The following is a 56,585-nucleotide window of genomic DNA, read 5'->3' as shown; positions in this document are numbered from 1 at the left end:
ATGAGGTCGAGCAGATCCTCGGGGTCGAGGTCCGGATCGGCGTACGTCGGCAGTGGGGTGTCGCCGGCCTTGCGCCAGTTGAGGCGCGCCACCACTCGGCGCGCAAGCCGGATCGCGTCGTACTCGTCCGCGGCCAGGAAGTCTGAGGACCCGGAGACCCGCGAGTGCATCTCGGCGCCGCCCAGGGATTCGTCGTCGGTCTCTTCGCCGGTGGCCATCTTCACCAGCGGCGGGCCGGCCAGGAAGACCTTCGCCTGTTCCTTGACCATGATCACGTAGTCGCTCATGCCGGGCACGTAGGCGCCGCCAGCCGTCGAGTTGCCGAAGACGACGGAGACCGTGGGCACCTTGCGCGCCGACGAGCGGGTGAGGTCGCGGAAACCACGACCACCGGGGATGAAGATCTCCTTCTGCGTCGGCAGGTCGGCGCCGCCCGATTCGGTGAGGTTGACCGTCGGCAGGCCGTTGCGCTCGGCGATCTCGGCGGCGCGGAAGGACTTCTTCACCGACCAGGGGTTGAGGGCTCCGCCCTTCACCGTCGGGTCATTGGCGACGATCATGCACTCGACGCCCTCGACGACACCGATGCCCGTGACGATGCTGGCACCCACCGCGAAGTCGCTCCCCCAGCCGGCCAGCGGCATGAGCTCCAGGAAGGCGGATCCCTCGTCGACCAGCAACTCGATCCGTTCACGCGCGGTCAGCTTGCCGCGCTCCTTGTGCCGGGCGATGTACTTGCCTCCGGCATCGACCGCCTTGGCCTGCTCCGCCGCGAGGTCGGCGATCTTGTCGAGCATCGCCGTACGGTTGTCGCTCACTGCTGCTCCTTGCCTGCCTCGAGGACCTGCTTCATTCGTTCCAAGGTGGTGCGCATGCCACGCTCGTTGGTCCGGCCACGCAGCCGGCCCAACGCCAGCCAGTAGAGACGAACGGGCAGCGACGGTTCGAGGCGGAAGTACTCCGTCACCTCCGTGCCACCCTCGCTCTCGCGCAACTCGTAACCCCAGTTGTTGATCGCGACCTTGTCGGTGCCGACGCTGAACTCGAAGACCTCGCCCGGCTCGCAACGGGTCACTCGACACGGCGACCAGTACGTCGGCCCCACACCGTTGCGCTTCACGTGCCCGGCGAAGTGCGCCCCCACCTCGGGGCCGGTTGCTCCGCGCGTCCACTTGGCCTCGAAGGTCTCCGGCGAGAACTCCCCGATCCGGGTGACGTCGCTGACCAGGTCCCACACCTCGGCGACCGGGGCGTGGATCCAGACGGTGACGCTGTCGCTGAGCGGCTTCATGCGTTGCCTTCCTTCATGCGGAGTAACCGAAGAGTCGAGCGGCGAGGTCGGTGAGCACCTCGGTGGCGCCACCGCCGATCGGCAGCAGCCGGGCGTCGCGGTAGTGACGCTCCACCTCGGTGCCGTGCATGTAGCCGGTGCCGCCGAAGAGCTGCACGGCCATGTCGGTGACGGCGACCGCGGTGTCGACCGCGGTCTGCTTGGCCAGGCACGCCTCGGCGATGACCGACTCGCCGGCGACATGACGACGCGCCACGTCGAGCGTGTAGGTGCGTGCGACGTCGACCTGACGGCGCATCTCCACGAGCTTGGCGCGGACCACCTGGTTGTCGACGAGTGGCTTGCCGAAGGTCCGCCGCTCCTTGGAGTACGCCGCCGCGAGGTCGAGTGAGCGCGACGCGTGGCCGTAGCCCATCAGCGCCAAGAAGATGCGCTCGACCACGAACTGCTCCGCGATGTAGTAGAACCCGTGGTTCTCCTCGCCGACGAGGTTGTCGACCGGGACCCGCACGTCGACGTACGAAAGTTCGGCTGTGTCGGAGGCGTGCCACCCCATCTTGCGCAGGGCCCGGGTGACCGTGAAGCCGGGGCTGTCGGCCTCGACGACCAGCAGCGAGATGCCGCCGTGGCCGGGACCGCCGGTGCGCACGGCGGTGGTGACGAAGTCGGCGCGGGTGCCGGAGGTGATGAAGGTCTTCGAGCCGTTGACGACGTAGTGGTCGCCATCGCGCACCGCCCGGGTGGTGATGCCGGCGACGTCGGATCCCCCGCCGGGCTCGGTGATCGCGAGCGATCCGATCTGCTCACCGGCCAGGGTGGGGCGCACGAAGCGGTCGACGAGATCGGTCGAACCGTTGGCGATCATGTGCGGCAGTGCGATGCCGTGGGTGAAGAGCGAGGCCATCAACCCACCGGAGGCGCCCGCTGCCATGAAGCCCTCCTGCAGGGCGCAGCCGTCGAGGAGGGTGCCACCCTCGCCGCCCATCTCCTCCGGGTGGCCGACACCGAGCATGCCGGCAGCGGCCGCGGTCCTGTGCAGCTCCCGTGGAAGCAGGCCGGCCTCCTCCCACTCGTCGAGGTACGGCATGACCTCGCGCCGGGTGAACTCCGCCGCGCTCTCGCGCAGGGTGAGCTGGTCATCGGTGAACATCCGTGCCCCCTTTCCTGCAACCGTTGGTCGAGCTTGCGAGACCGGTGGTCGAGCTGGGGACCACGGACGCCGCGCTCACAGCAGCCCCTCGTCGACGGTGACCATGCGCGAACGCACCCATTCGCCCAAGCCCTTGGCCTGCGGGTCGAACCGGGTGGATGACGCGACGCCCTGACCGAGCAGACCCCGGATGAGCACGTTGACGCCGCCGAGGTTGGACAGCCGGTGCACCTCGATGTCGAGGTCGGCCGCCTCCGGTACCAGTTCGCGCACCTTGGCAGGCGTGATCAACGCAGTCAGCCAGGCGACGCGCGCCTGCCAGACCTCGGCGCCGTCGACATCATCACGAGCGACCCACAGCCCGAGGTTGGCGTCGCCGCCCTTGTCGCCGGACCTGGCGTGCACAAAGGTCCCCAGCGGGACCCGACGCACCTGGTGGCCCACCTGCTCCATCGCCGGCGGCACAGCTGGTGTGTCGACACTCGCCGATGACAGCTGTCGCGGGTCGGGCACCACCTCGGTGCTGCCATCGGCATGGTGCACCGTGTGCGTGACCGCTGAGCGCGGCACCTGGTGGGGCAGGTAGACACCGTAGGGAGTCGGCGCCGGTGGTGGTCCGGTCATCGTGAAGCCCGGGTAGGACGCCAGCGCGAGCTCGACGGCGGCAGCGGTGAAGGGCTTGCCGACCGGGCCGGCATCGGGGTCGAGCACCGAACAACGCAGCAGCACGCTGGCGCCCTCCTCCGTGTCGGCATCCGTGTGTGGGTGGGAGGTACGCGACCAGTGCACGGTCTGCGGCGGGTGGGCGGCCATCGTGGCGGTCATCTGTTCGCGCACCCAGTCGGCCTTGGCCTCGGTCTCCAGCCCGGTGAGCACGAACTCGACGCTGTTGCGCCAGCCGCCGAGCTCGTTGACGCAGACCTTGAGCGTCTCCGGCGGGGCCTCGCCACGGACGCCGGTGATGGCGACCCGGTCGGGAGCCTCCTGCTCGAGACGGATCGAGGTGAGGTCTGCGGTGACGTCGGGGCCGAGATAGCGGGTCGACTGGATCTCGTAGACCAGCTGTGCGGTGACGGTGTCGATCGTGACCGCACCTCCGGTGCCTTCGTGCTTGGTGATCACCGTGCTGCCGTCGGCCGCGATCTCGGCGAGCGGGAAGCCGATCGGGGTGTTGAACAGCCCCTGTCGCGCCAGTGCCCGGAAACCGGAGAAGTTGCCGCCCGTGGCCTGGCACCCGCACTCGATGACGTGGCCGGCGATCATCGCTCCGGCCAATGCGTCGTGGTCGTCGGGGCTCCATCCGTGGGCGTGAGCCGCCGGGCCCACCACCACGGAGGCGTCGGTGACCCGTCCGGTCACCACGATCCGGGCACCAGCGTCGAGCGCCTTGGCGATGCCGAAGGCACCGAGATAGGCGTTGGCGGTGAGCGCATCACCGAACCCCAGCTCAGCCGCCCTGGGGCGCAGGTCGTCACCCGCGACGTACGCGATGGGCACGTCGAGCCCCAGCCCGGAGGCGACCTCGCGAACCTTGTCGGCGAGTCCAGCAGGATTGAGGCCGCCCGCGTTGCTGACGATCCGAACCCCTTCTCGACGGCGAGGCCGAGGCAGTCCTCGAGCTGCCGCACGAAGGTGCGCGCATAACCCAGGCTGGGGTCCTTCATCGTGTCCTTGCCGAGGATGAGCATCGTCAGCTCGGCCAGGTAGTCGCCGGTCAGGTAGTCGAGATGGCCACCCTCGAGCATCTCCCGCATCGCCGACAGCCGGTCGCCGTAGAAGCCGGAGCAGTTGCCGATCCGCACGCTCATGACCGGACCGCCCTTCCCGCACCGGGAGGCCCTGCGAAGCACTGCGCGATCGTGAGCCACTGCTCCGCGTCGGCGCCGACAGCCACCAGCGCGGTGTCGTCGCGGTGGACGCGTTGGGTGGCCAGCCGACACAGGTCGTACGCCGGTCCGCTCACCTTCTGGGCAGCGCCCGGTGGGCCCCACGTCCACAACTCGCCGCTGGGGGCGACGAGCTCGACACGGAACTCTTCGTCGGGAGCCGGGAGCTGGTTGACCGAGTAGGAGTAGTTGCGGGTGCGCACGGCGATGTGGGCGACATGCTTGATGCGGTCGGTCGGCTCCGGCATCTCGGTGATCGAGCCTGTCGAGATCAGCGCCTCGTGCACGTCGAGCGAGTGCGCCCAGGTCTCCATGAAACGAGCGGTGGCCATGGAGGTCGCCGACATCGGCGGGCCGAACCACGGCAACTTGGTGCCGTCGGGGAGATCACGCAAGGTCTGCTGGAGGGCACTGCGCGAGGCCTGCCACCGGGCGAGCAGGTCGGCCGCGGATGCCTTGGCGCCCTCCAGTGCCTCCTGGTCGACGTAGCCGGCGGGGTCCTCGATCGCCTTCATGACCAATGCGTCCCACTGTTCCTTGGGGCCGGCTGCCGCCACGGCTGTCTCGTCGGTCCAGGCCAGGTGGGAGACCTGGGCGGCGACATCCCAGCCGTCGGCGGGAGTGGCGACGCGCCACTGCGCGTCGGAGAGCGGGGTGACGAGCTGCTCGAGCCGGTCGCCCTCGGCCGAGAGATCACCGAGGATCTGCTCGAGGATGGGGTTGCTCACGCGCCCTCCAAGGTCGTCGTGGTGAGGAACAGGTCGAGTTGGTCGGCCCAGCGGTTGAGGATCTGCCGGCGGCGTCGGGTGTCGTCGGAGATGGTGTTGGCCAACCCGAGTCCGCGGACCAGGTCGAGCGTGGCCTGGATGAGTTCCCGGGCACCGGGGACGGTCTCGTCGACTCCCAGCAACTCCACGGCGGTGCGGTGGGTCTCACGTCCGAGCCGTTGCTCCAGCGGGCCGACGACGGCCAGCAGGTCAGGATCGGTGCGAGCGGCCACCCACAGCTCGAGCGCGGCGGTGAAGACCTCGCCGGCGAAGTGGTCGCCGAGGGCCTGGACGACCGCACGGGTGCGGCCCTTGCCCCGCGGGAGCCCCTCGGCCAGGGCAGCCAGTTCCTCCGCACGGCGCTCGGCCAACCACTCGACCGCTGCCACCACGAGGGCGCCCTTGCTCGGGAAGTGGTGCAACTGTGCCCTGCGGCTGACGCCGGCTCGCTGCGAGACGAGTGTGGTCGACGTGCCGCTCCAGCCTCGCTCGATCAGCAACTCGACGGACGCGATGAGCAGACGCTCCCGCATGGCGCGGGTGCGCTCCTCCTGCGGCACGCGGGTGGTGGTCGTCACGAGGCACAGCGTGACAGCCCCTCCAACAAACAGTCAACCCTGTCTTTTATTGCGCCGATGAACGGCGTAGAGGCATGAGGCACCATCGGCTGCCATTTGTGCCTACTCGGCGGTAGCGTCAGGTGGTGTGACCACGATTCTGATCACCGGGGCGAGTGCTGGCCTCGGCGCCGAGATGGCCCGCCAGTTCGCCGCCCGGGGCAACGACCTCGCGCTATGCGCGCGTCGCCTCGAGAAGCTCGAGGTGCTGAAGGCCGAGATCCTGGCCGCGCATCCCGACCGCCGGGTGGAGGTCCGCGCGCTCGACGTGACCGACGAGGATGCCGTCTTCGAGGTGTTCCACGCCTTCGCCGACGACTTCGCCACCATCGACCGGATCGTCATCAACGCCGGTCTCGGCAAGGGCGCACCACTCGGCACCGGGCGCTACGAGGCGAACCGGGAGACCGCGATGACCAACTTCGTCGCCGCCCTCGCCCAGTCCGAGGCTGCGATGGAGATCTTCCGCGACCAGGGCCGCGGGCACTTCGTGATGGTCTCGTCGATGTCCGCGATGCGGGGCATGCCGAAGACGATGACGACGTACGCCGCCACGAAGGCCGGGGTGGCCCACCTCGCCGAAGGCCTGCGCACCGAGCTCCACGGCAAGCCGATCAAGGTCACCGTGCTCTATCCCGGCTACATCGAGTCGGAGATGAACGACCGCTCGGAGAACAGGAATCCTCTGCTGGTCTCCACCGAGAAGGGCGTGCGCGCCATGGTCGGCGCCATCGAGCGGGAGAAGGCAACGGCCTGCGTGCCTTCATGGCCCTGGGCACCGATGAAGCCGGTGATGCGGCACGCTCCGCTGTCGATCTTCAAGAAGTTGATCTGAACAGGCGAGCTGCGAGGTCGAGCAGCCGGTCGTTGGCCTCCGGCTCACCGATGCTGACCCGCACGCCCTCTCCCGGGAAGGGACGTACGACGATCCCGGCCTTCTCGGCGGCCGCTGCGAAGACAGTGGTGCGGTCGCCGCCCGCATCGGGCAGGTCGAACCAGACGAAGTTGCCCTGGGCGTCGGGGATCTCCCAGCCGCTGTCGCGCAGTCCGTCGAGCACCCGACCGCGCTCGAGCACCAGGGCCTCGACCCGCTCCAACAGGGCGTCCTCGGCCTCCAGCGAGGCGATCGCCGCGGCCTGGGCGATCCCCGAGACCCCGAACGGCAGCGAGACCGCGCGCAGGGCACCGGCGATCTCGACCGTCGAGGCGGCGTACCCGACCCGGAGGTTCGCCAGCCCGTAGGCCTTGGAGAAGGTGCGCAGCAGCACCACGTTGGCGAAGTCGCGCAGCAGCGCGAATCCGTCCACCGGGTCCGCCATCCGCACGAACTCCACATAGGCCTCGTCGACCACCACGAGCACGTGGCTCGGCACGCCGGCGAGCACTCGGCGGACCTGCGTGTCGGTGAGCGCCGGCCCCGTGGGGTTGTTGGGGGTGCACAGCAGCAGCACCTTGGTGCGGTCGCCGACCGCGGCGACCATCGCGTCGAGGTCGTGCTCCCCGGCCGGGGTCACCGGCACCGGCACCCCGGTCGCGGCGGCAGCGGTGAGCGCGATCGGGTAGGCCTCGAAGGAGCGCCAGGCGTGCACCACCTCGTCGCCCGGGTCGCAGAACGCCTGCAGGAGCTGATAGATCAGCGCGACCGATCCCGTCGCTGCAGCGAACCGCTCGACCGGAAGTCCGAAGCGGCGCGACAACTCCTCGTAGAGGGCCGTGCACCCCATGTCGGGGTAGCGGTTGAGCTGCTCGGCCGCTGTCCTGGCCGCCTCGAGCACGCCGGGCAGTGGCGGATACGGGTTCTCGTTGGAGCTCAACTTGTAGGTCGTGAGACCGGGCCGGGGTGCCGGCGTACGACCGGGGACGTAGGGCGGGATCGCCGCCACACATGCGCGAGGGGTGGGGAGCGCTGCCATGGCCCCAGACTATTCCCGAGCCGGACTTCCCCGCCTCCACTAGGCTTGCCGCATGAGGTTCCTGAGCTGGTTCGTGGCCGACGTCGCCGGGCTGGCGGTTGCCGCCTGGTTCTTCGACGGTATCTGGTTCGAAGGCTCCGACTGGCAGGAGAAGCTCGTGCCGCTGCTGATCGGCGCGGCGATCCTGAGCGTGATCCACATGTACGTCGCCCCTGTGGTGAAGCTGCTGTCGATCCCGTTCATAGTGCTCACGTTGGGGCTCTTCCTGCTGGTGGTCAATGCCTGCATGCTCCTGCTGGCCGGTTGGATCGCCGACGGGTTCGACGTGGGCTTCGGCGTCGACGGCTTCTGGACCGCCGTCGGTGGCGCGATCGTGCTGAGCATCGTCGGCGCCTTCACCTCGGCCTTCGTGCTGGAGCGTGACTGACCGTGCTCCCTTCCCCGGCGCGGCCGGCCACTACCGCATCGCCGTGGTGTGCCTGGGCAACATCTGCCGCTCTCCGATGGCTGACGTGGTGCTCAACGCCCGGGTCGCCGCTGCGGGTCTGGACGACGTCGTCGAGGTGGAGAGTTTCGGCACCGCGGGCTGGCACGTCGGCAAGACGATGGACGCGCGAGCTGCAGCCACCCTGACCGGAGCCGGGTACGACGCCACGCGCCACCGGGCGCGCCAGTTCACCCGGCAGACCAACGGCTTCGACCTGGTCCTCGCAATGGACGCCGACAACCGTGCCGATCTCGCCGAGCTGGGAGTCGCAGGCGACCGGCTGCTGCTCTTCCGCAGCTTCGACCCGGCGCCGGACGACGAATCGGTCCCCGACCCCTACTACGGCGCCGACGAGGGCTTCACCCAGGTGCTCGACATCGTGTCGCGGTGCAGCAACGCTCTCATCGCTCAGCTGAGCGACGTGCTCGACAGCCGGGAGGGGGCAACCAGGTGACCCGCAACCCCACTGTCGCCCGCCGCGCCGAGGAACTGCTCGGCTCGGCAGTGGCGGCGACCTCCCCGTCGCGGGTGGCGACATCTGCACCGCCACCCGGGTGAAGGTGGCAGACGGCCGCACCGTGCTGATGAAGACCCACGTGCACCCGCCCGCCGGCTTCTTCGATGCCGAGGCACGTTCTCTGCGCTGGCTCCACGAGGCCGCGCCGCGCCTGGTCCCGGCGGTGCTGGCCGTCGACGTCGACTGCCTGCTGCTGCCCTTCGTCGAGACGGGCAAGCCGACCGTCGACGCTGCCGCCCTCCTCGGGCGGGAGCTGGCAACGCTGCACGCAGCCGGTGCCGCGACGTACGGCTGGGACAAGGACGGGTTCATCGGGCGCCTGCCCCTGCCCAACTCCCCCGCACCGTCGTGGGCGGAGTTCTACGCGACCCGGCGGGTGCTGCCCTACCTGAAGCTGGCCCGCGACCGCGGTCATGCGACACCTGACGATGCCCAGGTGATCGAGTCGGTGCTCGGGCGGCTGGCCCAGCTCGTCCCCGACGAGCCCCCGGCCCGGCTGCACGGCGACCTGTGGAGCGGCAACGTGCTGTGGGCGACCGACGGGCGGGTGTGGCTCGTCGACCCCGCCGCCCACGGCGGCCACCGCGAGACCGACCTGGCGATGCTGGCGCTCTTCGGGCTGCCCCACCTGCAACAGGTCGTCGACGCCTACGAGGCGGTGACCCCGCTTGCCGAGGGATGGGCCGACCGACAGTCCCTGCACCAGCTCTTCCCGCTGCTCACCCACGCCGCCATGTTCGGCGGCGGCTACGCATCTCGCGCCGCTGCGCTCGCGGCGCGCTTCTGAAGTCTCAGCGAGGACTCAGGTAGGGGTGGCAGAGTAGGGGCGTGGCCCTCTCGTCCTCCGTCTCCTCCGCCAACGCCGGTCAGTCGACCGCCGCGCATGTCCTGGTCGTCGACGACGACAAGGCGGTGCGTGAGTCGCTGCGCCGTTCGTTGGAGTTCAACGGGTTCAAGGTCTCGTTGGCCAATGACGGCGCGGAGGCACTGGCCGGCATCGCCACGGTGCGTCCCGATGTCGTCGTGATGGACGTGATGATGCCGCGCCTCGACGGTATCGAGACCACCCGCGCCCTGCGGACGGCCGGCAACGACGTGCCCATCCTCGTGCTCACCGCCCGCGACGCCGTCGGCGACCGCGTGGCGGGTCTCGACGCCGGCGCCGACGACTACCTGACCAAGCCCTTCGCCCTGGAGGAGCTCCTCGCTCGACTGCGTGCGCTGCTGCGCCGCGTGGTGCCCGAGGAAGACGGCGGCGAGGTGCTCTCGTTCGCCGACCTCTCGCTCGACGTGGCGACCCGCGAGGTACGCCGCGGCGATCGCCCGATCGAGCTGACCCGCACCGAGTTCACCCTGCTCGACATGTTCCTGCGGAGGCCGCGGCGGGTGCTCGAGCGTGCCTTCATCCTCGAGGAGGTGTGGGGCTACGACTTCCCCACCACCGCCAACTCACTCGAGGTCTATGTCGGCTACCTCCGTCGCAAGACCGAGGCCGAGGGTGAGCCGCGGCTGATCCACACCGTCCGGGGCGTCGGCTACGTCCTCAAGGAGACCTCCTGATGGAGGCGCCTGCGGCTGATCGCGACTCCGACGGCCGCTGGCACTACAAGCGCAGCCTCGCCAGCCGGGTCACGCTGCTGACCACCTTCGCGGTGGGCCTGACCGTGGCGTTCGTGGCGCTCGGCGCCTACGTCACCGTGCGGGTGCAGATGCAGAGCACCTTGGACGCGTCGCTGCTCGACCGGGCCGAACGCGCCGCCCAGAGCTCGACACTGGGTGACCTCAACGACATGGAGATGCCCTCGTGGGCATTCGGCGCCGCCGACGTCCGCATCGCCTTCCTGTGGTCCGACGGCACCGGCCGGTCGATCGACGGAGCCGGCGACCTTCCCCTGGGCAAGCCCGAGCTCCGGGTGGCCCAGGGAAAGCGTGATCATGCGATCCGCACGGTGGAGGCCGACGGCGAGCGCTATCGGGTCGTCACGGTGCCCAGCGCCGTCGAGCCCGGCCGGGCACTGATCATCGCGCAGAGTCTCGACTCCCAGGAGCAGGTGCTCGACCGGCTCGGGCTGGTGATGCTCTGCTTCGGGCTTGCCGGCGTCATCGTCGCTGGACTCGCCGGTTGGGGGTGGCCCGCAACGGCCTGCGTCCGGTCCGCCGGCTCACCGCCAAGGCGGAGGAGATCGCTCGCACCGACCGGCTCACGCCGATCACGGTCGAGGGCACCGACGAGGTCGCTCGGCTCTCCAGCGCCTTCAACACGATGCTGCAGTCACTGGACGCCTCACGCTCGCGCCAGCGACAGCTCATCGCAGACGCCAGCCACGAGCTCCGCACCCTCTCACCTCCCTCCGCACCAACCTCGACCTGCTCATCCAGGCCGATGCCACCGGCGGCCTCCCCGACGAGGCGAGGAGCGAGCTGCTCGAGGACGTGCGCGCGCAGATCGACGAGATGACCACGCTGATCGGTGACCTGGTGGAGCTCGCGCGTGACGAGCACGGCTCCCACGTGGTCGCGCCGGTCGACCTCGCCGACCTGCTCGACCGGGCGATCACCCGGGTCCGCCGCCGGGCGCCGGGGGTGCGTTTCGACGTACGCGCGCGGGACTGGTGGGTCATCGGCGAGGAGGCCTCGCTCGAGCGTGCGGTGACCAACCTGCTCGACAACGCCGCCAAGTGGAGCCCGCCCGAAGGCCGGGTCACCATCACTCTCGAGGAGGGCGTGCTCACCGTCGCCGACGAGGGTCCGGGCATCGCCGAGGCAGACCGGCCCAAGGTCTTCGAGCGCTTCTACCGCTCGGACGAGTCACGCTCGATGCCCGGTTCCGGACTCGGCCTGTCGATCGTGCGACAGACGGCACTGCGTCACTCGGGTTGGGTCGACGCCACGGAAGCCCCGGGAGGGGCGCTTGCCTCACGCTGACGTTGCCCGGATCGCCGACGCCGCCCGAGGACGCCGACCCCCGCTCGAGTGATCAGATCCGCCAGAAGCCGCGGATGCGTCGGACGAGCAGACGCAACCGACTCGGCGGCGGTGGGATCTGCGCCTCCCGGATCGCGGCCTCCAGCCGGTGACGCTCGCGGTTGTGGGCGCGCGCAGTGGTGAGGATCGCGGCGATCATCTGGTTGGCGACCTGCAGGAGCTCGGCATCGTCGACCTCGTCGGGGTGCCGACCGGACGGCAACGAACGTTGCGGAACGAGCCGGTCGAGATCTCCCCGTACGTCGAAGCCACCGTCACGCACCAGGGCCGCGGCACGATCGCCGCGCTCGACCCAGCCGGCCCAGGTTTCCTCCGAACAACGGTAGGGCTCCGCCTCCCCGCAGGCATCACCTCGGAGGAGGCCAGGTAACCCCGGATCCACCGGCCCCGGTCGTAGCCCTCACTGAAACCCCGTAGCTGCTCGTTGACCCGCCGAAGCGCCTCGACTTGCACCAGCCCGAGGCGCTCGTTGACCTTGCGGTCCGGTGGCAGCAGCCGTGCACCCGGCACTCCGATGACGTCGGTGAAGCGCCCCCAGATCTCGTCGGGCGGCGCCCCGGCGCCCGAGGTCGGCAGGACGTGGATCCGTTCGGGCGGCACCACCTGCGACCAGCGGTCGAGCACGTCGGCCAGGTCGAACGACCCCCAACCCCACGCATCGTGCGGGTCGTAGTCGGCACGTGGCGGATAGTCGTCGATCCCCTTGCGGCCGCCGTTCTTGACCCACTCCTGCCAGCGGCTCGGGGCGAGTTCCGTCATCGGCCGGGCGGTGAGCACGACATGCACCTCCGCGGGCGCGAGCTGCTCGACGCCGCGGCGGATCTGTTCGACCGTGGCAGGAGCGAAGAACTCGTGGCTGACCACGGCGGCCTCGCCCGTCCAGGAGGCGATCTCGTCGACGAGGTCGCGCCAGGGCTGACTCACGTCACCGGGACGGGAGGCCAACTTGGGGTCGTCGCGGAAGTCCAGCGAGGCAAGCAGGTGACGGCGTTGGTGGCGGCCCGGGAGGAGCACTCCACGATGCGCCAGCTCCTCCTGGTGCTGCCACAGGCCGAGCTGGAGGTAGGTCGTCCCGGTCTTCGGCAGACCGATGTGCAGGTGGACCCGGCGGACCAACGCTCTCCCCTTCGAGTTGTCGACCGTGGGCCTCACCCTAGCGCCGTGTGCAGCCACGCTGTCTCCCGGCAGGTCTCCGACGACGGTTCTGGCAACCCGGAGACCGACCGGATTCCACCCCAGTGTCAGGCGAGACTGCTCGGTCCGTGCGCGTCATGAAGTTGTTACGCAGGTGACAAGTTCTCGCCTGGTTTCAGCGCAACTCCCTGGACCTCAACGAGAAGTGGCACTCTCAGACCGCCCCTCGAGCGAGGATCTATTCTCCCCGATTCAAGCAACCTCGAAGCCACTCGGAGGCTCTCATGCTACGAACCACATCCCTTAGCTTGGTCGCCGTCGCCTGCACAATGCTCGTGGCCTGGGTTGCCGTCCCCCTGCAACTGCGGACTCCGCATTCATCGACGGGCACCCAGACAAGGGCCACCACTCCTGGTGCTACCTGCCCAGCTTCGATCATAAGAATCTGGCCGACAAAACAATGACTCGGCTGCGCGCTCAGACGGTCGTCGACACCGCTTTCCATTCTCCGTGCGGCAAGTTCACCGATGTGCGTTGGGCCGAAACTCGAGTGGTTGGCTACTTCGGATACACGGAATGCAAGCTCCGCAACACCGCCGGCAACTGTGATCGATTTCGGATCGACATTGACGAGGTCGAGATGGCGACGTCTGACCATGTCGCCTCCCAGCGTCGCCAAACCTTCTGCCACGAACTCGGTCACACACTGGGCGTCAACCATGACAGCGGCACCAACTACCCCAGCGGAGGAGGAGTCGCCGACACGGCGCACAGCTGCCTGCGCAACGGGCGTGTGCCGTCTGCCGGCAAGCCATGGCACACCCGCTATGGGCCGCACCACATCCAGAAGCACATCAACCCGTGGTTCAGTTGAGAGGGAAACAGATGGAACGCGGATCCAACTCTCGATGGTTGGCGAGCACGGCGGCAGTTGCCTGCATCCTGTCCGTGGGGGCGGGCTGCTCAGCGAATGACCCGGACTCGTCACCGCCCTCCGCCGGCCAGACCCATCAGCAGTCGTCGTCCGATTCCAGCCAGACCAAGGTCGACGGCGCGGTCCTCAGAGGGAGCGGACAATACAACTATGACATCGCCCTTTCCGTGACCGAAGTGGCCGCGAAGGCAGAGGTCGTGGCTGTCGGCCGCGTGGTCGGCTGGTCGGACGGCCGTCTCATCCACGACGGAGACGAGTCCCTCAAGCGCGCCGTAGTGGAGATCGAGGTGGAGCAGGCCTTCGCCGGCGCGCAGGAGGGCGACACCCTCTATGTGGAGATCTCGCGTGGTGGCACCCTGATCAACCCCGACGGCTCCGACCAAGAACTGCGTGAAGGCGAGCGCTACGTGCAGCGCTCTGTCGACGAGTTGTCCCAGGCCGCTCCTGCCGGGGGCGCGTGCTGATCCTCGGCGTCGCGGCGCCCAGCGATGATGAGATCGATGCAGTCGGGGGCAACGTCGTGGTTCGGTCCTGGTCGTCCCCACGGCCCGGCACGACGCTGCTCAGCGGAGTTCCGCAAGGGCTCTTCTTCGAGGACTCCGACGGCTCCTACGTCAGTGGCGTCGTCGACCAGCGCGACGTCGAGATGGGTGACTGGCCCGCCGCGGAGGGCAAGAAGGGTGACTCCTTCCAGCGGCTGGTCGACGAGCTGGCGAAGGGTGTCAGGGAGTAGGCACCACCAGTTCAGCTTTGAGCGGGGCGAGCACAGTCCCTCTCAGCAACGCGCTTGGCGCAGCAGCGCGGCCTTCCACTGGGTCTCCGCGAACTCCTCGACGGCGTCCGAGGCCACTGTGATGCCGCCACCAGTCCCCAACTGCCAACGGCGGCGACCGTCAGGATCAGTGCCGCCACTGAGGCTGCGGATGATCACCCCGAGGTCGGCACGGCCGTCTGGAGCGATCCAGCCGAAGGCCCCCGAATAGGCACCACGCGCACTGCTCTCCACCTCAGCGATGATCTCCATCGTGCGCAGCTTCGGGGCACCGGTCATCGAGCCCGCGGGGAAGAGTGCACGCAGGGCCTCGATGGTGCTCAGCTCCGGCCGCAGTCGGCCACGCACCGTCGAGACCAACTGGTGCACCGAGCGATAACTCTCCACCTCCATCAGCACCGGCACCTGCACCGTCCCGGGCTCGCAGACCATCGCCAGGTCATTGCGCAGCAGGTCGACGATCATCAGGTTCTCGGCACGAAACTTGGGGTCCTGCGCCAGACGACGCCGGTGCGCGTCGTCCTCCTCCGTGGTGGCTCCCCGGGGCGTGGTCCCCTTGATCGGCTTGGTCTCCACCCAGCGCTCGGCGTCGATGGTGGCGAACCGCTCGGGTGAGGAGCTGAGCAGCCAGCTGCCGTCATGTTGCAGGAAGCCCGCGTACGGCGCCGGGTTGAGTCGCCGGAGCCGCAGGTAGGTGGCGATCGGGTCGAGTTCACCGGTCAACTGCTCCCGGTGGGTCAAATTGACCTCGTAGGAGTTGCCCGCGCGCAGGTGCTCCTGGACGCGGTCGAAGGCGGTCAGGTAGTCGGACGGCACCGCACCTCCGGCTGACGGCCCGGCAACCTCCGCCTCGACGCCGACCTCCGAGTCGTGGCGGTAGAACTCCACGTGCCGGGCCCGCATCCAGACCGCGGTCGGGGCCGGGTCGTCCGGATCGATCGATGCCGGCAGGTCGGACCGCGACGGATAGCCGAAGTAGCCCACCCAGTGCACCGGATCGGCCCGGTCGCGGTCACGTGCCACGAGCTCGCCGAGCACCTCGAAGATGTCGCTGCCGACCACCTCCGCGCCCGACGAGCGATGAGCCACCACTTCCTGCCGGACGGCGTCATGGGTGAGCGAGAGGTCGTCGTCGTCGAGCCATCCGATCAAGGAACGCCGCCCCGACCAACTGCGAGCACCTCCGCCGTCGAGCCAGAAGCAGCGCGCCTGCTTCGATGCCACCTCGGCGAAGCGCTCGCTCGGGGAGATGCCGCTCGCCGTGGCCCCGATCATGGTCGCTCCACGAACGTGCGGACCATCGCGGCCCCGTGCTCGGAGAGGATCGACTCGGGATGGAACTGCACCCCGTGCAGCGGTCGGGTGCGGTGCCGCACGCCCATCACCACGTCGGGCTGGCCGGCCCCGCCGTCGCACACGGCGGTGACCTCGAGCTCGTCGGGCACCACGGTTGCGGCCAGTGAGTGGTAGCGCACCGCCTCGAACGGCGACGGCAGGCCCGCGAAGACCGAGGAGCCTTCGTGGCGCACCCGGGCCACCTCGCCGTGCGCAGGCTCGATGCGCTCCACCGTGCCGTCGTACGCCATCACGAGGCCCTGCATGCCCAGGCAGACACCGAGCACCGGGACCTCACCCTGCGCGAGCACGAGGCGTCCCACCGCGAAGTCCGCCGGGTCGCCGGGATGGCCGGGTCCCGGGGAGAGCACGATGCGATCGAAGCCGAGCAGATGGGCAGCCTCCGTCGCGTCATGCTGCACCACGTCCGGCAGCCGCCCGGTCACCTCGGCCACGAGGTGCACGAGGTTCCAGGTGTAGGAGTCGTGGTGGTCGACCACGACGACCGACGGCCCGGCCATGGGAACCGGTTCAGCCGCCGACGAGCAGGTCGCGGACGAGATCGTGGATCAGGTCGAAACCGTGCTCGGTGAGCACCGACTCGGCGTGGAACTGGATGCCGCGGTAGTGCGGGCCCTCGATCTGGTGCACGTCACCGGTCTCTTCGTCCTTCCAGACCACCACGTCCTCGGGAAGCGGCGTGGAGTCGTCCACCCGTGCCACGAAGGTGTTGTAGAAGCCGACTCGCTCGGTGCCGCGCGGGAGCTCGACGGGCGACTGGGTGCCCTGGAAGACGATGTCCTTGAAGGCCAGCGGGAGCCCGAGGCGCTCGCAGAGGGTCTGGTGGCCCAGGCACACGGCCAGCGTCGGGCGCCCAGCAGCGAGCAGCTCGTCGACAGCGGCGCGGATCCGTTGGATCTTCGGGTCGGCGCCGTCACGCGGGTCGCCTGGGCCGGGGCCGACGATCACGAGATCGGCGCCGTCGAGCGCGCCCGGCCTCCAATCCTCGTGACGCACCGTGCGCGACGTCATGCCGAGCACGCTGAGCACGTGGCGCAGCATGTTGACGAAGTCGTCCTCGCCGTCGAGGATCACCGCGCTCTTGCCACGCAGCGCGCCGTCGGGCGTGGTCTCGGCCTGGTTCGTCAGCCAGAAGGTGCTCAGCCGCTGGTTGCGCTGGTTGAGCGCGATCAGCACGTCCTCGTCACGAGCCAGTTCGCCCAGGCTGCCGGCGGGCGCGGCGGCAGGGGGCACGAGGCCGAAGGCGGAAAGGATGCCGCCGGCCTTGGCGTGGGTCTCGCGGACCTCGGTCGCAGGGTCGGAATCGCGCACCAGCGTGGCCCCGGCGACGACGCGGAGCTCGCCGTCGAGGGAGACGTCGGCCGAGCGGATGACGATGGGGCTGTCGAGCATCGGCGAGCCGTCTGCTCCGCGGCCGATCAGGGCCAGCGCAGCGCCGTAGTAGGCCCGGCCCTCCGGCTCGTACTCGGCGATCAGCTTGCAGGCGTTCTCGACCGGCGAGCCGGTGAGGGTGGCGGCATACATGGTGTCGCGCAGCACCTCGCGGATGTCGCGCTTGGTGCGGCCCGCGAGGAGGTACTCGGTATGCACGAGGTGCGTCATCGGCTTGAGGAACGGGCCGAGCACCTGGCCGCCCTCGTTGCAGATCTCGCACATCATCTTGAGCTCTTCGTCGACGACCATGAAGAGCTCATAGATCTCCTTCTCGTCCGAGAGGAACTCGAGGAGCTCTGCCTTGGTCCGTTCGGCGGGCTGTGCCTGCTTGGGCAGGTGGTAGGTGCCCGAGATCGGGTTCATCCGCACGTCGCCGCCGATCACGCTGACGTGGCGCTCGGGACTGGCACCGACGAGGATCCGGTCTCCGGTGTGGAAGACATAGGTCCAGTAGGCGCCGCGCTCGCGCTCCAGCAGGCGTCGCAGCACGGTCAGCGCCTGGTCGGCACCCCAGTCGGCGAGCTTGGCCCGGTAGTTGCGGGCCACGACCAGGTTGGCACCCTCACCGCGCCCGATCTCCTCGGCGATCACCTGCTCGACGAGTTTGATGTAGCTGGCGTCATCGACCTCGAAACCACCCGGGTCGGTGAAGTCGAGGGGTACGTCGGGCAGCACCGCGAGCAGGTCGTCCACCGACAGGTGGTGCTCCTCCGAGAGGGTCACCACCACGAGCGGGGTCTCGTCGTCGATCGCGTCGAAGCCACGCTCGCGCACCTGGCGGAACGGCACCGCCAGCAATCGGTCGAGCTTGGCGCCACCCGCTGGCGTGCCGGTCTCGAGCGGTACGTCGAGGAGGCTCTCCACGACAGTGCGCTCGCCCCCGACCAGCACCGCCTCCGCGGCATCGCCGCGACGGATCACCGACCACGCCTCGCACCCCAGGATCGCGTCGAGCGCGGCACGGGCAGAGGCGTGATCAGTCATGGCAGCACTCTATGAGGCGCGGCCCGTGTCGCGGCGTACGTCCTAGGGTTTGGGCTGGCCGGGGCCGGAGCACGCCTACCGGTTGAGGTTGCCGAAGTCGACGGGGACCTGCGTGCCGGTGATGTATTTCGCCTCGTCGGAGGAGACCCACGCGACGACGTCGGCGATGTCCTCCGGCTGGGTGATCTCGTAGGGCAGCGTGTTCATGAAGATCGGGCCGAGCGTGTGGGCATGGGCTTCGATCAGGGAAGCATGTCCGCGCGCAGGTCCATGCCGGTCGCCACGCCGGCCGGGTGCACGGTGTTGACCCTGATCTTGTGCGCACCGAGCTCGTTCGCCATCGTCTTGGCCAAGCCGGTGACGCCGTGCTTCGACGCCACGTAGTGCGCGTTGAAGGGCGTGCCCTTGAGGCCGGAGACCGAGCTCGTGAACACCAGTGAGCCACCCTCGCCCTGCTCGATCAGGAACGGGATCGCGGCCTTGGCGGTGTTGAACACCCCACCCAGGTTGATGTCGACGGTCTCCTGCCACTCCTCGGCGGTGATCTCCCAGGACAGCTTCCCGGAGCAGACACCGGCGTTGGCCACGACGACGTCGAGGCGGCCGAACCTCTCGATGCCCGCGTTGAGCGCGGCGGCGAGCCCGTCGAAGTCACGCACGTCGACCTTGGCGGAGTGGATCTGCCGACCGGTTGCCTCGACCAGTCGGACGGTCTCGGCGAGGTCGGCCTCCGTGGCGCCGGCGTACGACGTGGAAGCGAACTGCGTGCAGGCGTCGACGGCGATGATGTTCGCCCCTCCTGCGCGAACTTCAGGGCCTCGGCCCGACCCTGACCGCGAGCGGCCCCGGTGATGAAGACGACCTTGCCGGTGAAGCGCTGCGTTGCGGTCACGTGTGTGCCTTTCGTGTTTCGTGATTCGACACAGCGAAACTACTCAGCGCGGAGATCCGACGCCGTCCAGGTCCCGCGCAGCGGTAGAGGCTTCCTCTCGGAAGCCGTGCCGCTCCCACCAGCGGGCGAGTGGCCCCGGTGCCCACCAGTTCCACCGCCCGAGCAGCTTCATGGTGGCCGGCACCAGCAGCGCACGGACGACGGTGGCGTCGATCAACAGGGCGACGAGCATGCCGATCCCGATCATCTTCATGAAGACGATGTCGCTCGTGCCGAAGGCGCCGATCACGATCGCCAACAACAACGCAGCCGACGTGATGATCCGGCCCGTGCGCTGCAGACCCGTGGCGACGGCGAGGTCGTTGCGACGTCCGGGATCCGGCACCGTGTCCTCGGTCGCGTCCCACTGCTCCCGCACCCGGGAGAGCAGGAAGACCTCGTAGTCCATGGAGAGCCCGAAGAGGATCGCCAGCATGAGGATCGGTTGGGTGGCATCGAGGAATCCGGAACTGGTGTAGCCCAGCAGCCCTTCGAGGTGTCCCTCGGAGAAGATCCAGGTCACCACACCGAAGGACGCCGTGATCGACAGGGCATTCATGAGCACCGCCTTGATCGGCAGCACCACCGAGCCGAAGGCGAGGAAGAGCAGCACCAGCATCACCAGAACCACGACCAGCGCCATCCACGGCAGGTGGTCACCGATCGAGCCGAGCAGGTCGACGGTGTCGGCCGACAGGCCACCCACCAGCGCCTGGGTCCCGCCAGGAGGCTCGACGGCACGCAGGTCGTGCACCACCTGTTGGGAGGTCTCGGCCTGGGAGTTGCCCTCCCACGCGACCCGCAGCAGCGTGACGTCGTCACGGTCGGCCACCGGCTGGACGTCGATGACCCGGTCCACGGCAAGCAGGTCGTCGGTGTAGGCCGCCACCTGCGTCCGGTCGGCACCGCTCAGGGTGATGTTTGCGGTGGAACGCTCCGGACCGAAGTCGGTGTTGAGGCGCTCGGCCGCCTGGTGGGAGACCGCGTCGTCGGGCAGCACCCGGTAGTCGACGCTCCCCACTTGACCCCGAGGAACGGTGAGCCGATCGCCAGCAGCACGACCACGATCCCGGCCGCCACCACGACGGGACGCCGCATCACTCCGTGCGCCAACCGTGACCAGGCGCCGGTCTCGGCACGGGGATCCGCCGGGCGGCGTCGGTTGAGGAAGGGCACCCGGCCGGCGTCGATGCGTCGTCCCAGCAAGCCCAGGACGGCCGGCAGCACCGTGAGGGAGGCCAGCATCGCCACGAGCACTGCCGCCATGCCGCCGTACCCGATGGAGCGCAGGAAGTTCTGCGGGAAGACCAGCAGTGAGCTCATCGCGACCGCCACCGTGAGGCCGGAGAAGAGCACCGTGCGTCCGGCGGTGGCCATCGTGCGGCGCAGCGCGGCCGACACGGCGTCCGGGTCATCGTCGTCGCGGCCGGCCAACTCCTCACGGAAGCGGGAGACCACGAAGAGCGCGTAGTCGATCGCCAGGCCCATGCCGAGCAAGGTGATGATGTTGACCGAGAAGATCGACACCTCGGTCACCTCCGCGATCAGGCGCAGCACCCCGAGCGCGCCGACCACGGCCACACCTCCGACCAGCACCGGCATGCTTGCCGCCACCAGGCTGCCGAAGATGACCAGTGAGAGCAGCAGCACCAGCGGCAGCGCGATCAGCTCGGCGCGGGCGAGGTCGGCGCTGGTGATGTCGTTGACATCGGCGTAGACGGCCCACGGCCCGGCGAGCTGGGTGGTCAGTCCCGCAGCCTCGAGGTCATCCTTGATCGCGTCGAAGCTCTCGGAGTTCTCGGCCTGGGTCTCGCCCGCAAGCGAGATCAGTGCGGTGACGGCGTTGCCGTCATGACTCAGCATCGAGGGGTCGCCGGTTTCGTACCAGCTCGTCGCGGTCACTCCTGACGGCAGCGCAGCCAGGGTCTGCTCGACGGCGTCTCGGAAGGCCGGGTCCTCCGCGGTCATCTCGTCGCTGGAGTAGATCGCGACGACATCGACGGCCTGGTTGCCGAAGACCTCCCGCTCGAGGGCGAGCTCTCGAGCCGTCTCGCTGTCCGGGTCGTCGAACCCGCCGTCGGAGAGGCTGCCGAAGACACCCGCTCCGAGCACCACGGCAAGAGCGGCGACGAGCAACGTGACGAGCAGGACGGGCAGGGAGCGACGGGCGACGTACCCGCCCCAACGATCGATCATGACGTGTCTCCGTGAATACCGTTCAGGTTAGTTAACGCCGTTAACTGTAAACAGTGTAAACTTCCGGCGTCAATGGCTCGGGGAGGGTTTTTCGATGACGGGGCGCCGGGAGAAGCAACGCGAGGCGACGTACGCCGAGATCGTCGGCACCGCACGCAACCTGCTGGCCGAGGGCGGGGAGTTGTCGCTGCGGGCGATCGCCAAGCGGATGGGGATGACGGCTCCGGCGCTCTACCGCTACGTGGCCAGCTACCAGGAGCTCGTCGACCTGGTCGCCTTCGAGATCGACCGGGCCGCGACCGATTCACTCATCCTCGCCGCCGAGCGTCACCCCGAGGACGACCCGGCCGCGCGGTTGGTTGCGGCAGCGGTGGCCTTCAGGCGATGGGCGCTGAGCAGTCCCCGCGAGTTCGGGCTGGTCTTCGCCAACCCGATCGCCGACACCGCGTGCGTCCGGCGTGAGCTCCTCACCACGGCAACCTCGGGACACTTCATGAACGGGCTGCTCGTGCAGGTCTGGCGGCGCACCGACTTCGCCCATCCCACACTGGACGAGCTGCCCGTGGCCGTGCGGGAGGCGGTCGAGGAACCGCTCATCCCGATGGATGCCTCGGTCATCGACGCTGCCGACCGCGGCGTGCTGTGGATCTTCATGCAGGCCTGGCAGGCGCTCTACGGCGTGGTCACGCTCGAGGTCTTCGGACACATGGATCCGCGAGTCATCGAGAGCGGCGCCATGCTCGTGCAGATGGTGCACACCTGGATCCCCCGCTTGGGGTTGGAGCCGGACGCGGAGCGCTTGCACGCCCTCGTGGACGTGGAGCTGGCTCGCGGATCCTGAGGGTCAGAAACCCAGCGGGTGGAGCACCTCGTCGACCCACGCGGGCACGAGCTCACTGGCCCGTCCGTGGCGGGCCTCGGCGAAGAAGTCGGTGCCCTCACTGGGTTCGAGGTTGAGCTCGAGGGTGCGGGCTCCGCATGCTGCCGCCATCTGCACGAAGCCAGCCGCTGGGTAGACCGCGCCCGAGGTGCCGATCGAGACGAAGAGGTCGGCGCGCATGAGCCTGCCCTGGATCACGTCCATGCCGTAGGGCACCTCCCCGAACCAGACCACATCGGGCCGCAGCTCGGGCATGCCGCAGCGCGGGCAGGGCGGGAAGTCGTAGAGGTCGTCGGTCCAGTGGCTCCGGCCACCGCAGCTGCGACAGAGCGCGGAGAGCAGTTCACCGTGCATGTGCGCCACCTGCTGGGACCCACCCCGCTCATGCAGGTCGTCGATGTTCTGCGTGACCAGGAAGAGACCCTCGCCGAGCACCTCTTCGAGCCTGCCCAGCGCGACGTGTGCCGGGTTCGGCGTCACGTCGGCAAGCGCCCGGCGGCGCTCGTCGTAGAAGTGCTGCACCGCGGTGGGGGTTGCCTCGTAGGCCTCGGGCGTGGCCACGTCCTCGATCCGGTGGCCAGCCCAGAGACCGTCGGCGTCACGGAAGGTCGGCACCCCACTCTCGGCAGAGATCCCGGCACCGGTCAGCACGACGATGTTCACGCGGGCCAGAGTAATCGCCGTCACGCAACCAGGATGCGGCACCCGTCCGGACTCGATCGGACGGTTCGAGCCCGGTCCGCACCTTCGATGGAGTGGAACTGCTGTGATTCGCTGGATTCACCGCATTTTCACTCCACCGAAGGCAGCGCTGAGGGGGTTCCGATGGAGCCAGGTCTCAGAGCAGCGCGTACGGCGACTCGGTGGCCCGCCGCTGGAAGTCCAGGATCGCGGGGTTGACGACGCGACCCTCCCGGATCTCGATCGCCCGGCTGAGTGTCTCGTTGCCGTCCCAGCCGGTGGGGCCCTCGAGCACTGGGCGCAGGAAGGGGATCAACGCGTTGCTGTTCTCCCATGTCGCCGAGTTCCACAGGTAGGAGGGGCTGTGGTCGACGGCGTAGTAGAGGACGTTGTCACCCACCACGAACGTCGGCTCGTCGAACGTCGTCGGCCGTGCCCAGCTGAAGCCCATGTCCCGGTCGCACGAGACGTCGACGATCACGCTTCCCGGATGGAAGGCGTCGAGGTCGCTCTCGTCGAGGTAGACGAGGGGGTGGGCGGTGTCCTGCAGGGTGCAGTTGACGACGATGTCGTTCTCGGCCAGGTAGGCCGGCAACGGCTCGCGGCCCCGCTCGGTGATGACGTGGCTGACGCCCTCGTCCGGGTCGTGGTCGAACTGGCGGATCAGCACCGAGTGGATCGGCGACCCCACGGCGGTGACGCCGCGATTGGTCAAGACCGCGACCTGGTGGACGCCGTGGGCATTGAGGGCCGTCACGGCTCCGCGGGCGGTGGCACCGAACCCGATGACCACGGCCGACAGGCGCCGTCCGTAGTCGCCGGTGAGGCCAGCCAGCTCGAGCGCGTGGAGCACCGAGCTGTAGCCGGCGAGCTCGTTGTTCTTGTGGAACACGTGCAGGCCGACACCGCCGTCGCGGCTCCAGTGGTTCATCACCTCGAAGGCGATCAGCGTCAGCTGCCGGTCGATCGCGAGCTGGGTGAGCTCCGGGTCCTGCACGCAGTGCGGCCACCCCCACAGCACTTGGCCCGACCCCAGCGCGGCGACGTCCGAGTGCTGGGGCTTGGGCAGCAGCACGACGTCGGAGTCCGCCAGGATCTGCTCGCGCGAGGCGAACCCGGCGACGTGCTCGCCCAGCGCGGCGTCGGAGACACCGAAGCGCGCGCCGTACCCGTGCTCGAGGGTGATGCTGGCCCTGATGTCGGCGTCGAGGTGTGGGATGTGATCCGGGTGGAGCGGCAGCCGACGTTCGTTCTCCATCACCGACGAACCCACGACGCCAAGCCCCAGGAGCGTCACTTCTTCCGGGCCGGGGTCTTGTCGGGGAGGATCGCCTCCGAGACCTTGCCGCGCTTCTCGGCGCGTTTCTCCTTGATGGACTTGCCGGACTTCTTGCTCATGCCCTGCCGCGGTGACTTGTCACTCATGGGCGCAACTCTCTGAGAGGAAGCCTGGACGGCTCCGTCTCACGAGCCTACGCCCTGCATCCCAGCTTCCGCGGGGCCGCCCCAGCCGGGCGACGCAGGCGGGCCCACCATGACGAAGAACGGTCCGGTGGCCCCTTTTCACCAGGCAAGATCCGACCCGGTGGCGGGCAGTACGCCGTCGCCCCGGTCGGACTCACGGCCTCGGAGCGCGACTTCTTCTCCACTTCCCTGAGTGGTGAGTGATGTCGCAGGTACGCACGAGTCGACCAGGACGCGGAAGATCGATCGTCGAGACGCCCGGTCGGGCAGGCCGTAGCCCTGTTCACGTCGGATGAGCGGCCCTGCGTGAATCGCATGGTTGGCCGGCAGCAACGCGAGTCGACAGGGCCGAGTAAGAATTCGCGCACCCAACACTGCTCACCTGCGCAAAGCATCCCCCGAACCAGCACGCAGTGCCCCGGGTCAGCGGACCGGGTATGCCCAGGAGGGACGGAAGAGGGGAAGACGTCGACGCAACCGCGGCTTCGGCATCTTGTTTGGGCTGACATAGAACGTCACGCCCAAACGATGCGCGTCCTTCCAACCGTCGACTGAGTCCCACTTCTTCGGGCGCGCCCACCGAGCATGCCGGAACTCGTAGGCAAGGAGCCAATCGCTTGAGCTCAACGCATCATCGGCCTCCGCCCGCTTCACGGCCTGGTTGAAATCGACCGACTGCATCAGCCGACTCGATCCCTCGCACAAGTCCCTGAGCAGAATCAGGCTGCACGCATCGCTCATGCCGGCCACTGCTCGCCCGCTGGCGGCGTCGAGGGGTAGACCCAGCTCGCGGAGTATGAACAAGATCCACGCGGTCTCGAACCCGTGCTCCAATGCCGCGTGTCGGGCCAGGAGGTCGTTGAGAACCTCCGACACCCTGTCCTGGTCAACAGGAAGGCCGTGATCCTTGGCGAACCGAAGCACGCGGTACGCGTGTCGCAGCGTGCTCGGCTCAAGGCCGACCGAGGCCAGGACAAGGTCGCGGTACAACGGCCAACTCGACGCACCGGCGGGGAACGGGTTGCAACGCATGATCGCGTAGCTCATGACACCTTGCGTAGCGAACCGCTGCCGCTCATCGAACGCGAGGTCAAACAGGTCAACGATGTCTGCCGCCAAATTGCTATCAGAGCGGTCCCTGTAGCGGTGCGTGCGAAGTTTTCGAACCCAACGTGCCTCAACGGGCTCAAGCCCATCGATGACCGCGACCTTGTTCGGGTTTACCGCGAGTTCGAAGTCCAACAGCAGGTGCTGGTAGGTCGCCAGCACGCTGTGCGCTTCATCGTGACTGGTCGCATAGAACGTCATGTCGTCACCGAACCGCGCGCAGCGCTTCGACAGCGAGGGATGACGCTTGGCAAGCTCAGCATCGATCTTCGCGAGCACCACTTCGGCAATCAGCCAGGAGGTGTCGGGACCTACGGAGAGACCGATCGTCTGCCCACCACGTCCGTTGCGGAGGAGCTTGTCCAAGGTCGGCCCAAGCCCCGTGCCGTGGATGTTCAGCTTCGCCTTCTTCTTCCCCCGGATCGCCCAGTCGACCGCGTGGGTGTAGATGGAGGGGTAGAACTGACTGATGTCGGTCCTAAGCGTGAGGCGGCCGCCTGGCATGCGGGCCACAAGTTCCCGGCCCCACTCAGCGATGGGCTTCTTGTACGCAAGCGACCGCCCGGCTGAGTAGTAGCCGCGCACGGGTCGGCTGAGCGAGATCGGGCTCTGCGCCGAGAGGCGCTGGAGTCGCGTCCAGTTTGCCGAACACGCCTCCGCCAAGAAGTACTGGCTGAATGGGTTCGGAATTTCGGCCGACCGCCGCAGGCCCCCAGCACGCGTCAGGCTGAACTTGGCCGGATACCTCCACTTCCCATCCGAGGGAGGGTGAGCGAGCTGGCCTTGCTGGCGAAGTCGGCGGAGGTGAAGCACGGCGGCAGCTCCTGGGGCAGATACCCGCGCGCCAACGCGTCCGACAACCGCACTTGGCCAGCCTAGCTGGTCTTCCCACTTCACCAGCGCGAAATCGGTCCATCGCGGCCACCGGCAGCTGTGCGTCCGATCAAGCCTCGTCGCCGACCTCGAAGACGTTGATGAAGTCGACCAACTGCGCGGGGTCGCGGGTCAAGTCGTACTCACCAAGCAGCCGGATGTACGTCTTCCGATCGATCGCCCAGTCGTATGCCATGACAGGGCCGTCGTCGTCCTGAGCGGCGAGGAACACGAGGTCGGCGATCAGCCGTGTCACGCGACCATTGCCGTCGACAAACGGGTGGATATGGACCAGCGCCGCGTGGGCGGCGATGCCCAGCCATGTCGGCGTTACGCCCGCGCCGTGTTCCCACTGCCAGCGCAGGTTGTCGAGAGAGTTCCGCATCTCGACGGCGATGTGTTCCGGGGCGATGCCAATGTTCGTCTCTCGCGATCGCTGGCGCCCTCCCCATTCCCAGACCGCCGCGTACAGGCGCCGGTGCAGCTCGCGGACGAGGTGGTCGGTCAGCAGGTCGGACGCCGTCAGATCGCGTCGCACCACGCGAGCGACGTATTCGTCGGCGACCTCGTTCTGGATCAGTTGCTCGAGGTCGTAGAGGTCTGCCTTGCGGATCGGATCACCGAGAAGTTCTCGAGCAGCGTCAGTAAGGGCCTCGCGCTCTTCCTCGGTGAGAAGGGTTTCGCCGTAGTCCGGCCGGAAGGCCATCAGGCCTTGGCGCGGAGGGCAGCGACGAAGTTCTCGACCTTCTCGGAGCGGACGTGGTCTGCAGGGACCTCACGTCGTTCCAGCCGGGCGGACGCCTTGGTCGAGCGCGCAACCAACCGACGACGGGCCTCAGCCGACATCGTGTGCTTGGTCATCGCTGCTCCTTAGGCGGCGGGGGTATCCCCGCCTAGAGGGTGGACCGTGGCCTCACGGCCAGCCCAGTTCCACAAGGATACCTCTAGGGCACAGGGCCGAGCCCCTTCCAAGTCCCCCGGAGGCCGCGCCACGCCGGACTGTTGTTGCCGATGGCCGGAACAGACGCTCGCAGGCGGCTGCCCAAATCCGTGTGGAACTCTGCGCGCGGCGTCATCCTAGCGGTGACACCTCACGGGACTCGTCCGTCGGCGCTCCCTGCTACAAACGGCATGTGACGAGTGCGCCCGCAGCTTCGAGGTACCAGACCATCAGCGCCGCGGCGCGCCAAATGCTGGCGCTCGGCGAATCGGACCGATACGAGTTTAAGCGCGACGTTGACGCCGTCACGGTGGGACTGCTGGCCGCGCTGGCCAACTGGGTCGCTGCTGATCCTGCGCGCGACGTTGCCCATCTGCTCGTCGGCGTGGATGAGGTCGAAGACGCGACGACGGGTCTCGTCGCAGGCGTCCCCTTCGGCCTCCCGAAGGGGCTCGACAAAGCGGTCGCCCGGATCCAGGACGTTGCGAGCAAAACACGTCCAGTCCCTGTCGACGTATTTATTGTGGAAGAGGGCGTCGCCGAGAAGACTCCGTTCGTCCGTGTCGAGGTACGCCCGACCATGCCGCCGCACTTCGATGATCAGGGGCGGCGTCAGACTCGCCAAGGTCGATCAACTCGTGCCCTGGCAGACGAAGAGTTGTTGCGTATCTACCTCGACCGCGAGGCAGGCAGCTTCGCCACACGCTTCCGCCAGACTAGTGCGGAACTGCAGTTGGCAGTTGGTGCCGTCGGGAGTCAGGTCGACCAGATCGCTGAGGGCATCCAACGCCACATCGCGGACCCGATTCGACAGTTGATCGGAACCACAGCGGAAGCGGCTGACGCGGCAGCGTCCGCGTCATCATCCGCGGACTCGGCCTCTGCCTCCGCCGACTCCGTTCAGTACGAGGTCGAACACGTTCAGCGTCTGATGCGGGACCTGCGAGACGTCGTCAAGGAATTGCAGGACGACTCGTTGCAGAACCTGGCCTATCGAGTCCTCAATCTCCGTCGGCAGGTGTGGTGGAACTTCACCGTGGATACCTGGGAGCACAACTCGAAGCGGGCGGGGCTGATCGAACGCCGGCTACGCGAACTGCTCGGCGGGGACGTGTCGCTGGACGCCGCTCGCAACAGTTGGGAACTCCGGGTCTGGCAGGACTTGCTCGAGGACCGAAAGTCACAGCGCGGCGAGCGCGGCACGCAGAAGTGGTGGGACGCAGCAATCCGCGAGGTTGTCAGCTTTATGGAGCAGCCGGCATACCCCGGACCCGACTTGCCGGACCTTCGCACCGCGCTCCGGGCCGACCTAGATCACGAGATCCATCATCCGGAGAGCGAGACGAACCGGTTCTCCCGACTGGTGAGCGAGCCATAGTCGCCCGTCTCGCGATGACGTGGGATCCGGCCAGGCTGTCGGCAGCTGTGCCACGCGTACCCCGGCAACGACCACGCGTCGACGTCTGCCATCTGGCTGGCCGATGTTGGAGCCTGTCGATGATCGTCGGAATCTTGCGGACTTTTTTGCGAACCAGACGCGGACTTTCGGCCTCGTGCCCCGTCTGACCTGCGGAAACGCAAAGACTCAGTAGTACCAGGGGTAGTCGGCACGGGCGTGTTGGCAGGGGCTGGCCGTTGCTGGTGGTTGGCTGAAAAGCCCGTGTGAACAGCGGAAACGTCGCCTCAGTCGCGCCGGGCGTTGTTGGTCACTTCGTGGCGCTGCTGAACTTCTTGCGGACTTTTTGCGGACCGACCTCGCGGACCTTGGCTACGTGATGATCACCGGATGGTGGTCCTTCGCGACTACCACGCCGCCCTTGACGACGTACACCTCGACGTAGTGGTTCCCCCGGAACGACGTGGGTTCCGTCCGCGAACGGGATCCCCCGTCCCTCACGATCTGGCCGCGGATCGAGTTGCGTGCGATCGCCTCGGGCCCAGTGTTGCGTACCTTCCACCAGACCTCGTAGGGCTCCGGCACGTTCGAGGAAGCGATTGAGAAGGTGAGGTTTCGGCCTCGGTCGACACGGTTGCCGCGCTTCGAGAGCGTGTAGGTCCGCCAGCCATCGCGTCGGACGGTCCGCGCTTGCAGCCTGACGCGATACGCGGGGTTGAGCGCGACCACGAACTTCGATTCGGCGAACTCCTCCGTGTCGTGGACGCTGGACGCGGCGCGGTGAGCCTCGGACGTCTTGACCGCGGTCGTCGAGTAGGTGCCGAACTTGTCCCCAAAGAGCTTGCGCCACTTCCGGTAGCTCTCGGCGGGATCCGGCTCGTCGTAGGCATCCTGCGCCCAGCCGGCGTAGACATTGATCCATGTCCGGAAGTTGGCGTACTGGGCCTGGTCCCATCGGTGGTTGAAGTTCTCCGTCGGGCAGCTCGGGTCGTCGATGCTGGGCATCGTCGGGTTGGCCTGAAGGTAGTCGTCGAGATCGACCAGCAGGCTGAGGAACGCTGTCGGCAGATCCTTGTAGCGGTCGGGGTTCGCGAGGAGAGCAGCACCAGTGACCCGCTCGCCGACGAGGATGGTCAGAATGACGGACTTGACCGAGTAGTTGTTCTTGAAGTCGCGGACGTATTTCAGGAGCCGGATCGCCTTGACGAGGCGCCCGCTCGTCAGGCGGTTCTGGTCATCGAGCCACTGATTGAAGCCCTCGGGGTTGGTGCGCTCGTAGGCGTTCTGGTTGCGGTTCGTGATGTACCGCTGGTCGTGCCTGGTCAGGAACGGGACGACGTCCATGTGGAACTCGCCCGCGTAGTTGACGACGACACACCGCGACCGGCGGCTCACCTTTTCTCGATAGGTGCCACTCGACCGGAAGACCTTGTACAGCTCTTCGACGTAGTCCTTGGCGTCCCAGCCGTCGACCTCGTTCATGTCGAACAAGACGTCAGCGTCGAACTCGTCGCTAAGCCCGACGGGGTTAATGATCGTCCGTTGCGCGTACGAACCCTGAGGTATGAGTTCGATGAAGTTGCTCGAGATGACGTCTGACCCCGACGACAAGAAGTTGCCGACCGCTTCGACGCGGCTGTCGAGAGTGGCGATGCGGCTGTCGCTGAGGTTGACCTTGTTCTTGAGGAACGCGTCGAAGTGCTTGACCAGCTTCATCGGGCACCCTGGTGCAGCGGCACGAAGGGCCGCGCCTTGTCGATCAGAAACATCTGCTTCACCTTCGGGAACTCATCGCGCGCCACGGTCGAGCCGAGTCCCCGCAGCGATCCGATCTCCTTGATGCCATCCAACTTGTATCGGTCGCCGCCGACAGTCTTGGAGATGCGGTGGACGTTGTCGTGGCCAAGCAGAAGCGTGGCGGTCCCGATCGAGGCGGACGACTGGGCGCTCATGAATGTGCCGACCAAGTTTGGCAGCCAGCGTCCGATGCCGAGCCCACCCCGGCTGCGGTCACGCATGGTCGGCGCAGACTCGGTGCAACTGATGCTCAGCAGCCTGACGGAGCCCTTCGGCCAGTCGAGAACGCCGAGCGCCTCAACGGCTACTGCGCCCATCGGGTTGTTCGCCCAGAGGCCGCCATCGATGAGCGGCGTGCCCGCCGGAAGCCGATGAGTACGGAAGTAGGTCGGGGCTGCTGCGGTCGCCATCGCGACGTCCACAACCTTGGCCTGGTGGTCGCGCTCGAACCGCGCGTGATGCGCTGTCTTGAAGACGTGGACATCACCGGTGTCGAGATTCGTTGCGGGTACGACGAGTCGGGTCTTCGCCTCGCCGAGTAGCCGATCCCCGAATACATCCACGAGCGCTTCGCGAAGGGGTTCAGCGCCGTACTTTGCGCCGAGTAGCCCACCGAAGGCCCCCTTCGCCCGGGCAAAGATGGCCGGGCCGTGAGACTCGTAGAAGTTGAGGATGTCCTTCGCGGTGAGCCCAAGTCCCAGACCCAGGGCGATGATGCCGCCGGTCGAAGTTCCTGCGATGAGGTCGAAGTATTCGACCAGCGGCTCACCTAGGGTTTCCTCAAAATCGGCAAGGACCGAGGCCGAGAAGGTTCCCTTGATGCCGCCGCCGTCCAAGGAGAGCACCCGAAAGACGGGCGCATCCTCGATGACGGGAACCGGGTCAGTTGACATCAGGACTGCCCAGCCCGACCAGACACGAAACTTGGTGCCATGCTCTCCATCTGCTCGATGACGAGCCGGATGGCCTCGGGCTGCTTGTCCGGCGGGTACTTGTACTTCACAAGCAGCCGCTTGATCGACGAGCGGAGCTTGGCGCGTACGTCATCGCGCACGGTCCAGTCCGTCTTGATGTCGCGGCGCATCACGCCGACGAGTTCCCGCGCGATCTCGGCCAGGATGTCCTCGCCCTGGAGTTCGACGGCGGACTCGTTGGACGACACAGCGTCGTAGAACGCCAACTCGTCGGAGTTGAGGGGCGGCGTGAAGTGCGCGCCGCGGTTGCCCTCGGCCGCGACCTCCTTCGCCAACTCGATCAGCTCGGCGATGACCTCGGCGGAGGTCAGTTGCTGGTTGGTGTACTTGTTCATCAACTCGCGGAGCTTCTCGGAGAACGCGCGGTGGCGCACGAGGTTGCGACTCGTTGCCTTCGTGCTCTCCTCGGTCAGCAGGTCACGCAGCGCCTCGATCGCAAGGTGCGGGTTCTCGGCCTGCAGGGTCTTGGCGACGAACTCCGGGCCGAGCTGCGACAGCGACGGCTTGGGCATGCCAGCTGCCTCATAGATGTCGATGACGTCGCCGGTCTCGGTCGAGGTCGCGACGAGGCTCGACAGCAGGCGCTGGATCTCTTCGGGGACCGGCCGGCCCTGTGCCTGCCGCTCCTGGGCATCGAACTTGCCCACCCAGACGCGCACCTCCTCGTAGAACTTCGCCGTCGGGCGCAGGTCTTCGAGGGTCTGCGAACCAGCAGCCAACGCCCACGCTCGAGCCAGCTGGTTCGCGAACTTCCGGAACCGATCGACCAGCGCTGTCTCGCCCTCGCCCGGCTGGTTGCCGGGCGTCGCAGGCGAGCGGAGGTAGTTGGTCAGTCCGACAGCGGCCTTGATCCAGCTGCGTGCATCGCCTTGGAGCTGCTGACGCCACGGGTATCCAGCGCACACCTCGTCCAAAGAGGCGATCAGTTGGCGTGCGAGAACGGCGGCCTCGTCGATGTTGCGCCCAACTGGCTTCTTCGCCTGGTCGGTCTCGGTGTATTCGGCCAGCGCCTTGCTCAGGTTCTCGACCAGCGGCGCGTACGCCACCAGCAGGCCATCGGGCTTGCCACGGAAGGTGCGGTTGACCCGCGCCAACGTCTGCATCAGGAGAGCACCCTTGAGCGGGCGGTCGAGGTAGAGCGTGTGAAGCGGCGGCGCGTCGAAGCCCGTGAGCATCATGTCCTTGACGATGACGATCTGAAGCGGGTCCTCAGCGTCCTTGAGCCGCTTCTGGATGACCTTGTTCAAGGCCTCGCGGCGGACGTGCTTGGCGACGACGCCCCTGTCAGACGCGGAGCCTGAATAGACGACCTTGACGACGCCCTTGTCGACCGCGTCGTCGTGCCATTCAGGCCGAAGCTTGATGATCTCCTCGTAGAGGTTCGCGCAAATCTCACGCGTTGCGCCGACGATGAACGCCTTGCCGGGCGACTCGATGAACGACACCATCGCGGCTGAGCGCTTGTCCCAGTGGTCGACGATGTCCTTTGCCAGCGCCTCCAGCCGCGCGGGGGCGCCGTACATCGCGTTGATGACCGCCACGGACTTCTCGACCCTCTCGCGCTCGACCTCATCGAGGCCGGTGACCGCCTCGTCCGCTGCCGCGTCGAGCTCGTCCTCGGTCACCTCGCCCGCGAGCTTCACTGCGACGAGGCGGGGCTCGAAGTAGACCGGCACGGTCGCACCGTCTGCCACGGCGCGGGTGAGGTCGTAGGTGTCGATGACTCGCCCGAACACCTCTTGCGTGTCCCGCTCCGCGGTCGAGAGGGGCGTGCCGGTGAAGGCGATGAAGGCGGCGTTGGGGAGCGCATCACGGATGTGACGGGCGAAGCCGTCGAGGTCGTCGTAGTGGCTGCGGTGGGCCTCGTCGACGATCACGATGATGTTGCGGCGATCGGTGAGCAACGGATGGTCAAGGCCGGCCTCGCGCTCCTTGCCGGTGAGACCGAACTTCTGCAGAGTCGTGAAGTAGATCCCGCCGGTGACTCGGTTGATCAGCTCCTCGCGCAACTGCTTGCGGGTCGTCACATTGATCGGGTTCTCAGCCAGAAGCTGCGAGCGGTTGAACGCCTCGAACAGCTGGCTGTCGAGCTCGGTGCGGTCGGTAACGACTACGAGGGTCGGGTTCTTCAGCTTCGGCTGGCGAGAGACAGCGTGGGCGTAGAGCTCCATCTCCATCGACTTGCCCGAACCCTGGGTGTGCCACACGACGCCGGCCTTGCCGTTCGACTCAAGGGCGTCGACCGTCGAGCCGACGGCCTTGGTCACTGCGAAGTACTGGTGCGGCTTCGCGATCCGCTTGGCGTAGCCATCGGCCCCCTCGTCGAAGGCGACGAAGTCTCGCTGGAGTTGGAGGAAGCGCTCCTGGTTGAAGATCCCGGGAACCAGGTCAAACATCTCGACCGTTACGGGCAGCCAGACATCGTCGGGGTTAACGCCGGGCTCGACAAGGTCGGCGGGGTCGAGGCGTCCGAGCGGCTTCCCGTCGTCGTCGACGTTCCACGGGGAGTAGTGGTTCAGCGGCGTGAACGGCGTGCCGTACCGGGCGTGGATTCCGTCGGAGATGACCGTGAGCACGACGAAGCGGAACGCCATGGGGAACTCGCGGAGGTAGGTCGCCAACTGGGCGTGAGCCGAGGCGATGTCTGCCGCCTCAGCGCCCGCACGCTTGAGTTCTGCGATGACGACCGGCAGGCCGTTCACGTAGAGCACGATGTCGAAGCGACGTACAACGTCGACGGATCGGATGGTGACCTGGTTGACCGTGAGGAACTCGTTGTCGTCGACGTTGTGGCTGACGAACCGGATGGTCGGGTTCTGCTCGACGCCATCGGAATCGACGTAGGCAATCCCGCGGTAGCCGTCCACGAGGATCTGGTGAAGGCGGAAGTTCTCAGCCAGCGGGTCCTGCGACTTCGGTGCCCGGATCTCAGCGAGTGCCTGGATCAGGTACTCGCCCGGCACCGTCGGGTTCAGCTTGCGCAGCGCCGTCAGCGCTCGGCCCGGCAAGACGATGTCGTCCCACGACTCGCGGCCACCCTCCGTGCCGGGCGCGACGTCCTTGCCCTGCCGCGGGAGCCACCCGTGGAAGGAGAGCTCGTCGACCATCTGCTCTTCCCACTCAGCTTCGCTGACCATCAAAGCACCCCTTCCACGGTCTTCCCCGCGTCCTGGACGCGAACCTTCCCTGACATCAACAGCGGCAGCAGTGCGTCGCGTGTGCGCGCGAGGGTCTCCGATTCCGCCACGACGGCGGCCGCCGCTTCGTGCAACGGGCCAACGACGCTGCCGAATTCGGCCATTGCGTCCCCGCTGGCGAGTCGCACGTTCACCCCCTTGAAACGGCCCCGCGGAAGCTCAAGAAACGTTGCTCCGTTTGCAAAGCTCAGGAACTCGGGCACACGGCTCTTCATCTCGTGGAACAGCCACCACTGGTGCGCAGGGTTCTTTGCATTGACGACGATGAAGCCTTGGTTGACTGCAGTCGGAATCTTCGCCACCGCGAACGCGCCGATCGTCGCCCGAGACGTCATCAGGATCGACCCAACCGGATAGAGCGCTGACGAACAGGCTGCCAAGCCTTCATCCGTGATGGTCCGCGACGTCCCTGCGAGGTAAGGCGCGCCGAGGGCCGTGACGTCCGTCGGCGTCGCCCACTGGACGGCACCGCCCCAGTACTCGTCCACGGTCGTCCGAGGGGTACCTCCACCTCCGATGTCCGCCACTTCTCCGAACGTCAACGGACCAGGACTGGAACCCGCCACTGCCTTCACGAACTGCGCATCTGCCAACCCGAGCAGAAGCTCGGTGGTCTCCTTGTTCGCGGCGATCTTGTCGTCGAGCGCACTGAGCACCTCCGCGATCGCCTGCTGCTGGCTCACCCCGGGAACTCTGAGCGGGACGCCACCGAGGATCCCCGTGTTCAGGTTCAGCATCGTGGCCCCAACTGCGTGACGAACGATCCACTCGCGCGACTCGGCGAGGCCGAGCGCGAACGAGATAAAACGGGAGTCATGGACGCTCTGGTCCTGGATCCGAACGCGAAGGCATCCGGTTCCGCACAACCATCCGGCGTTCTCTTCCCGGACAAGCGCTCGGCGCTCAACGTCACCTCGTCGCGAGTAGACGATGTCGCCAGCCTGGAGCGTGTACTTGGCCAGTCGCGCAAGATCAGCGTCGTTGATCCGAGCGATGCTCTCCGTCGAGATGCGATTGTCGCCGATGTTTTGCGGCATCACACTCGGTGTCCCCTCAGCTACGTAGTCGCTCGCGTGCAGCTGGGACCCGAACGGCCCCGTCTGAATGCCCCCGCCCGAGGCCGCGCAGATCTCAGCAAGTGTGAGAGTGGTCCACTCAGACATCGACCCGCTCCAACTGCTTGCGCACAGCTGCGGCCGCATGCTCGGTCGCGTCGAAGGCCTCAAGCAGTTCCTTCGTGAGCCGTTCGATCTTGGAGTCGATCTCCTCGCCATCGGCTTCTGCCTCAGCAGCGCCGACGTACCGGCCGGGAGTCAATGCGTAATCGGCTTCCTTGATCTCGGCCAATGTGACCGACTTGCAGAAGCCCGGCACGTCGGCGTACTCGGCCGTCGCTGACTTCGTCCCGCGCCAGGCGTGGAACGTGTCGGCGATCTTCTTGATGTCGTTCTCGTCGTCGAGGTCGCGCTCAGCACGATCGACCATGTAGCCGAACTCGCGGGCGTCGATGAAGAGCACCTGACCGGAGCGGTCGATGGAGCCCTGCTTGCCCTTCGTCTTGTCCTTGGCGAAGAACCAGAGACAGACCGGGATGCCGGTGCTGCGGAAGAGCTGGGTCGGCAGGGCGATCATGCAGGAGACGAGATCGGCCTCGACGATCTGAGCTCGGATGTCGCCCTCGCCGTTGGAGTTGGACGACATCGACCCGTTCGCCATGACGACGCCGGCCCTACCGCCCGGCGCGAGCTTGGACAGGATGTGCTGGATCCAGGCGTAGTTGGCGTTGTTGGCCGGCGGGACGCCGTACTTCCACCGCGCGTCCTCGACGTTGCGTGCCCAATCCTTGATGTTGAAGGGCGGGTTGGCCATCACGAAGTCCATCTGAAGGTCGGCGTGCTGGTCGCGCGCGAAGGTGTCGCCCCAGCGGGCGCCGAGGCCCTTGTTCTCGATGCCGTGGATGGCGAGGTTCATCTTGGCGAGACGCCAGGTCTCCTCGTTGCCCTCCTGGCCGAACACCGCGATGTCCTTGGGGTCGCCCTCGTGCTCGTGGATGAACTTCTCGGTCTGGACGAACATGCCGCCCGACCCACAGCACGGGTCGTAGACACGGCCGTGGTTCGGCTCCAGGAGCTCGACGATGACCTTGACGACCGAGGGCGGCGTGAAGAACTCCCCACCCCGCTTGCCCTCGGCGCGGGCGAATGCACCGAGGAAGTACTCGTACACCTCGCCCATCAAATCGCGGGCGCGATGCTCGCCCTGGCGACTGAACCGTGCGTTGTTGAACAGGTCGACAAGCTCGCCAAGACGGCGCTGGTCGATGTTGTCACGGTTGTAGATGCGCGGCAGGGTGCCGACGAGGGTCGGGTTCTCCTGCATCACCGCGTCCATGGCGGTGTCGATGAGCGCACCGATCGTCTTGGCGGGTTCGTCACCGATGGCGGGCCTGCCCTTGGCGTTCTCGGACAGGTAGGCCCACCGGGCCTCCTCCGGAACGACGAAGACACCGTAGCCCTGGTACTCCTCCGGGTCGTCGATCAGGTCGCCGATCTGCTCGTCGTCATAGCCCTCGGCGAGCAGATCCGATCGGATGGCCTCGCGGCGCTCGTCGTAGGCGTCAGAGACGTACTTGAGGAAGACGAGACCGAGGATGACGTCCTTGTACTGGCTCGCCGACAGCGACCCACGGAGCTTGTCGGCGGCCTTCCACAGGGTGTCCTTGAGCTCCTTCATCGTGGAAGGTGCCGTGGTGTCGGTCTTCTTACGCGGGGGCATGTCAGCCTGCCTTCTTCTCGGTGTCGGGCTCGTCGAGGGTCACTGACCCTGCGGCGACGCCCTGAATCAAACTGGTGACGAGGTCGGCGGCTGCCGTCTCGCGCTTGCGGATCTCGGAGAGGTGCTCTTCGACTGTGCCCAGCGCAGCCTCAACACGGTCGACCTGGTCTGCCGGAAGCCCGGGGATCTGCCAGGTCTTCCATTCGGTGTTGCCACGCAGGCGATTGATCGTGGCGGCGAGCGCTCGCGGCCCGATCCCAGCGCGTGCCGAGTCGGGACGCAGGATCCGGCTCGGGGACTCCACGATCGCACCACCGGTCTCATCAACAACGGCTTTCGGCGGATTGGGGGAGAACACGACGTCGCCCGGCTCGGTGTGAACGGCGGAGCGATAGCGGGCAGCTTCGACCAGGCGATCGATCCACCGGGGCTCGCCGCCGTCTGCGGTGATGACCCGAACCGAGCCTGCGGGATCGAGATCATCGTCCGAAATCCGTGCGCCGCTCTGGCGGACGATGAGCCCGGCATCAACCAGCTCGCCGAGGGAGCGGGTTGCGCTCGGCCCAGTAGTGCCGGGTCGGGCGTCAGGGAGATCGAAGCCCGGGATGGGCTCGCGAGTAACCAGCGTGGAGCGGACCAATCGTTCGTGCGCCGACGACGCTTCCAGCGCGGTCGCGGGCTGCGCGCCGATACCGACCGGAACGACGGTGTCGCCGGTCCACACCGCGGCGTACCGCACCGCGCGGCCGTATCGATACGACCGGGCACCGGTCTGCTCAAGCGCGCCGAGCAGATCGGCAGCCAGCTCGGGGCCATCGACCAGTGAGCCAGAAAGATCCCCGACGACTGCGGCCGTTGCCGCAGAGGCGCCCCGAAGAACCCACAGACCCAAGTTCTGCCGGTGAGCGTCGCGCCACAGACCGCGGGGCAGCTTGAAGGCCGCGACCAGAGCGCATCCGTGGTCCTCTGCCCCCGCCTGAAGGGTCGACTTCCGATCGTTGTACAAGTCACCGCGCAGCCGATCACACAGTGCAGACGCCGGACCGACGATAACTGCTATCTGGTCGGTGTCGAGATCGACCGCGATCTCATCTGCCGCATCGAGAGCCGCGTGATCGTCGAGGCCAGCCAACGAAATCACCCTGACCAGCGGCCCGGGAATCGACTCGACCTGGCGTCCGTCGATCGCGTGGAACCGAAGCGCTGCGCGCTCGCTGTCGGGACTCGCCGACTCGAATCCAGCGGCCACCGACCGGGCCTGCGGGTCGAGGCGGAGTTCGACCGCAACGCCGTCGGGCCCGAGGAAGGTGCGGCACACATCGGCAAGCTGCTGAAGGAGGGCGACGGCGGCCGCCGTCAGACCGCGGCCACCCTGAGCCGCGCGCGTCAGGTACAGCCGATCCAGTGCGTCCGACGGGCCGTACGACGCCTCGTGCAGGCCGTCGACATAGGCGGCGAGATCGTCGGCAGCCGAAAGCCGGATCACTTCGTCCAGAAGGAACGTGTCGTCGGGGTCGACCTCTCGTGCCAACGCGATGCGCTCGTCGGCCCCCAGAGGTGCGAGGTCCTGCCCGACGCTGGCTCGGAGCGCGAGCAGCACCACCGCGTCCTCAACGTCGAGGCCAGTGGGAACAGCCACAGCCGGCGCGTCGAGCCGGGCGCTGGCGTTGAGTCCTCGACCAGTCTCCTCCAACCAGTCGATCACCTCGTCGCGGTCGAAGTGTTCGACGTCAGCCACGACCGACCTCGGAGAAGGGAACGGGATGCTTGCAGATCGTGAGCGCCAGTTGGTGACGGCCTGGCGGGTGACGCTTGCGATGCGGGCGATGTCAGACATCGTGACGAGCGACTCCACTGTTCCTCCTCCCTTCTCTCCTGGTCGACCGGTCGGTCCGATGATGGATGAAACGCTAGCCGTCGTCCTAGCCTTCTGGCTGTCTGCGACTGTTTAGCCCACTAAACAGGCTCAACATGGTTCGAATGGTCACAGGCCCCCACCATCGAAAGGGAGGTCGCCGCCGGGGTGGCCCGCACACCTGGAGGTACGGAATGCACACGGAAATGACTGGAGCACGGTTCGATGAGGCGGGCTCGACGGTGATCATCGACGCGCTCGCGCTCACCGAGATCGACGTCGTCAACGAGGCTCGGCACTGGGTCACCGGCGGGCGCGGGCAGCGCTGTGACGACCCGGCTGCGCTCGCCGACGCCGATCTGACGAAGTTCGCGACCGAGGCGTTGGTCCTCGGGGCCAAGGCACTCAGCCTGACCGCACTGACGTCGGAGACCCGTGCTCTCGAGCGGATGCTCAGGGATGTCGGCGACCAGACCTCTGACGCGACACGGCGTGCAGCTGAGGCAACGGCGGACGCTGCCAAGTCGGCGACGGAGACCGTCACGAAGGCCGCCGCCGACGCGAAGAAGGCCATGACCGAGGCCGACGACGCAACCCGCAAGCACCTCGCGGAGGCGGTGGCCGCGACCAAGAAGGACCTGCTCGCCGAGACGCGTCGGCTGTTCGGCGGCGACAACCCGGAGATGCTTGAGCGCCTGCAGCCCGTCCTCGACAAGTTCGCGGTCACCCTGGAGAAGCAGGTGCAGACGAGCACGAGCGAGTTGCTCGCGAAGGCCACCAAGCAGCTCGACCCGAGCGACCCCACGTCTCCGATGGCGAAGCACGCAGCGACGCTCGCCCAGCAGCAGGAGGAGCTCACCAAGAAGTTCGAGAAGGGCCAGGCCGACCTGGCCACGAAGGTCGACACGCTCTGCACCGCCCTGAAAATTCAGGACGCAAAGGCATCGCTCGCCCAGGTGACCCCGATCAAGGGTGCGTCCTTCGAAGACCAGATCCACGCGCTGATGAACGACATCGCGGCCGGCCTCGGCGATGAGTACGAGGACACCACTCGTACGACCGGCCTGGTGTCCCGAAGCAAGAAGGGCGACGGTGTGCTGTCCGTCGCGGGTGCGAGCGCCCGCGTCGTCGTCGAGACGACCGACTCTTCTCGGGCCAACTGGGGCGAGTACTTCGACGAGGCCGAGCGCAACCGGGGCGCCAGCGCCTCGCTGGGCGTGGTCCGCTCCGCCGAGCAGAACGCCGGCCACTCGATCCGCGTCCTCGGCCAGCGACGAGTCGTCCTCGCCTTCGATCCCGACAGCGACGACACCGAGGTGGTCCGCACCGTCGCACTGCTGCTGCGCACGGTCGCGATCGCCGCCTCCGTCCGCACCGGCGACGCCGAGATCGACACGGCCGAAGAGAAGATCGGCGAGGCGGTCACGCAGCTCGACAAGATCGACACCATCAAGAAGACCGCGGGGTCGATCCAGAAGGGCGCCGAGAAGATCGAGAGCGAGTGCACCTCGATCACGACGGCCATTCGCCGGCTCCTCGACCAGGCGCTGGTTGCCCTCGCCGGGCACGAGTCCGGCCCGGGCCAGACGGAGCGCCCCTCGGCCGAATACGCTGCCTGATGACCTCTGATGGGGAGACCGCCGGTGGTGGCGATCTCCCCATCAGAGGTTCGGCGCATCACCAAGGAGCAGCTCAAGCGCGAGGCCATCACCGTCGAGCACGATCATCTGCTCGATCGCACCTTCGAGCCAGAGCATGAGGTCGCGGCGCGTACCCACGATCGGATAGGTCGCAGGAAAGACGCCTTTGTGGATCACATCGAGGGAGAGCACAGCGCGCTCATACCTGAACGAGTCCTCGCCGTCGGCCTGGTCCGCGAGCGCGGCCAGTGACGACCGCGCTGTGGCGTAAGCCGCGATGTACGCCGCTTCCATGAAATGTGTCATGCAGCGAGCGTTCGGCGGAAATGACTGGGTGCGGGACGCCATCGATGATTCTGTGGACAAAGACGTCCGAAGTCGAGCTGTGCACAACTGACAAATGAACGGCTCACGATACTTGACGAAGTTGGCCGTTGCCGGCCGCTCAACTTTCGACTTCAACCCGCCTCTGTATCGCTGTCAGACCCTGTCAAAGCGTCGGCACGCATGCTACGAAGAACGTAGATGGGTCGCCCTGGTTGGGCGGCCCATGATCGATTTTCAGGGTAGTTGTTGGACGTTGCTGAAGGTTGCTGAGGCTAATTCCAGCACCGATTTCGGGGTGATCCGGATGCACGGTGGAGTGAAGTTCTACCGAGGGTCGGCGAAGGCCGCCCGGGCGTACGTCGAGGCCGATCACTCGCGGGCTGATGACTACTATCTCGCCGAAGGCAGCGGTCTGGCGCAGCGTCTGGTCGCCAATCCTGAGCGCGTGGCTGCGAAGGGTGATCTGGACGCCGGTGCCTACGAGTCCTGGGTAGCCGGGATCGACGTCGACACCGGTGCCAAGAAGGGCCGCTTGCGTGACGACGCGAACGCGCTGCGGTTCGTCGAGGTCATCGTCAACGGCCCGAAGACGTGGTCACTGGCCGCGGCTCTGCACCCAGAGGTGTCGGCGGCTCTGGACGCCGCCCAGGGCAGAGCCGCTCGCCAGATTGTTGAGTGGGTGGCGCAGCACGCAACGACACGGTTGGGGCCTCGTGGTCGTCAAGTGCAGGTGCCGGTCGAGCAGATCGAGGCAGCGGTGATCCGGCACTACACGTCGAGGGCGGGCGACCCGCATCGGCATCTGCACCTCCAAATCAACGCGCGGGTGTGGGCCGCCGGCCAATGGCGCGGTCTGCATTCGGTCGGCGTGCGCGACATGATCGAGGCCATCAACGGCATCGGACACGCTGCAGTGGCCACCGACCCCGAGTTCCGTCGCGCACTTGCCGCCCACGGGCTGACGTTGGACGCCAGATCGGGCGAGGTCGAACAACTCGACGCCTACACCGGGGCGTTCAGTGCACGCACCCGGCAGATCCACCGCCACACCGACCGTTACGAGGCCGACTGGCGGCAGCAACACCCCAATGAAGAGCCGGGGCCACGGCTGAGGGAAGTCTGGGACAGACGTGCGTGGGCCGAGGCTCGGCCGGACAAGGTGACTCCGCTCAGCGGCGCAGACCTCGTGGCCCGATGGAACGACGAGTTGCGCGACCTCGGCTACCGCGACGCGAACCGACCGGCAACCGTCACGTCGATGCTGGTGGCACAGGTCGATCGGGACGGTGCCGCGGAGTGGGCGTTGGCGCAGCTCTCGGCCAAGCGGTCAGCCTGGAACATGGCAGACATCCGGGGCCGGGTGGAGATGCTCGTATCTGAGGCGAACCTGGTGGCTGAGGCGGCCGTGCGGATCGAGTTGGTCGAGGACATCACAGCTCGCGCGACCGTCCGGTGCACACCACTGCTCACCAACCCGGACGACGTACCCGAACACGTTCGCGCATTGACCTCGCCGCAGGTGCTCGCAGTGGAGGCCGATCTCCTTCGTCGACTCGCCCGCCGTGGCGAGCGGCCTGCGCGCCGTCTTCGGCTGTCACCTCGGGGGCTCACGCGAGTTTCCCCAAGCCAAGCGGCAGTCGTGGGTGCGCTGGCGGGCGACGGGACGCTGGTGGTCGTGGAGGGTGCGGCCGGCGCCGGCAAGACCACAGCGTTGCGGGCCACTCAGGAAGTCCTCGCTGCCCGGGGGCACCGGCTGATGGTCGTCACACCGACATTGAAAGCTGCCGAGGTCGCCGCGGCCGAGACCGGTGCACAGGGGCACTCAGCTGCGTGGCTGATCCACCAGCACGGGTGGCGTTGGGACCGCGAGGGTCACTGGGCACGCCTGCCCGATGCGACGCCAACCCCGGCGGCGCGTCTGCGACGCGGTGATCTGCTGCTGGTCGATGAGGCCGGGATGCTCGATCAGGACAGCGCTCGTGCCCTGCTGTCCATCGCTGACGAGGCGGGTGCGCGAGTCGCGCTCGTCGGAGATCGGCACCAGCTTCCCGCGGTCGGTCGCGGCGGTCTGCTCGACCATGCCGTCTCGTGGGCGCACCCGACCGCTGTCGTCACGTTGGAAAAGGTGCATCGATTCAGCGACCCCGACTATGCCGCCATCAGCCTGCAGATGCGTACCGGTGAGAACCCAATGGGCGTGTTCGACGCACTGCACCGCCGAGGACAGATTGTGGTCCACGCAAGTAAGAGCGAGCGCGACGCGGCAATGGCCGCAGCCGGCGCCGACGGAGATCTCGTGGTCGCCGACACCCGCGAGCAGGTCGCTGACTTCAACACTGCCATCCGCGGCCGACGCCAGACAGTCACCGAGAACGAGGGTGTGCTCGTCACGGCGCGTGGGGAGCAGTTGGGGGTCGGTGATCGCGTCGCGACCCGTCGCAACGACAGCACCCTCGGTGTCGCCAACCGGCAGACCTGGACCGTCGCCGGCGTGGGTCTCGACGGAACGCTCACCCTGCGCAGCAATGGCCGCGACCGAGTGGTGCCGGCCGCGTACGCCGCCCGCTTCGTCGAACTGGCGTACGCGACCACCGTCCACGGCGCCCAAGGCGAGACCGTCGAGCGGGCGCACGTCGCCATCAGCCAGACCACTGGAGCCGCGGCGGCGTACGTCGCGATGACCCGCGGGCGCCAGGCAAACACTGCGCATGTCGTGGCTGACAGCGTCGAGGACGCCCAGCGACAGTGGGTCGAGGTCTTCCAGCGCGACCGCGCTGACCTCGGCCCTGCACATGCCCGGCGGCAGGCCATCGACGCTGTCGATCGCTACGGCAGCCGGGGCGGTCCTCAACGGCCGGAAGCCCAGGCCCGCCGCACGATGCTGACCGGCGAATCCCGAGAGATGCGTGGGATCGGCTTCTGAGGCGGACGGGGCTTCCGTTTGCGGATCGGGCGCCACGTCACGCCGACCTCGTTAGTGATCCAGGCGCTGAATCCGCCCGGGTCCCGCGGTGACGTGTCCTGCGAGGAGATGGCCGCTGCCAGAACCGGTTGCCACGCTCGCCGGATCGCCTCGGGGATTTCCAGCCTGTCCCAGACTTGGACCAACAACACACCGTCGACCGCGTCCAGCAACAGTTCTGCGGTGCCGTGCAGGATCGCCCACGTGTAGAAGTCGATGCGTTCAGTCTCGACCGACAGGTCCCACACCCGTGTACGCGAGGACTTGAACAAGAAGCCGGCGACTTGGACCTTGCTGAAGCACGCCGGAATCGGCACGGTCCACAAGCGCTCAGGAACCCAGAAGGTCCCGATCTCTGGGTCATCGTGCTCCTCGAAGTTGATGATCGGCTTGAACGTGAGTTCCGCATCGGCCGCTGCCAGCAGCCGTTCAACGACCTCCAACGTCGGTGCCTTCTTGCGAGCCTCATACTCCGAGACCGACGACTGTTGCGTGCCCGACCAGTACGCCATGTGCGCCTGGGTCAGACCCGCTGCGCGGCGGGCCCGCTCGATGACCGTCTCCGATGCCTCCATCGTCACAGAATATCGCTGAACATCGATGGGAAGCGCTCGCGCACCTAATGGGTGAGGCTGAGAACCGCTTGGCCTCCTCACCAGGCAAGGAGCACGACCATGACGACTCCACTCATCGATCCCGACAACCACGAACACGACGAGATGCTCTCGATCCAGGAAGCTGCCGTCCTCCTGCGAGTCCCCGTCGCCACCATGCGCTACTGGCGCTACTGCGGCGACGGACCCCACAGCTTTCGCCTCGGTCGCCACGTCCGCTACTGGCGCACTGATTTGATTCTCTGGCGTGCCGAGCAGAGCCGCCGCCCGGAAGCGCGGTGAGGTGCCATGGCTGGCAACATCGCCAAGCGACCCGACGGGCGCTGGCGCGCACGCTACCGCGATGAACGAGGCCGCGAACGGTCCCGTCACTTCGGTCGGCGCATTGATGCCCAACGCTGGCTCGACGACATCACCGCCAGCCTCCGCGACGGCACCTGGGTCGAACCTCGCGCAGGCAGGACCACCTTCGACGAGTTCTACGCCGACTGGGCACCTCGACAACTCTGGTTGCCATCGACCAGGGCAAACGCGGACCTGGCCGTTGGGTCTGTTCCATTCGGCGATCTGCCGTTCAAGGCCATCCGCCGCTCCCACATCGAGGCCTGGGTCAAGGAAGCCTCCGAGAAGTGGGCGCCGACCACCGTGAAGGTCAGATTCGTGATTGTTCGATCCGTCTTTCGTGCCGCAGTCGCCGATCGCGTCATCGGTGCCGATCCGTGTGCCGGGGTCACCCTTCCACGCCGGCGCAAGACCGAAGCCGCCATGCAGATCCCCACGGTCGCCGAGGTCGGCCGCCTCCTCGCCCACGCCGACAGCACCCGCGTTTCGACACGCAAGGGTTTCCGCGCCTACGTCGCACTTTGCGCCTTCGCCGGGCTTCGCAAGGGCGAGGCTGCTGCGGTGCAGGTCCGCGACATCGACTTCCAACAGCGAACTCTGACGATCGCTCGCCAACTTCAACGCGAGGGGTCGACGTACGCCGTGCGGTTGCCGAAGTACAACTCCGAGCGCGTGGTCTTCCTCCCCGACGACCTGCTGACCGCACTGTCGGAGCACATCACCACCCACCTACCTGAGGCCGAACCGAACGCCTGGTTGTTCACGGTCGGCGACGGGCCGATGTATGACAACGACATCACTTGGCGCTGGCGAGCCACGCGCACGGCCGCCAAGCTGCCGCACGTCCGGCTGCACGACCTCAGGCACTTCTACGCCTCGGGTCTCATTGCAGCAGGCTGCGATGTCGTCACCGTCCAGCGAGCTCTGGGCCACTCCACCGCGACCACGACACTGAACACCTACAGCCACCTGTGGCCCACAGCTGAAGACCGCACGCGGGCTGCGGCAGGAGACCTGATGAAGCAAGCTGTCGGTGGCAGCGCATCCAAGCCGAACCCCTCCGCTCGACATGGCGGCCAGCGGCGAATGACCGCACCAGACGCCAGCCGTGGCAGTCCCGCAGCGCGCCAGCAACCACCGAGAGGGCTCTCCTTGTGACGCCAACCTTGCGGGCCGCTCACCCAAGACCCGTCTCTCAGGTGAGCGGGTTCGGCCTACGCGCCGAACCGCTTGCGGTCGAGCGTCTTGAAGTAGCCCTTCTTCAAGGCTCGCTCGGCTCTATCCTTCGGGGTTGAGAAGAAGTCGCGCTCTGAAGCTGTGAGTCCGACGGTGTTGATCTTCTGCCGCAGAAGTGCCAGCGTGCAGCACAGGTCGGCGGCCTGGAACAGGCTGTAGTCGGCAGGAACCACCTTGCGTACCTCGACGCTGAGGTGGGCATTGAAGATGCTGTTGACGAGGTGGGTGATCTCTCTCTGGCCGTTGTCGTAGTAGACGACGATGCGCTCCCAGGACAGGAAGAACTCGTAGTTCGACCGGATGAGGGCGCCGAGTTCGCGCGCCATCGCGCTGACGAGTTGGTCCGTGTCGCCAAGCTCGCGCTTGCTGAAGACCCATGAGTGGTGAGTGATGTCGCAGGTGCGCACGAAGTCGACCAGGACCCGGAAGATCGATCGCCGAGACGCCCGGTCGAGCAGACCGTAGTCCTGTTCGCGTCGGATGAGTGGCCCGGTGTGAATCGCATGATTGGCCGGCAGTCCCCGCACCACCAGTGCCTCGTGAATCTTGTCGAGGTGGCCGCCGATGTCATCACTCTGGTCGTGGAAGACAAGGCTGAGCACGTAGAACGGCGAATGCTTCTCGAAAGGACCGAAGTCGCCTGACTCGTCGATGAAGATGCTCAACTCACGCACGCCGCGACCCCTGCAAACGACTTGAGGCGGGAAGAACCCGCCTCAAGAGGGTGGCGGGGGATGTCCCCGCCTAAAGGTTGGACCAGGGCCTTGCGGCCAGCCCAGATCACCAACTGTAGCAGCGCGAGCCGACACGGCCAAGGAGATTCCGCGCGCCTGACGGCTGCTCACCTGCGCGATGCCTGCTCCGAAAGCGCCGCTGAGATTCTTGCGGACTTTTTGCGGACCAGAGGGGGTCGGGCGACCCCCAAACCGTTCCTGACCTGCGCAAACGCCTGAAACTCAGTAGTACCAGGGGAAGGGGGACCAGTCCGGCTCCCGCTTCTCGAGGAACTGGTCACGGCCCTCTTGGGCCTCGTCGGTCATGTAGGCGAGCCGGGTGGTCTCGCCCGCGAAGAGCTGCTGTCCGACGAGACCGTCGTCGAGCAGGTTGAAGGAGTACTTCAACATCCGCTGGGCCGTGGGACTCTTGCCGTTGATCTTGGCGCCCCATTCGAGGGCGGTCCTCTCGAGCTCGGCATGGGGCACGGCGCGGTTGGCGGCCCCCATGCGGACGGCGTCCTCGGCGCTGTACTCCTCGCCGAGGAAGAAGATCTCCCGTGCGAACTTCTGGCCGACCTGGCGGGCGAGGTAGGCCGACCCGTAGCCGCCGTCGAAGGAACCGACGTCGGCGTCGGTCTGCTTGAAGCGACCGTGCTCGAGCGATGCAATGGCGAGGTCGCAGGTGACGAAGAGACTGTGGCCCCCGCCAGCTGCCCAGCCGTTGACCACCGCGATGACGACCTTGGGCATGAAGCGAATGAGCCGCTGGACCTCAAGGATGTGCAGTCGGGCGAGCTTGGCCTTGTCGATGGCACTCGGTTCCTCGCCACCGGTGTGGCCGGCGGCCGCGGACCCGTCCTCGTACTGATAACCCGCCCGACCACGGATCCGCTGGTCACCGCCGGTGCAGAAGGCCCACTTGCCGGATCGTTCACTCGGACCGTTGCCGGTGAGCAACACGCAACCCACGTCGGCCGACATGCGTGCGTGCTCGAAGGTACGCAGCAGTTCATCGACCGTGTTGGGTCGGAAGGCGTTGAGCACGTCGGGACGGTCGAAGGCGATCCGCACGGTGCCGTGGGCCTTCGCCCGGTGGTAAGTCAGGTCAGTGAGGTCCTCGAAGCCGGGGACGACGTCCCACGCCTCCGGGTCGAAGATCTGGGACACCCCGTCGACAGCGCTCATGGACGGTCACGTTAGTCCGTCCGCGGCGCACCCGAATGCACGGGTGGCCGACCGCCGTACCCACATCGTCGAAGGCGGAGGGGCCCGTGCGAGCCGGCGAAAGCGTGACGCCCGTGAAACAACCGATCGCTAGAGTGCTTCCATGCCCTACCTCCTGCGCGTGGAACTGCCCGACGTCCCAGGATCCTTGGGCCGGGTCGCATCGGCCATCGGCGAGGCGGGCGGCGACATCGAAGCGATCGAGATCGTCGAACACCGCCCTGACGACGGCACCGCGGTCGACGACGTGCTCCTCGAGATCGCCCAGGGCACCATGCCCGACTCGATCGTGAGCGCCTGCAACCTGCTCGACGGCGTCCACGTGCTGTGGATCTCGCGCTACGCGGCCGGCGGCAACCTCTTCCTCGACCTCGAAGCCGTGGAGGAGCTGACGGTCAGCCCGGTCCAGGCGCTGGACCGGCTCATCGAGCTGCTCCCCCGACCTTCCGGTCCGACTGGGCCGCTCGCGTGCGGCGTACGCCGGACGGCACCGAGATCGTGCACCGCAGCCAAGCCGCGCCCAACGAGATCGCGTGGTACCAGACCGACCGCTGCATCCAGGTGAAGGGCGAAGGCGAGAACGACGTGCTTGCCGCTGCACCGCTGGGCGACGACATCGTCGTCCTCGGCCGACGCGGCGGCCCCGAGTTCCTTGAGTCCGAACTCGCCCGGATCAGCCACCTCATCGGCCTCGCCGTCAGCATCTCCCGCTCCTGAACGCAGCGGCTGGGGATCACCCCCGGCTCAGCCCAGCAGCCACGAGCGCCTGCAGGTCCGCGCCCGGCGTCCACCCGGCCAGGACGGTGGCGAGCAGAGTCAGCTCCCCAGCCGCATGGAGTTCGTCCAACCTGTCCGCGTCCTGCCCGTGGATCCGAATCCCGTCGACCCACCACTCCGCCGTCCCGTCGGCGTGGATGACGGCAGGACCGTCCAAGCGGTGCCGCTCACCGTCAACCGCCCACGTCGACGCATACGGACGAATCATCGCCGGACCACCGACTCGGTGGAGCCGCCCGTGCCTGCGCCACTCCGCGCTTCCGGACGCAGACACCCATGCCGCGCCGTCCTCTCGGTGCAGACGGCCCTGCTCGTCACGCCACTCCTCCACCGCTGCGTCGGGGTGCGTAACCCCGGCTCCGCCGCTTGCGTCGATCGACAGCGCTCGCCGTACCCGTCGGCTCCGCAGGGAGTCCAACGCCTTGCCCACCAGACGCCACCTCCCGATCACCGGGTGGAACCCGCGACCACTGCTCACCATGCCGTCAGGCTCGCAGAACCCAGCCACCCCCAACGGCCCCGTCTCGCGAAATCGAGACCACCGGTCCAGACAAGAGACGGCAGTCACACCGCCTTCTGAGTCCGGGAACGAGGGATCGTCCCTAACAGATTTGTAGCTCCCGGGCCAGAAACTACAAAACTGTTAGGGACGATCCGGGGAACGAGGGGCGCTCAGAGGCCGAGGTCGCGGCCGATGAGCTCCTTCATGATCTCGTTGGAGCCGGCCCAGATCTTCGAGACACGGGCATCGCGCCAGGCGCGGGCGACTCGGTACTCGTTCATGAAGCCGTAGCCGCCGTGCAGTTGCACGCAGTGGTCGAGCACCTCGTTCTGGACCTGCGAGGTCCACCACTTGGCCTTGGCCGCGTCGACCGCGGTGAGCTCCTTGGCGTCGTGGGCCTCGACGCACTTGTCGACATAGGCCTCGGCCACCTCGATGCGGGTGAAGAGGTCGGCGAGCAGGAACTTGTTGTGCTGGAACTGCCCGATGGACTGGCCGAAGGCCTTGCGGTCCTTGGTGTACTGCAGCGTCTCACCCAGGATCTGCTTGGCGTGGGCGATGTTGGAGATGGCGCAGCCGAGGCGTTCCTGCGGCAACTTCTGCATCATGTGGATGAAGCCCATGTTGAGCTCACCGATGATCTCGGCGTCGGTGACCCGCACGTTCTCGAAGAAGAGCTCGGCGGTGTCGGACTCGTCCTGACCGACCTTGTCGAGCTTGCGACCGCGGCTGAAGCCCTCCTTCGTGGCCTCGATGGCGAAGAGGGTGATCCCCTTGGGCCCCTTCTCCGGATCGGTGCGCACCGCGGTGATGACCAGGTCGGCGGAGAAGCCGTTGGTGATGAAGGTCTTGGAGCCGTTGATGACCCACTCGTCGCCGTCACGGACGGCGGTCGTCTTGAGGGCAGCGAGGTCGGACCCGCCGGAGGGTTCCGTCATGCCGATGGCCAACAGGATCTCGCCGGCCGCGACCCCCGGCAGCCAGCGCTGCTTCTGCTCGTCGGTGCCGAGTTCGACGATGTAGGGAGCAGTGATGTCGGCGTGGATGCCCCAGCAGGAGCCCAGCGCGGCGTTGACCTTGTTCATCTCCTCGGCCACGACCGCGTTGAAGCGGTAGTCGCCCGCCTCCACACCGCCGTACTCCTCCGGGATCTCGAGACCGAGGAAGCCCTGACGACCGGCGCCGGTCCAGAACTCCCGCGGCAGGGCCTTGTCGGCGGCGTAGTCCTCGACGTGGGGCTTCACCTCCCGATCGAGGAAAGCCGCAACGGACGCGCGGAAGGAGTCGTGGTCGTCGTTGTAGATCGAGCGCTTCATGACTCAACAGTAACTTGTGGTGACACGCGCTTCGGGGGTTCTCCGACGCGAGCCCGGGAGATCTGGGATGATCCCCTCTGGGCATCCCGGGGACAGTTGGACGGTAGGACATGCAGGTACGCGCGCTGGTGGCGCTGTTGGCGCTCACCATGGCGATCACGCTCGGCGTTTCGCTGACCCGTGACGAGCCCCCGCAGGCAGCCCAGGTCACCGCCTCCGGGACCCAGCCGATCGGTACGACGACCGACGAGCAGGAGCCCGACCGTGAGCCGGACGCGACCACAGGCAGCCGAGCCGCCACCGCCACCGACAGGAAGAAGTCCCAGGAAGAGCGCGGAGAGCAGCGCAGCGTCAACTGCGCGAAGAAGAAATGCATCGCCCTCACCTTCGACGACGGCCCGGGCCTGGACACGCAGCGCCTGCTGAAGATCCTCGAGCGCCGCAAGGCGAAGGCGACCTTCTTCCTCGTCGGCACCATGGTGAGGGCCCGTCCCCAGGCAGCGAAGCAGATCGTGCGCGGCGGCCACGAGGTCGGTGTGCACACCATGGGGCATCCCGACCTGACCAAGCTGTCGGACAAGTGGGTGACGTGGCAGCTGCGCCAGACCAAGCAGCTCATCACCAAGACGACCGGCGTGCGCCCAACACTCTCCCGTCCGCCCTACGGCGCGACCGACGCACGGGTGCTGCGCATCCACGGCGAGCTCGGGCTGAGTGAGGTGCTGTGGGACGTCGACACGACCGATTGGAAGATCCGCGACGCCGGCCACGTCTCCCGCACCGGGATCCAGCAGGCGCGACGCAACAGCGTCGTACTCATGCATGACATCCGCCCCACCACCGTCGATGCCGTCGACTCGATGATCCGCGGACTCCGGCAACGAGGGTTCACCCTGGTCACGGTCAGCGAACTGATCGGCGACCCCGAACCGGGACACAGCTACTTCGACTGGCACACCCCGAGCAAGAGCCGAGCCACCAGGAAGAAGCGCACCAAGCTCGCCGCCGAAGCGAGCACCTCTCCGGTCGTGCGGGGCACGGTGAAGGCGCAGGCCTCCGCGCACTGATCCACGCACGGACCGGCCACCGGCCCTCGTGGGCCGGGGCGGCTCAGCTGCCGGGCTGGTCGATGTAGTCGGCAGGTGCCTCGATGTCGAGGGGCTTGTCGAACTGGGAGAGGGTGAACTCGCCCGCATCCGAACCCTCGTTGACCAACCTCAAGATGTGGTGCGGACCTTGGTTGGCGACGAAGATCTTGCTGCCGTCGTTGGCACGCAGCTCCAGTGCCTCACGACCGTTGACCACGCTGGTGCCCGCGACCTCGAAGTCGACGGCGCCGTCGTTGTTGAACTCGTCGAGCAGGTTGTTGAGGTCGCAGAAGTCGGCAAAGTTCTCGGTGCCCGGCGAGCGGATCCACTTGCCGACGAGCATGTCGAGCACCTCGGAGGGCGCCGAACCCCCGGAACTGAACTCCCAGAACCTCTGATCACCCTTGAGGTATTCGTCCTCCCCGTCGGAGATGAGGCTGGCCGAACCTCCCTCCACCTCCATCGACCCGGCGCACTTGCCGTCGACGTCGATGGACAGGTCGAGCCGAACCTGGTCCGCCTCGACGGTGCCGGCCATGTTGAGCGACTCGACCGCGCTCATGTCGTCGACGACGGCGTTCTTGATCTCCTCGGGGCTCAGGTCCTCGAGCTTGGGGCCGCCATTGGGCGGTTCCGTGATGTCCGTGCCCTGTGACGTGGTCTCACCGCCGCCCGCCTTCTTGTCGTCATCATCGCCGGAGGCCACCGCCCATGCGATGCCACCGCCGACCGCAAGCAGGGCGACCACGGCGCCCACTGCGATGAGTGGGGCCTTCGACTTCTTCGGCGGCTGCGCGTACGGCGCCCCCTGAGCTCCGGACCAACCCGTCGGGGGCCCCGGCTGTCCCTGCGGTGGGCCGTAGCCGGGTCCGCTCTGCGGGCCGGAAGGACCGGACTGCCACGGCTGCTGGGTCGGCGACATCTGCGGGTGGGGCGACATCATCGGCGGCGGGGACGCCACCGGAGGACCGGAAGGCGGGAAACCGGCGCTGCCACCGCTGGTGAGATTCCGGCGCAAGGAGGTCGGCACCTGGTCGGGCACGAGCCCGACCGCGTAGCCGAGAGCTGCGCATGCCCACTGGGCACTGGTGACGTCACTGCTGCCGCGCTGGCGGGCGAGGAAGTCGCCGGCGGTCTCGACCGCGGCGCCCGGGAGCGCGCCGCCCTGTGACGCGGAACGAAGCCGGGACAGGCCGCCCAGCCGCACGGCGTCGACAAGGAGGTTGAGGTCGCCGGTGCTCGCCGTCTGCTCGTCGAGGTAGTCCTCGAGCGCGGCGCGCAGCGCGTCAGGATCGGTCAACACCGCTTGGCCACGCTGCTGGACCAACGCCTGCAGCTGGTGGTGCAACTCCACGTCCACTCCTTCGTCTCGACGGTGAATCTACCGTCTTGCGGCCCGTCAGGGCCCTTCTGTTCTGCTGTGACGGCGCTGCAGGCACTCCGGTTCCCCGACTCGGTGCCAACGCACTGGGCTACCAGGCCAAGGCAACCGTCTCGTCGTCGTCGGGGACCTGCACCGTCACGGCTTCATCGAACTCGTCGAAGTGGATCGCGGTCGCCTCCGGCGCATCACGTCGCACCTGCAGCACCCGGTGGGGCGCCTCGAAGGCGATCAGCACGTTGCTGATCTCACCGGACTCGCTGGTAGTCATCAGCTCTTGGGCTTCGGCGCCCTCGTGGTCGACGACGCCCTGCACGTCGATGTCCGCCTTGTCCCCCTCGTTGATGCTGCCGATCAGTTCGTCCAGGTTACAGATGCCGGTGAGCTGATCGGAGAACTCGTCATCGCTCAACCTGGCCCAGCCGTCGCCCACCTCCCCCACCACCCGGTCGGCAAGGTCCTCGCTCGTGGTGGCGGTGACCCAGAAGTCACGATCACCCTTCACCCAGGTCGCCGTGCCGTCGGCCACCAGCACTGCCCGGCCCGGGCCCATGTCGACGGATGCCTGGCAATTGCCCTCGGCGTCCACCCGGACGTCGAGCTCGATGGCGCGCTCGCCCTGCGGCAGCGACGCCACGACATGCACGGCTTCGAGTTCACTCATCGCTGCCTTGGCGGCGTCGCGGATCTCCACGCCGCTCATTCCCTCGAGGGTGTCACTCGACTTCTCCACGTCGTCGTCACCGCTGCTGCATGCGGTCAGGGCGACCAGCACGACAACCAACGCAGCAGGCAAGGCGGCGCGGAGGCGGGAACGTCGGGAGGGGATCACGTCATCATTCTTGCCACCGCGACGCGGCCGGGAAACCCGAAACGACACGACACTCGACCGAACCCGGGTCATCGACCGGCGAGGCGGTGCTGCAACCCGCTCGCGCGTCGAACCCGACGGCTCACCGACGCCCGCACGACCTCCTCGCTGCCAACCACCCGCACTCGGTGCCGTGCCCTGGTGACGGCTGTGTAGAGCAGTTCACGCGTGAGCAGCCGCGACTCCTCGTCGGGCAGCAGCACCGTGATCTCGGAGGCCTGACTGCCCTGCGACTTGTGGATCGTCATCGCGTGCATCGTCTCGACCGCGTCGAGCCGGCTCGGAGGCAACGACAGTTGTCCGGCGGCGGTCTCGAGGACCACCCGGCGGCTGCCGGCGGGGGTGCGCACCACGACGCCGGTGTCACCGTTGAAGATGCCCAGCGTCGGGTCGTTGGCGGTGACCAGCACCGGACGGCCGACGTACCAAGGGTCACGCAGGGGATGGTCGACGCCGTCCACGATCGTCTCGGCGAGCCAGTGCTCGATGCGCCGGTTCCACCAGTCGACCCCGTAGGGCCCCTCGCGGTGGGCACACAGCAGCCGGTGCTTCTCGAGGGCCGCCAACGCCGTGTCGGCGTCACCTCGCTGCGCGGCACCACGAAGCTCCACGGCGGCGCCCACCAGCCGGGCCCGCAGCGCGTCGTCGGGTTCCGCCACGAACTCCACCTCGTCGGAGTCGGCCGACAACCGCGCCACGACCGCCTCGGCATCACCCGACCGGATCGCCTCGCCCAGTTCCACGATGTCGGCCTCGGAGCGGTGGTTGTGGGCGAGCACGCCGACCTGCTGCTCGGGGAGGCCGGCAACGAGATCGGCCAGCACCGCGCCGGCCTCGACCGACGCGAGCTGGTGGTGATCACCGACCAGCACCAGCCGGGTGTCGGGTCGCACGGCCTCGAAGAGCCGCGCCATCATCGTCAGCGGCACCATCGAGGTCTCGTCGACCACGATGACGTCGTGCGGCAGCCGGTTTCCGCGGTGGTGCCGGAAACGGCTGCGGGTGTCGGGTCGGGCCCCCAACAGCCGGTGCAGGGTCGTCGCCCGCACCCCTGCCAGCGCTTCGCGTTCGGCAGCCGAGAACCGCTCCTTCGCCAGTTCGTCCTGGACGGCGGCACTCAGCCTGGCGGCCGCCTTGCCCGTGGGTGCCGCGAGAGCCACCCGCAACGGCCCGGTCCCCTCCGGGGACGCCGCGAGCAGCAGTGCCAGCAGCCCAGCGACCGTCGTGGTCTTGCCGGTGCCCGGCCCGCCGGTCAGCACGGCCGTCCACGTGGCGGTGGCCTGGAGAGCAGCCGCTCGCTGATCGGCGTACCCCTCGCCGGGGAAGAGTCGGTCGGCAGCCGACTCCACCCCCGGTGCCGGGGGCGGGACCGGGCGGGCAGACCTGCTCAGCAGGTCATCGGCGACCTGCCCCTCCTGCCGCCAGTAACGGTCGAGATGCAACAGGTCGTGCTCCCAGTGGAGCACCCCCGCCGCGACCAGCCGGGACTCCGCGAGAGCGGCACCCCACGCCTGGGCCGACTCAGGCCAGGCGACGTCAGGTGCGGCTGCGCGCCACTCGTCGAGGTCGGCCAGCTCGAGACACACCGATCCGTTGCGCACGGCAGCGGAGGCCAGCGCCACGGCGAGCAGCACCGACTGCTCCGTCTCACCGCCGAGCACGCCGAGGCGACTGGCCACGTGCACGTCGGCAGCGGTCACCAGCGCGGCCCGGTTGGCCTGGGCCAGCACCCCGTCAGCGCGGAGGGCGAAACGGTGGTCGTGAGGCGATTCGGCCTCGAAGAGTTCGGTCATGACACGCCTCCGTCACCATCGAGCAGATCACTGACCGCCAGCACCAGCGCCGCGGGCGGGCGCCACGAGAAGACGCCCGTGGGGTGTCCGTCGACCAGCGGGGTCGCCGCACCGCACATGCCCCGCACGTAGAGATAGAGCACCCCACCCAGGTGCTGGTCCGGGTCGTAGTCGGGAAGCCTCCAACGCAGGTAACGGTGCAGCACCACGGCATAGAGGAGGGCCTGCAGCGGATAGTCCGAATGTGCCATCGCCGCCGCCAACGCGGACGGCGCGTAGTCGGCGGCGGTCAACGGGACGTCGGGCTGACCGAGCCAGTTGGTCTTGTAGTCGACCACCAGGAATCGGCCGTCGATCTCGAGTACGACGTCGATCGAGCCGGTCAGGTAGCCGTTGAGCCGCTGGTCTCCAAGCGCCGGGTCGTCGAGTGCCTCGGCATAGGGCAGCAGCGGATCCCCCACGGGCAGGTGGGCACGCAGCAGCCGTGCGAGGTCACCGAGCCG

General features: G+C 67.5%; 57 protein-coding genes and 1 pseudogene (2 of these 58 cut by a window edge). 19 read left to right on the top strand and 39 right to left on the bottom strand.

What is annotated here, in order from left to right; all coding sequences use genetic code 11:
• From L1066_RS00950 to L1066_RS00925, 7 genes and pseudogenes are all read right to left on the bottom strand, one after another.
• Positions 1–797, bottom strand: the 5' portion of a protein-coding gene (locus tag L1066_RS00950) for an acyl-CoA carboxylase subunit beta (protein ID WP_235734583.1). Its footprint begins 796 nt before the window's first position; 797 of the gene's 1,593 nt are visible here — the first part of the coding sequence; its start codon is at positions 795–797; the stop codon falls past the left edge of the window.
• A 17-nt stretch (positions 798–814) separates the two neighbouring features.
• A complete protein-coding gene (locus L1066_RS00945) occupies positions 815–1,291 on the bottom strand; it encodes an SRPBCC family protein (protein WP_235734496.1) in 477 nt (158 codons plus the stop codon).
• 13 nt (positions 1,292–1,304) lie between these two features.
• Positions 1,305–2,441: an acyl-CoA dehydrogenase family protein gene (locus tag L1066_RS00940; protein WP_235734495.1), complete on the bottom strand. Its 1,137-nt coding sequence runs from the start codon at positions 2,439–2,441 to the stop codon at positions 1,305–1,307.
• A gap of 75 nt (positions 2,442–2,516) precedes the next feature.
• A complete protein-coding gene (locus L1066_RS29060; protein ID WP_446499886.1) occupies positions 2,517–2,894 on the bottom strand; it encodes an AtuA-related protein in 378 nt (125 codons plus the stop codon).
• A 144-nt stretch (positions 2,895–3,038) separates the two neighbouring features.
• Positions 3,039–4,186 (bottom strand): annotated as a pseudogene (locus L1066_RS00935) (acyclic terpene utilization AtuA family protein); the annotation flags it as partial.
• Between the two features lie 59 nt (positions 4,187–4,245).
• Complete coding sequence (locus L1066_RS00930; RefSeq protein ID WP_235734494.1) at positions 4,246–5,055, bottom strand: TIGR03084 family metal-binding protein; 810 nt, start codon at positions 5,053–5,055, stop codon at positions 4,246–4,248.
• On the bottom strand, positions 5,052–5,672 hold the full coding sequence (locus tag L1066_RS00925) for a TetR/AcrR family transcriptional regulator (RefSeq protein WP_235734493.1): 621 nt from the start codon (positions 5,670–5,672) through the stop codon (positions 5,052–5,054). Before L1066_RS00925 ends, L1066_RS00930 begins: the two co-directional genes overlap by 4 nt.
• 127 nt (positions 5,673–5,799) lie before the next feature.
• On the opposite strand from L1066_RS00925, the gene L1066_RS00920 reads away from it, so the two are divergent.
• Complete coding sequence (locus L1066_RS00920; protein WP_235734492.1) at positions 5,800–6,546, top strand: SDR family oxidoreductase; 747 nt, start codon at positions 5,800–5,802, stop codon at positions 6,544–6,546.
• Here L1066_RS00920 and L1066_RS00915 read toward each other — a convergent pair.
• Positions 6,530–7,624, bottom strand: coding sequence for a histidinol-phosphate transaminase (locus L1066_RS00915; protein ID WP_235734491.1), 1,095 nt, complete (start codon positions 7,622–7,624; stop codon positions 6,530–6,532). The two genes, L1066_RS00920 and L1066_RS00915, sit on opposite strands and share 17 nt — an antisense overlap.
• A gap of 52 nt (positions 7,625–7,676) precedes the next feature.
• Between L1066_RS00915 and L1066_RS00910 the strand changes: the two genes are divergently transcribed.
• From L1066_RS00910 to L1066_RS00885, 6 genes are all read left to right on the top strand, one after another.
• Positions 7,677–8,051, top strand: a complete 375-nt coding sequence (locus L1066_RS00910; protein WP_235734490.1) for a phage holin family protein — start codon at positions 7,677–7,679, stop codon at positions 8,049–8,051.
• Positions 8,044–8,565, top strand: a complete 522-nt coding sequence (locus L1066_RS00905) for a low molecular weight protein-tyrosine-phosphatase (RefSeq protein WP_235734489.1) — start codon at positions 8,044–8,046, stop codon at positions 8,563–8,565. Before L1066_RS00910 ends, L1066_RS00905 begins: the two co-directional genes overlap by 8 nt.
• Before the next feature lie 100 nt (positions 8,566–8,665).
• Positions 8,666–9,415, top strand: a complete 750-nt coding sequence (locus L1066_RS00900) for a fructosamine kinase family protein (RefSeq protein WP_235734488.1) — start codon at positions 8,666–8,668, stop codon at positions 9,413–9,415.
• 41 nt (positions 9,416–9,456) lie between these two features.
• Complete coding sequence (locus tag L1066_RS00895) at positions 9,457–10,188, top strand: response regulator transcription factor (RefSeq protein WP_235734487.1); 732 nt, start codon at positions 9,457–9,459, stop codon at positions 10,186–10,188.
• Positions 10,189–10,756: 568 nt separating this feature from the next.
• Positions 10,757–11,086 (top strand): HAMP domain-containing protein, encoded by a 330-nt coding sequence (locus tag L1066_RS00890; protein WP_235734486.1) that lies wholly within the window; start codon positions 10,757–10,759, stop codon positions 11,084–11,086.
• Complete coding sequence (locus L1066_RS00885; RefSeq protein WP_376707626.1) at positions 10,996–11,553, top strand: sensor histidine kinase; 558 nt, start codon at positions 10,996–10,998, stop codon at positions 11,551–11,553. The genes L1066_RS00890 and L1066_RS00885 overlap by 91 nt, the downstream gene beginning before the upstream one ends.
• 52 nt (positions 11,554–11,605) lie before the next feature.
• Here the strand turns inward: L1066_RS00885 and L1066_RS00880 are convergent, their stop codons facing one another.
• Both L1066_RS00880 and L1066_RS00875 read right to left on the bottom strand, forming a co-directional pair.
• On the bottom strand, positions 11,606–11,752 hold the full coding sequence (locus tag L1066_RS00880) for a hypothetical protein (protein WP_235734484.1): 147 nt from the start codon (positions 11,750–11,752) through the stop codon (positions 11,606–11,608).
• Positions 11,749–12,765 carry a hypothetical protein gene (locus L1066_RS00875; protein WP_235734483.1) on the bottom strand — a complete coding sequence of 339 codons (1,017 nt, stop codon included), beginning with the start codon at positions 12,763–12,765 and terminating at the stop codon, positions 11,749–11,751. Before L1066_RS00875 ends, L1066_RS00880 begins: the two co-directional genes overlap by 4 nt.
• 442 nt (positions 12,766–13,207) lie before the next feature.
• On the opposite strand from L1066_RS00875, the gene L1066_RS00870 reads away from it, so the two are divergent.
• From L1066_RS00870 to L1066_RS00860, 3 genes are all read left to right on the top strand, one after another.
• Entirely contained in the window at positions 13,208–13,621 is a 414-nt protein-coding gene (locus L1066_RS00870; protein ID WP_235734482.1) for a hypothetical protein, read from the top strand.
• A gap of 227 nt (positions 13,622–13,848) precedes the next feature.
• Positions 13,849–14,145 carry a hypothetical protein gene (locus L1066_RS00865; RefSeq protein ID WP_235734481.1) on the top strand — a complete coding sequence of 99 codons (297 nt, stop codon included), beginning with the start codon at positions 13,849–13,851 and terminating at the stop codon, positions 14,143–14,145.
• Positions 14,139–14,414: a hypothetical protein gene (locus L1066_RS00860; RefSeq protein WP_235734480.1), complete on the top strand. Its 276-nt coding sequence runs from the start codon at positions 14,139–14,141 to the stop codon at positions 14,412–14,414. The genes L1066_RS00865 and L1066_RS00860 overlap by 7 nt, the downstream gene beginning before the upstream one ends.
• Positions 14,415–14,456: 42 nt before the next feature.
• Here L1066_RS00860 and L1066_RS00855 read toward each other — a convergent pair whose 3' ends face one another.
• The 7 genes from L1066_RS00855 to L1066_RS00825 form a co-directional block, all read right to left on the bottom strand.
• Positions 14,457–15,728: an anthranilate synthase component I family protein gene (locus L1066_RS00855; RefSeq protein ID WP_235734479.1), complete on the bottom strand. Its 1,272-nt coding sequence runs from the start codon at positions 15,726–15,728 to the stop codon at positions 14,457–14,459.
• The gene (locus L1066_RS00850) at positions 15,725–16,309 is read right to left on the bottom strand and encodes an anthranilate synthase component II (RefSeq protein ID WP_235734478.1); all 585 of its coding nucleotides are present in this window, start codon (positions 16,307–16,309) and stop codon (positions 15,725–15,727) included. The genes L1066_RS00855 and L1066_RS00850 overlap by 4 nt, the downstream gene beginning before the upstream one ends.
• A 10-nt stretch (positions 16,310–16,319) precedes the next feature.
• Positions 16,320–18,227 carry an anthranilate synthase family protein gene (locus tag L1066_RS00845; protein WP_235734477.1) on the bottom strand — a complete coding sequence of 636 codons (1,908 nt, stop codon included), beginning with the start codon at positions 18,225–18,227 and terminating at the stop codon, positions 16,320–16,322.
• Positions 18,228–18,302: 75 nt separating this feature from the next.
• Positions 18,303–18,434 carry an SDR family oxidoreductase gene (locus L1066_RS00840; RefSeq protein ID WP_235734476.1) on the bottom strand — a complete coding sequence of 44 codons (132 nt, stop codon included), beginning with the start codon at positions 18,432–18,434 and terminating at the stop codon, positions 18,303–18,305.
• 35 nt (positions 18,435–18,469) lie between these two features.
• Positions 18,470–19,012 carry an SDR family NAD(P)-dependent oxidoreductase gene (locus tag L1066_RS00835; protein ID WP_235734582.1) on the bottom strand — a complete coding sequence of 181 codons (543 nt, stop codon included), beginning with the start codon at positions 19,010–19,012 and terminating at the stop codon, positions 18,470–18,472.
• 150 nt (positions 19,013–19,162) lie between these two features.
• Entirely contained in the window at positions 19,163–20,158 is a 996-nt protein-coding gene (locus tag L1066_RS00830) for an MMPL family transporter (RefSeq protein WP_235734475.1), read from the bottom strand.
• On the bottom strand, positions 20,068–21,354 hold the full coding sequence (locus L1066_RS00825; RefSeq protein WP_235734474.1) for an MMPL family transporter: 1,287 nt from the start codon (positions 21,352–21,354) through the stop codon (positions 20,068–20,070). Before L1066_RS00825 ends, L1066_RS00830 begins: the two co-directional genes overlap by 91 nt.
• A 94-nt stretch (positions 21,355–21,448) precedes the next feature.
• On the opposite strand from L1066_RS00825, the gene L1066_RS00820 reads away from it, so the two are divergent.
• Positions 21,449–22,195 (top strand): TetR/AcrR family transcriptional regulator, encoded by a 747-nt coding sequence (locus tag L1066_RS00820; protein ID WP_235734473.1) that lies wholly within the window; start codon positions 21,449–21,451, stop codon positions 22,193–22,195.
• Positions 22,196–22,198: 3 nt separating this feature from the next.
• Here the strand turns inward: L1066_RS00820 and L1066_RS00815 are convergent, their stop codons facing one another.
• The 6 genes from L1066_RS00815 to L1066_RS00795 form a co-directional block, all read right to left on the bottom strand.
• Positions 22,199–22,897 (bottom strand): NAD-dependent deacylase, encoded by a 699-nt coding sequence (locus L1066_RS00815; RefSeq protein ID WP_235734472.1) that lies wholly within the window; start codon positions 22,895–22,897, stop codon positions 22,199–22,201.
• Between the two features lie 175 nt (positions 22,898–23,072).
• Positions 23,073–24,173 carry a N(5)-(carboxyethyl)ornithine synthase gene (locus L1066_RS00810; protein WP_235734471.1) on the bottom strand — a complete coding sequence of 367 codons (1,101 nt, stop codon included), beginning with the start codon at positions 24,171–24,173 and terminating at the stop codon, positions 23,073–23,075.
• 35 nt (positions 24,174–24,208) lie between these two features.
• A complete protein-coding gene (locus L1066_RS26290; RefSeq protein WP_283095225.1) occupies positions 24,209–24,340 on the bottom strand; it encodes a hypothetical protein in 132 nt (43 codons plus the stop codon).
• A gap of 462 nt (positions 24,341–24,802) precedes the next feature.
• A complete protein-coding gene (locus tag L1066_RS00805) occupies positions 24,803–26,071 on the bottom strand; it encodes an RNA-directed DNA polymerase (RefSeq protein ID WP_235734470.1) in 1,269 nt (422 codons plus the stop codon).
• Between the two features lie 358 nt (positions 26,072–26,429).
• The gene (locus tag L1066_RS00800; protein WP_235734469.1) at positions 26,430–27,065 is read right to left on the bottom strand and encodes a Fic family protein; all 636 of its coding nucleotides are present in this window, start codon (positions 27,063–27,065) and stop codon (positions 26,430–26,432) included.
• Complete coding sequence (locus L1066_RS00795; protein WP_235734468.1) at positions 27,065–27,220, bottom strand: hypothetical protein; 156 nt, start codon at positions 27,218–27,220, stop codon at positions 27,065–27,067. The genes L1066_RS00800 and L1066_RS00795 overlap by 1 nt, the downstream gene beginning before the upstream one ends.
• A gap of 329 nt (positions 27,221–27,549) precedes the next feature.
• Here L1066_RS00795 and L1066_RS00790 point away from each other — a divergent pair, with 329 nt between their 5' ends.
• Positions 27,550–28,677: an AlbA family DNA-binding domain-containing protein gene (locus L1066_RS00790; protein WP_235734467.1), complete on the top strand. Its 1,128-nt coding sequence runs from the start codon at positions 27,550–27,552 to the stop codon at positions 28,675–28,677.
• Positions 28,678–29,067: 390 nt separating this feature from the next.
• On the opposite strand, the gene L1066_RS00785 is transcribed toward L1066_RS00790, so the two are convergent.
• The 6 genes from L1066_RS00785 to L1066_RS00760 are packed head-to-tail and all read right to left on the bottom strand — an operon-like array spanning position 29,068 to position 39,176.
• Entirely contained in the window at positions 29,068–30,411 is a 1,344-nt protein-coding gene (locus tag L1066_RS00785; RefSeq protein WP_235734466.1) for an SMODS domain-containing nucleotidyltransferase, read from the bottom strand.
• Positions 30,408–31,385 (bottom strand): CBASS cGAMP-activated phospholipase, encoded by a 978-nt coding sequence (locus tag L1066_RS00780; protein WP_235734465.1) that lies wholly within the window; start codon positions 31,383–31,385, stop codon positions 30,408–30,410. Before L1066_RS00780 ends, L1066_RS00785 begins: the two co-directional genes overlap by 4 nt.
• Complete coding sequence (locus tag L1066_RS00775; RefSeq protein ID WP_235734464.1) at positions 31,385–34,603, bottom strand: type I restriction endonuclease subunit R; 3,219 nt, start codon at positions 34,601–34,603, stop codon at positions 31,385–31,387. The genes L1066_RS00780 and L1066_RS00775 overlap by 1 nt, the downstream gene beginning before the upstream one ends.
• Entirely contained in the window at positions 34,603–35,826 is a 1,224-nt protein-coding gene (locus L1066_RS00770) for a restriction endonuclease subunit S (RefSeq protein ID WP_235734463.1), read from the bottom strand. The genes L1066_RS00775 and L1066_RS00770 overlap by 1 nt, the downstream gene beginning before the upstream one ends.
• Positions 35,819–37,438, bottom strand: coding sequence for a class I SAM-dependent DNA methyltransferase (locus L1066_RS00765; protein WP_235734462.1), 1,620 nt, complete (start codon positions 37,436–37,438; stop codon positions 35,819–35,821). Before L1066_RS00765 ends, L1066_RS00770 begins: the two co-directional genes overlap by 8 nt.
• 1 nt (position 37,439) lies before the next feature.
• Positions 37,440–39,176 carry a hypothetical protein gene (locus tag L1066_RS00760; protein WP_235734461.1) on the bottom strand — a complete coding sequence of 579 codons (1,737 nt, stop codon included), beginning with the start codon at positions 39,174–39,176 and terminating at the stop codon, positions 37,440–37,442.
• A 323-nt stretch (positions 39,177–39,499) separates the two neighbouring features.
• Here L1066_RS00760 and L1066_RS00755 point away from each other — a divergent pair, with 323 nt between their 5' ends.
• Complete coding sequence (locus tag L1066_RS00755) at positions 39,500–40,912, top strand: hypothetical protein (protein WP_235734460.1); 1,413 nt, start codon at positions 39,500–39,502, stop codon at positions 40,910–40,912.
• Between the two features lie 42 nt (positions 40,913–40,954).
• On the opposite strand, the gene L1066_RS00750 is transcribed toward L1066_RS00755, so the two are convergent.
• Positions 40,955–41,227 (bottom strand): hypothetical protein, encoded by a 273-nt coding sequence (locus L1066_RS00750; protein WP_235734459.1) that lies wholly within the window; start codon positions 41,225–41,227, stop codon positions 40,955–40,957.
• 337 nt (positions 41,228–41,564) lie between these two features.
• Between L1066_RS00750 and mobF the strand changes: the two genes are divergently transcribed.
• The gene (gene mobF, locus L1066_RS00745) at positions 41,565–44,183 is read left to right on the top strand and encodes a MobF family relaxase (protein ID WP_235734458.1); all 2,619 of its coding nucleotides are present in this window, start codon (positions 41,565–41,567) and stop codon (positions 44,181–44,183) included.
• Here mobF and L1066_RS00740 read toward each other — a convergent pair.
• On the bottom strand, positions 44,108–44,797 hold the full coding sequence (locus L1066_RS00740; protein WP_235734457.1) for a helix-turn-helix domain-containing protein: 690 nt from the start codon (positions 44,795–44,797) through the stop codon (positions 44,108–44,110). The genes mobF and L1066_RS00740 overlap by 76 nt on opposite strands.
• Before the next feature lie 99 nt (positions 44,798–44,896).
• Between L1066_RS00740 and L1066_RS00735 the strand changes: the two genes are divergently transcribed.
• Both L1066_RS00735 and L1066_RS00730 read left to right on the top strand, forming a co-directional pair.
• Positions 44,897–45,118, top strand: coding sequence for a helix-turn-helix domain-containing protein (locus L1066_RS00735; RefSeq protein ID WP_235734456.1), 222 nt, complete (start codon positions 44,897–44,899; stop codon positions 45,116–45,118).
• A gap of 6 nt (positions 45,119–45,124) precedes the next feature.
• Positions 45,125–46,336: a tyrosine-type recombinase/integrase gene (locus tag L1066_RS00730; RefSeq protein ID WP_235734455.1), complete on the top strand. Its 1,212-nt coding sequence runs from the start codon at positions 45,125–45,127 to the stop codon at positions 46,334–46,336.
• 56 nt (positions 46,337–46,392) lie between these two features.
• Here the strand turns inward: L1066_RS00730 and L1066_RS00725 are convergent, their stop codons facing one another.
• On the bottom strand, positions 46,393–47,088 hold the full coding sequence (locus L1066_RS00725) for a DUF3800 domain-containing protein (protein WP_235734454.1): 696 nt from the start codon (positions 47,086–47,088) through the stop codon (positions 46,393–46,395).
• 282 nt (positions 47,089–47,370) lie between these two features.
• On the bottom strand, positions 47,371–48,315 hold the full coding sequence (locus tag L1066_RS00720) for a 1,4-dihydroxy-2-naphthoyl-CoA synthase (RefSeq protein ID WP_235734453.1): 945 nt from the start codon (positions 48,313–48,315) through the stop codon (positions 47,371–47,373).
• A 142-nt stretch (positions 48,316–48,457) separates the two neighbouring features.
• Between L1066_RS00720 and L1066_RS28280 the strand changes: the two genes are divergently transcribed.
• Both L1066_RS28280 and L1066_RS00710 read left to right on the top strand, forming a co-directional pair.
• Entirely contained in the window at positions 48,458–48,919 is a 462-nt protein-coding gene (locus L1066_RS28280) for an ACT domain-containing protein (protein ID WP_376707623.1), read from the top strand.
• Entirely contained in the window at positions 48,916–49,071 is a 156-nt protein-coding gene (locus L1066_RS00710; RefSeq protein ID WP_235734452.1) for a hypothetical protein, read from the top strand. Before L1066_RS28280 ends, L1066_RS00710 begins: the two co-directional genes overlap by 4 nt.
• 16 nt (positions 49,072–49,087) lie before the next feature.
• Here the strand turns inward: L1066_RS00710 and L1066_RS00705 are convergent, their stop codons facing one another.
• The gene (locus tag L1066_RS00705) at positions 49,088–49,612 is read right to left on the bottom strand and encodes a hypothetical protein (RefSeq protein WP_235734451.1); all 525 of its coding nucleotides are present in this window, start codon (positions 49,610–49,612) and stop codon (positions 49,088–49,090) included.
• 191 nt (positions 49,613–49,803) lie between these two features.
• On the bottom strand, positions 49,804–50,949 hold the full coding sequence (locus L1066_RS00700) for an acyl-CoA dehydrogenase family protein (protein ID WP_235734450.1): 1,146 nt from the start codon (positions 50,947–50,949) through the stop codon (positions 49,804–49,806).
• 110 nt (positions 50,950–51,059) lie between these two features.
• Between L1066_RS00700 and L1066_RS00695 the strand changes: the two genes are divergently transcribed.
• Complete coding sequence (locus L1066_RS00695; RefSeq protein ID WP_235734449.1) at positions 51,060–52,016, top strand: polysaccharide deacetylase family protein; 957 nt, start codon at positions 51,060–51,062, stop codon at positions 52,014–52,016.
• Between the two features lie 43 nt (positions 52,017–52,059).
• Here the strand turns inward: L1066_RS00695 and L1066_RS00690 are convergent, their stop codons facing one another.
• The 4 genes from L1066_RS00690 to L1066_RS00675 all read right to left on the bottom strand — a co-directional run.
• A complete protein-coding gene (locus L1066_RS00690; protein ID WP_235734448.1) occupies positions 52,060–53,391 on the bottom strand; it encodes a flagellar basal body-associated FliL family protein in 1,332 nt (443 codons plus the stop codon).
• Between the two features lie 118 nt (positions 53,392–53,509).
• Entirely contained in the window at positions 53,510–54,250 is a 741-nt protein-coding gene (locus tag L1066_RS00685; RefSeq protein ID WP_235734447.1) for a hypothetical protein, read from the bottom strand.
• A 68-nt stretch (positions 54,251–54,318) separates the two neighbouring features.
• Positions 54,319–56,082, bottom strand: a complete 1,764-nt coding sequence (recD, locus tag L1066_RS00680; protein WP_235734446.1) for an exodeoxyribonuclease V subunit alpha — start codon at positions 56,080–56,082, stop codon at positions 54,319–54,321.
• Positions 56,079–56,585, bottom strand: the 3' end of a protein-coding gene (locus L1066_RS00675) for a 3'-5' exonuclease (protein ID WP_235734445.1). The gene runs 1,287 nt beyond the window's last position; only the last 507 of its 1,794 coding nucleotides appear in the window; the start codon falls outside the window, past its right edge; the stop codon is at positions 56,079–56,081. Before L1066_RS00675 ends, recD begins: the two co-directional genes overlap by 4 nt.

The sequence above is a fragment of the Nocardioides alcanivorans genome, assembly GCF_021555175.1.
In the GTDB taxonomy this organism is placed as follows: domain Bacteria; phylum Actinomycetota; class Actinomycetes; order Propionibacteriales; family Nocardioidaceae; genus Nocardioides; species Nocardioides alcanivorans.
This window is presented reverse-complemented; position numbering and strand designations above follow the sequence as displayed.

Bases quoted from the DNA above. Each gene is read 5' to 3' on its own strand.
- L1066_RS00945 (WP_235734496.1), bottom strand. From the start codon at position 1,291: ATGAAGCCGCTCAGCGACAGCGTCACCGTCTGGATCCACGCCCCGGTC.
- L1066_RS00940 (WP_235734495.1), bottom strand. From the start codon at position 2,441: ATGTTCACCGATGACCAGCTCACCCTGCGCGAGAGCGCGGCGGAGTTC.
- L1066_RS29060 (WP_446499886.1), bottom strand. From the start codon at position 2,894: ATGGAGCAGGTGGGCCACCAGGTGCGTCGGGTCCCGCTGGGGACCTTT.
- L1066_RS00915 (WP_235734491.1), bottom strand. From the start codon at position 7,624: ATGGCAGCGCTCCCCACCCCTCGCGCATGTGTGGCGGCGATCCCGCCC.
- L1066_RS00910 (WP_235734490.1), top strand. From the start codon at position 7,677: ATGAGGTTCCTGAGCTGGTTCGTGGCCGACGTCGCCGGGCTGGCGGTT.
- L1066_RS00880 (WP_235734484.1), bottom strand. From the start codon at position 11,752: ATGATCGCCGCGATCCTCACCACTGCGCGCGCCCACAACCGCGAGCGT.
- L1066_RS00870 (WP_235734482.1), top strand. From the start codon at position 13,208: ATGACTCGGCTGCGCGCTCAGACGGTCGTCGACACCGCTTTCCATTCT.
- L1066_RS00855 (WP_235734479.1), bottom strand. From the start codon at position 15,728: ATGATCGGGGCCACGGCGAGCGGCATCTCCCCGAGCGAGCGCTTCGCC.
- L1066_RS00850 (WP_235734478.1), bottom strand. From the start codon at position 16,309: ATGGCCGGGCCGTCGGTCGTCGTGGTCGACCACCACGACTCCTACACC.
- L1066_RS00845 (WP_235734477.1), bottom strand. From the start codon at position 18,227: ATGACTGATCACGCCTCTGCCCGTGCCGCGCTCGACGCGATCCTGGGG.
- L1066_RS00840 (WP_235734476.1), bottom strand. From the start codon at position 18,434: ATGAACACGCTGCCCTACGAGATCACCCAGCCGGAGGACATCGCCGAC.
- L1066_RS00825 (WP_235734474.1), bottom strand. From the start codon at position 21,354: ATGATCGATCGTTGGGGCGGGTACGTCGCCCGTCGCTCCCTGCCCGTC.
- L1066_RS00820 (WP_235734473.1), top strand. From the start codon at position 21,449: ATGACGGGGCGCCGGGAGAAGCAACGCGAGGCGACGTACGCCGAGATC.
- L1066_RS00810 (WP_235734471.1), bottom strand. From the start codon at position 24,173: ATGGAGAACGAACGTCGGCTGCCGCTCCACCCGGATCACATCCCACAC.
- L1066_RS26290 (WP_283095225.1), bottom strand. From the start codon at position 24,340: ATGAGTGACAAGTCACCGCGGCAGGGCATGAGCAAGAAGTCCGGCAAG.
- L1066_RS00800 (WP_235734469.1), bottom strand. From the start codon at position 27,065: ATGGCCTTCCGGCCGGACTACGGCGAAACCCTTCTCACCGAGGAAGAG.
- L1066_RS00795 (WP_235734468.1), bottom strand. From the start codon at position 27,220: ATGACCAAGCACACGATGTCGGCTGAGGCCCGTCGTCGGTTGGTTGCG.
- L1066_RS00790 (WP_235734467.1), top strand. From the start codon at position 27,550: ATGCTGGCGCTCGGCGAATCGGACCGATACGAGTTTAAGCGCGACGTT.
- L1066_RS00785 (WP_235734466.1), bottom strand. From the start codon at position 30,411: ATGAAGCTGGTCAAGCACTTCGACGCGTTCCTCAAGAACAAGGTCAAC.
- L1066_RS00780 (WP_235734465.1), bottom strand. From the start codon at position 31,385: ATGTCAACTGACCCGGTTCCCGTCATCGAGGATGCGCCCGTCTTTCGG.
- L1066_RS00775 (WP_235734464.1), bottom strand. From the start codon at position 34,603: ATGGTCAGCGAAGCTGAGTGGGAAGAGCAGATGGTCGACGAGCTCTCC.
- L1066_RS00770 (WP_235734463.1), bottom strand. From the start codon at position 35,826: ATGTCTGAGTGGACCACTCTCACACTTGCTGAGATCTGCGCGGCCTCG.
- L1066_RS00765 (WP_235734462.1), bottom strand. From the start codon at position 37,438: ATGCCCCCGCGTAAGAAGACCGACACCACGGCACCTTCCACGATGAAG.
- L1066_RS00755 (WP_235734460.1), top strand. From the start codon at position 39,500: ATGACTGGAGCACGGTTCGATGAGGCGGGCTCGACGGTGATCATCGAC.
- L1066_RS00750 (WP_235734459.1), bottom strand. From the start codon at position 41,227: ATGGAAGCGGCGTACATCGCGGCTTACGCCACAGCGCGGTCGTCACTG.
- mobF (WP_235734458.1), top strand. From the start codon at position 41,565: ATGCACGGTGGAGTGAAGTTCTACCGAGGGTCGGCGAAGGCCGCCCGG.
- L1066_RS00740 (WP_235734457.1), bottom strand. From the start codon at position 44,797: ATGGAGGCATCGGAGACGGTCATCGAGCGGGCCCGCCGCGCAGCGGGT.
- L1066_RS00735 (WP_235734456.1), top strand. From the start codon at position 44,897: ATGACGACTCCACTCATCGATCCCGACAACCACGAACACGACGAGATG.
- L1066_RS00730 (WP_235734455.1), top strand. From the start codon at position 45,125: ATGGCTGGCAACATCGCCAAGCGACCCGACGGGCGCTGGCGCGCACGC.
- L1066_RS00720 (WP_235734453.1), bottom strand. From the start codon at position 48,315: ATGAGCGCTGTCGACGGGGTGTCCCAGATCTTCGACCCGGAGGCGTGG.
- L1066_RS28280 (WP_376707623.1), top strand. From the start codon at position 48,458: ATGCCCTACCTCCTGCGCGTGGAACTGCCCGACGTCCCAGGATCCTTG.
- L1066_RS00705 (WP_235734451.1), bottom strand. From the start codon at position 49,612: ATGGTGAGCAGTGGTCGCGGGTTCCACCCGGTGATCGGGAGGTGGCGT.
- L1066_RS00700 (WP_235734450.1), bottom strand. From the start codon at position 50,949: ATGAAGCGCTCGATCTACAACGACGACCACGACTCCTTCCGCGCGTCC.
- L1066_RS00695 (WP_235734449.1), top strand. From the start codon at position 51,060: ATGCAGGTACGCGCGCTGGTGGCGCTGTTGGCGCTCACCATGGCGATC.
- recD (WP_235734446.1), bottom strand. From the start codon at position 56,082: ATGACCGAACTCTTCGAGGCCGAATCGCCTCACGACCACCGTTTCGCC.